The 57,671-nt window shown below is 60.7% G+C and carries 35 protein-coding genes and 1 pseudogene (1 of these 36 running past the window's edge); 18 read left to right on the top strand and 18 right to left on the bottom strand.

All coding sequences use genetic code 11. From position 1 onward, the window contains the following. Together FJ398_01315 and FJ398_01310 are read right to left on the bottom strand one after the other, a co-directional pair. Nucleotides 1-824: the 5' portion of a fructose-bisphosphate aldolase class I gene (locus FJ398_01315; GenBank protein ID MBM3836594.1), read on the bottom strand. Its footprint begins 190 nt before the window's first position; the window shows 824 of its 1,014 coding nt (coding positions 1-824); it begins with the start codon at nt 822-824; the stop codon falls past the left edge of the window. Nucleotides 825-1,249: 425 nt separating this feature from the next. Further along, nucleotides 1,250-3,304 carry a DNA helicase UvrD gene (locus FJ398_01310; protein ID MBM3836593.1) on the bottom strand — a complete coding sequence of 685 codons (2,055 nt, stop codon included), beginning with the start codon at nt 3,302-3,304 and terminating at the stop codon, nt 1,250-1,252. A gap of 780 nt (nt 3,305-4,084) precedes the next feature. Here FJ398_01310 and FJ398_01305 point away from each other — a divergent pair. After that, nucleotides 4,085-4,657: a tRNA-(ms[2]io[6]A)-hydroxylase gene (locus FJ398_01305; GenBank protein MBM3836592.1), complete on the top strand. Its 573-nt coding sequence runs from the start codon at nt 4,085-4,087 to the stop codon at nt 4,655-4,657. A 6-nt stretch (nt 4,658-4,663) separates the two neighbouring features. Here the strand turns inward: FJ398_01305 and tal are convergent, their stop codons facing one another. Further along, nucleotides 4,664-5,635 carry a transaldolase gene (gene tal / locus FJ398_01300; protein MBM3836591.1) on the bottom strand — a complete coding sequence of 324 codons (972 nt, stop codon included), beginning with the start codon at nt 5,633-5,635 and terminating at the stop codon, nt 4,664-4,666. A 504-nt stretch (nt 5,636-6,139) separates the two neighbouring features. Here tal and FJ398_01295 point away from each other — a divergent pair. After that, the gene (locus tag FJ398_01295; protein MBM3836590.1) at nt 6,140-9,376 is read left to right on the top strand and encodes a hypothetical protein; all 3,237 of its coding nucleotides are present in this window, start codon (nt 6,140-6,142) and stop codon (nt 9,374-9,376) included. 789 nt (nt 9,377-10,165) lie between these two features. On the opposite strand, the gene FJ398_01290 is transcribed toward FJ398_01295, so the two are convergent. From FJ398_01290 to FJ398_01265, 6 genes are all read right to left on the bottom strand, one after another. After that, a complete protein-coding gene (locus tag FJ398_01290) occupies nt 10,166-11,287 on the bottom strand; it encodes a zinc-binding dehydrogenase (GenBank protein ID MBM3836589.1) in 1,122 nt (373 codons plus the stop codon). Nucleotides 11,288-11,483: 196 nt separating this feature from the next. Further along, nucleotides 11,484-12,890 (bottom strand): DUF1501 domain-containing protein, encoded by a 1,407-nt coding sequence (locus FJ398_01285; GenBank protein MBM3836588.1) that lies wholly within the window; start codon nt 12,888-12,890, stop codon nt 11,484-11,486. A 189-nt stretch (nt 12,891-13,079) separates the two neighbouring features. Further along, entirely contained in the window at nt 13,080-16,208 is a 3,129-nt protein-coding gene (locus tag FJ398_01280) for a DUF1549 domain-containing protein (GenBank protein MBM3836587.1), read from the bottom strand. Beyond that, complete coding sequence (locus tag FJ398_01275; protein ID MBM3836586.1) at nt 16,205-17,107, bottom strand: DNA methylase; 903 nt, start codon at nt 17,105-17,107, stop codon at nt 16,205-16,207. The genes FJ398_01280 and FJ398_01275 overlap by 4 nt, the downstream gene beginning before the upstream one ends. Nucleotides 17,108-17,110: 3 nt before the next feature. Then, entirely contained in the window at nt 17,111-18,310 is a 1,200-nt protein-coding gene (locus FJ398_01270) for a site-specific DNA-methyltransferase (GenBank protein ID MBM3836585.1), read from the bottom strand. A 637-nt stretch (nt 18,311-18,947) separates the two neighbouring features. Further along, on the bottom strand, nt 18,948-20,252 hold the full coding sequence (locus FJ398_01265) for a DUF1552 domain-containing protein (protein ID MBM3836584.1): 1,305 nt from the start codon (nt 20,250-20,252) through the stop codon (nt 18,948-18,950). A 152-nt stretch (nt 20,253-20,404) separates the two neighbouring features. On the opposite strand from FJ398_01265, the gene FJ398_01260 reads away from it, so the two are divergent. Together FJ398_01260 and FJ398_01255 are read left to right on the top strand one after the other, a co-directional pair. Beyond that, complete coding sequence (locus FJ398_01260; protein MBM3836583.1) at nt 20,405-20,611, top strand: hypothetical protein; 207 nt, start codon at nt 20,405-20,407, stop codon at nt 20,609-20,611. A gap of 3 nt (nt 20,612-20,614) precedes the next feature. Further along, complete coding sequence (locus FJ398_01255; GenBank protein MBM3836582.1) at nt 20,615-21,031, top strand: retroviral-like aspartic protease; 417 nt, start codon at nt 20,615-20,617, stop codon at nt 21,029-21,031. Nucleotides 21,032-21,054: 23 nt separating this feature from the next. Here FJ398_01255 and FJ398_01250 read toward each other — a convergent pair whose 3' ends face one another. Together FJ398_01250 and FJ398_01245 are read right to left on the bottom strand one after the other, a co-directional pair. After that, the gene (locus FJ398_01250; GenBank protein ID MBM3836581.1) at nt 21,055-23,913 is read right to left on the bottom strand and encodes a DUF1592 domain-containing protein; all 2,859 of its coding nucleotides are present in this window, start codon (nt 23,911-23,913) and stop codon (nt 21,055-21,057) included. Nucleotides 23,914-25,002: 1,089 nt separating this feature from the next. Next, a pseudogene (locus FJ398_01245) lies at nt 25,003-25,875 on the bottom strand (DUF1587 domain-containing protein). Between the two features lie 303 nt (nt 25,876-26,178). Here FJ398_01245 and FJ398_01240 point away from each other — a divergent pair. From FJ398_01240 to FJ398_01230, 3 genes are all read left to right on the top strand, one after another. Next, nucleotides 26,179-26,865, top strand: a complete 687-nt coding sequence (locus tag FJ398_01240; protein ID MBM3836580.1) for a hypothetical protein — start codon at nt 26,179-26,181, stop codon at nt 26,863-26,865. Between the two features lie 169 nt (nt 26,866-27,034). Continuing rightward, nucleotides 27,035-28,048: an SMP-30/gluconolactonase/LRE family protein gene (locus FJ398_01235; protein ID MBM3836579.1), complete on the top strand. Its 1,014-nt coding sequence runs from the start codon at nt 27,035-27,037 to the stop codon at nt 28,046-28,048. A 300-nt stretch (nt 28,049-28,348) separates the two neighbouring features. Beyond that, complete coding sequence (locus FJ398_01230) at nt 28,349-30,370, top strand: molybdopterin oxidoreductase family protein (protein ID MBM3836578.1); 2,022 nt, start codon at nt 28,349-28,351, stop codon at nt 30,368-30,370. Between the two features lie 92 nt (nt 30,371-30,462). Here FJ398_01230 and FJ398_01225 read toward each other — a convergent pair whose 3' ends face one another. Next, a complete protein-coding gene (locus FJ398_01225) occupies nt 30,463-32,688 on the bottom strand; it encodes a tail-specific protease (protein MBM3836577.1) in 2,226 nt (741 codons plus the stop codon). Between FJ398_01225 and FJ398_01220 the strand changes: the two genes are divergently transcribed. Next, entirely contained in the window at nt 32,615-35,461 is a 2,847-nt protein-coding gene (locus FJ398_01220) for a DUF1553 domain-containing protein (protein MBM3836576.1), read from the top strand. The genes FJ398_01225 and FJ398_01220 overlap by 74 nt on opposite strands. Before the next feature lie 9 nt (nt 35,462-35,470). On the opposite strand, the gene FJ398_01215 is transcribed toward FJ398_01220, so the two are convergent. Beyond that, the gene (locus FJ398_01215) at nt 35,471-35,908 is read right to left on the bottom strand and encodes a DUF1844 domain-containing protein (protein ID MBM3836575.1); all 438 of its coding nucleotides are present in this window, start codon (nt 35,906-35,908) and stop codon (nt 35,471-35,473) included. Further along, nucleotides 35,905-36,594: a hypothetical protein gene (locus FJ398_01210; protein MBM3836574.1), complete on the bottom strand. Its 690-nt coding sequence runs from the start codon at nt 36,592-36,594 to the stop codon at nt 35,905-35,907. Before FJ398_01210 ends, FJ398_01215 begins: the two co-directional genes overlap by 4 nt. An 86-nt stretch (nt 36,595-36,680) precedes the next feature. On the opposite strand from FJ398_01210, the gene FJ398_01205 reads away from it, so the two are divergent. From FJ398_01205 to trpB, 4 genes are all read left to right on the top strand, one after another. Beyond that, a complete protein-coding gene (locus FJ398_01205) occupies nt 36,681-37,463 on the top strand; it encodes a hypothetical protein (protein ID MBM3836573.1) in 783 nt (260 codons plus the stop codon). Then, nucleotides 37,460-38,527, top strand: a complete 1,068-nt coding sequence (gene moaA, locus FJ398_01200; GenBank protein MBM3836572.1) for a GTP 3',8-cyclase MoaA — start codon at nt 37,460-37,462, stop codon at nt 38,525-38,527. Before FJ398_01205 ends, moaA begins: the two co-directional genes overlap by 4 nt. A 134-nt stretch (nt 38,528-38,661) precedes the next feature. Then, nucleotides 38,662-39,282 (top strand): phosphoribosylanthranilate isomerase, encoded by a 621-nt coding sequence (locus FJ398_01195; GenBank protein MBM3836571.1) that lies wholly within the window; start codon nt 38,662-38,664, stop codon nt 39,280-39,282. Between the two features lie 357 nt (nt 39,283-39,639). Further along, nucleotides 39,640-40,842 carry a tryptophan synthase subunit beta gene (gene trpB, locus FJ398_01190; protein ID MBM3836570.1) on the top strand — a complete coding sequence of 401 codons (1,203 nt, stop codon included), beginning with the start codon at nt 39,640-39,642 and terminating at the stop codon, nt 40,840-40,842. Between the two features lie 47 nt (nt 40,843-40,889). Here the strand turns inward: trpB and FJ398_01185 are convergent, their stop codons facing one another. Both FJ398_01185 and FJ398_01180 read right to left on the bottom strand, forming a co-directional pair. Then, nucleotides 40,890-41,120 (bottom strand): hypothetical protein, encoded by a 231-nt coding sequence (locus tag FJ398_01185; protein MBM3836569.1) that lies wholly within the window; start codon nt 41,118-41,120, stop codon nt 40,890-40,892. Nucleotides 41,121-41,271: 151 nt separating this feature from the next. Next, on the bottom strand, nt 41,272-42,678 hold the full coding sequence (locus tag FJ398_01180; protein ID MBM3836568.1) for a DUF1501 domain-containing protein: 1,407 nt from the start codon (nt 42,676-42,678) through the stop codon (nt 41,272-41,274). 464 nt (nt 42,679-43,142) lie between these two features. On the opposite strand from FJ398_01180, the gene FJ398_01175 reads away from it, so the two are divergent. Then, nucleotides 43,143-44,234, top strand: coding sequence for an MCE family protein (locus tag FJ398_01175; protein MBM3836567.1), 1,092 nt, complete (start codon nt 43,143-43,145; stop codon nt 44,232-44,234). Between the two features lie 348 nt (nt 44,235-44,582). Here the strand turns inward: FJ398_01175 and FJ398_01170 are convergent, their stop codons facing one another. Then, on the bottom strand, nt 44,583-45,896 hold the full coding sequence (locus tag FJ398_01170) for a DUF1552 domain-containing protein (GenBank protein ID MBM3836566.1): 1,314 nt from the start codon (nt 45,894-45,896) through the stop codon (nt 44,583-44,585). Between the two features lie 137 nt (nt 45,897-46,033). Continuing rightward, complete coding sequence (locus FJ398_01165) at nt 46,034-48,436, bottom strand: DUF1592 domain-containing protein (GenBank protein ID MBM3836565.1); 2,403 nt, start codon at nt 48,434-48,436, stop codon at nt 46,034-46,036. Nucleotides 48,437-49,252: 816 nt separating this feature from the next. On the opposite strand from FJ398_01165, the gene FJ398_01160 reads away from it, so the two are divergent. The 5 genes from FJ398_01160 to FJ398_01140 all read left to right on the top strand — a co-directional run bounded on the left by FJ398_01160 (nt 49,253) and on the right by FJ398_01140 (nt 57,117). Continuing rightward, nucleotides 49,253-51,631 (top strand): DUF1592 domain-containing protein, encoded by a 2,379-nt coding sequence (locus FJ398_01160; GenBank protein MBM3836564.1) that lies wholly within the window; start codon nt 49,253-49,255, stop codon nt 51,629-51,631. Then, entirely contained in the window at nt 51,628-52,989 is a 1,362-nt protein-coding gene (locus tag FJ398_01155) for a DUF1552 domain-containing protein (GenBank protein MBM3836563.1), read from the top strand. The genes FJ398_01160 and FJ398_01155 overlap by 4 nt, the downstream gene beginning before the upstream one ends. Before the next feature lie 168 nt (nt 52,990-53,157). Further along, on the top strand, nt 53,158-55,629 hold the full coding sequence (locus FJ398_01150) for a HEAT repeat domain-containing protein (GenBank protein ID MBM3836562.1): 2,472 nt from the start codon (nt 53,158-53,160) through the stop codon (nt 55,627-55,629). 91 nt (nt 55,630-55,720) lie between these two features. Further along, the gene (locus tag FJ398_01145) at nt 55,721-55,927 is read left to right on the top strand and encodes a hypothetical protein (GenBank protein MBM3836561.1); all 207 of its coding nucleotides are present in this window, start codon (nt 55,721-55,723) and stop codon (nt 55,925-55,927) included. Next, a complete protein-coding gene (locus tag FJ398_01140; protein ID MBM3836560.1) occupies nt 55,924-57,117 on the top strand; it encodes an exo-alpha-sialidase in 1,194 nt (397 codons plus the stop codon). Before FJ398_01145 ends, FJ398_01140 begins: the two co-directional genes overlap by 4 nt. The last annotated feature ends 554 nt before the right edge of the window (nt 57,118-57,671 follow it).

Genomic DNA, 57,671 nt, shown 5'->3' with positions numbered 1-57,671 from the left:
TTGATCGCATGCAGATGCTGCGTGGCGCGTTCCGGCGCTTGGCCTCCTGACAGGAAAAAGATCCCCGGCACCGACGCGGGCACAACCCGCCGCAAGCAATGAATCGTGCGGCGCGCCACTTCGTTCGGCCCGGGCTGATGTGGACAGTTTGTTCCCGCCACAATCATGTTCGGTTTGAGTCCCAGTTGTTCGAGCGCGACGCGGTGGTCCATCAGCGCGTCAAACACGCTGCGGAGCGTCGCGGCCGTGACTTCGTAGCAATGCTCGATCGAGTGCGTGCCAGCCATCAGCACTTCCGGTTCGAGGATGGGCAGCAAGCCGGCCTCTTGCGAAATGGCCGCGTAGCTCGCGAGCGCCTGGGCGTTCGCCGCGATGGAAAAGGAAGTCGGAAGGCCGTCGTTGATTTCGATCACGGCCCGCCATTTCGTGAATTGGGCGCCCAGTTGCCTGTATTCGGGCAAACGGTCCGCCAGCGTGTCGAGGCCGTGCGTGATTTGTTCCTTCGGAAATCGCGGAAGCGGTTTGGTGCCCAGATCGACCTTGACTCCCGGCACGATGCCTTGCTTGGAGAGCCATTCGGGAAACGCCACGCCATCGGCGGTCGATTGGCGGAGAGATTCTTCGTGAAGAATCACGCCGCTGATGAACCGGTGCAGGCTGGGGGTGGTAAACAGCATGTCGCGGTACGCGCGCCGCGTCTCTTCCGTGCACGCAAGATTCACCGCGCCAAATCGCTTTTCGATCGCAGGCAAGCTTTCGTCCGCAGCGAGGATCCCTTTGCCCGGAGCGATAAGCGCTTTGGCGATGGCATCCAAGTCGTTCATGCCAGTCCCGAGGCCAAGAGAAGCCCCGAAAGCCACTGCGTCGCTGCAAGCCGCGCGCCGATCAAAAGTTCAGGATTCATCGGGGAAAACTTGACTCAAGCCCGTCGCCTTTCAAGCCTTTTGAGCACGGACGTTACTGTGCAGTCCGTGGGATAAGCTACAGCGCTTGGTTATTGGACGCCGCCCCTCACCCTGGCCCTCTCCCTCAGGGAGAGGGAACTGCACCGGCGTATCGACCGATCCGCCACGCTCAGCTTGTCGGAATCCGGCAAACGATTCTCCCTCTCCCCGGGGGAGAGGGCCGGGGTGAGGGGGAAGGAACTGTCGCCTATCCTGCGACCTCCTCAGTACGTCAGTACGTCAACCCCAGGCAAATTCGTCCTCGATTGCCGCGATTACGAGGACGAGAAAATCTGCGCTACTTGTCAACCGCCCAGCTTCAAAGCCGCGCGCAGATTGGCGAACATCTCTTTCCCGGATTGGACCGTGACCGGTTTTTTCCCGTGCTCATCCGCCAGTTCGAGGAGGTGTTCGGGCAATTCCTTCAGGAACGGCGACGGATAACACGGCAGGCTCTGGCCGTATTTCTTGCGGCCCGTGCAGTAGCTGATCCGCAGCGTCACCATGGCGCGCGTGATGGCGACGTAAAACAGGCGGCGCTCCTCATCGAGGGTCCCTTCCTCTTTGGAGCGGGCGTGAGGCAAGAGACCGTCTTCCAGGCCCACAACATAAACGTGAGGAAACTCCAGGCCTTTGCAACTGTGCATCGTGATCAATGTCACGGCGTTGCCCTCCGGCTCTTTGTCCTCTCGCTCCGTGTCGAGCATCAGGTCTTCGAGGAAGGTTTGCAGGCGTTCCATCGGAGGTTCGGAGCCGCCGGAGCCATCGAGCGTGGCGGCCAGATCGCGCAAGTTGCGGATGCGGCTCTCGCCCGCATCGGGATCCTTCTCGGATCGGCGCAAATCGTCGAAGTAACCGATCTCGCTCAGCCAGCGCTCCGCCCAATTGGCCAGGGAAAGATTCTGGTCCGCGGCCAGCGCGGCTCGCGTCCGCTCGATCCACGCCACAAATCCGGAAACGCGCTCCTGCGCCCGCGGTGGAAGCGTCGTTTGCGACGCGCTGTTCAACATGGCGGCGTACACGGACGATTTCCGCTCCTGGCTGGCCGCAAGCAAACGCTCCATCGTCGCCTCGCTCAGGCCGCGTGGAGGCACGTTCGCAACGCGCAGCAAGCTCGCATCATCGTGCGGGTTGACCAGCAGTTTGAGGTAGGCCATAAAATCCTTGATCTCGCGCCGGTCGAAGTAACTCTGGCCGCCGATCAAATGATACCGAATGTCGGCCTGCCGCAGCGCCGTCTCCAACGCGCGGGATTGGCCGTTCGTCCGGAACAAAACCGCCTGATCCGACCAGGGAATCCGCCGAATCTGGCGCGCGAATTCGATCTCTTCCGCGAGCGCGCGCGCTTCGGCTTCGTCGCTCTCGAACGCGCGCAACGCGATTTTCGCGCCTTGCCCGTTGCCGGACCAGAGCTGTTTGCCGCGGCGCCGGACGTTGTTTTTGATCAGCGCATTGGCCGCGGTCAGGATCGTGTTTGTGGACCGGTAGTTCTGCTCCAGCTTGATCACTTTGACTTCGGGAAAGTGCTTTTCCAGGTCGAGCAGATTCGCGATTTCTGCGCCGCGCCAGCCGTAAATGCTCTGGTCATCGTCGCCTACCACGCACAGATTCCGATGCTTCAGGGCCAGCGCGTGCACCAACTGAAACTGCGCGGCGTTGGTGTCCTGGTATTCATCGACCATCACGTAGCGATAGCGCGCGCGGCACTCTTCCAGCACGGACGGATGCTCCACAAACAGCCGCAGCGTGAGCAGGATTAGATCATCGAAATCGACGGCATTACACGCGTGCAGCGCCGTTTCGTAACGGGAACGCACGCGCTCGGCCATGGCGGCGACGTTCTCGTCAGCCAGGGGCGCTGCCCGCGCGCCTCCGTTCCGATAACGGCTCAGCAAACTCAACACCGCAGCCGGATCAGCTTTTTCGCCCTTCGTCGCGATCTGGCTCAGAATCTTTTTGATGGCGCCGAGTTGGTCCGATTCGCTGTAGATGACGAAATTACGTTTATAGCCGAGCCGGTCGATGTAGCGGCGCAGAACGCGGACGCAGAACGAATGAAACGTGCAAACCGTCGGCCGCGCCTCCGTGGACTCCTGGCTCGAGGCTCCTGATTTGCTGGCGCCCTGGCCGGAGCGCGGCATGAGTTTCGCGACGCGTTCCTGCATTTCGCGCGCGGCCTTGTTGGTGAACGTAACGCCCAGGATGTTCTGCGGCGCAATCCCGCGCTCGATCAGCCGGGCGATCCGGTAAGTGATGACGCGGGTCTTGCCGGTGCCGGCGCCGGCGAGAATGAGGACGGGGCCGTGGATCGTTTCAACCGCGAGGCGTTGTTCGGGGTTCAGCGAATTCAGATCAACCATTGCGCGCGCGGAGTGTAGGGAGCGCGGAAGTGCTGGCAAGGAAAGTTCTGCGATTCGGCGACCCCTCAGTTAACGGCGGTGGGGCGACGCTCCTGCGGAGCTTTTCTTCGATGGCATTGGCTCGGCAGGAGTCCTCTCTCCGCCTTAGGGTCTGTGCAAAAATAACTTCCGGTTTTGGCGGGAGCGCCGCCTGGCCGGATGCAAGGCGCGAGGAGGGAGCATCCCCGTTTTGGGGCTGTGACCGACGAGCAACGCCGCAGCCGGCCAGGCGCCGCCCCGCCCCGGAGGGCTGGGGCGATTTCGCTTTCTGGCTTCGTTTCTCCTCAGTCGCGGAGCCCTGGCTATGCTCCTTCGTCGTGCCTCGCCAGAAAGCGAAATCGCCTCCAGCAAAACCGGAATTTATTTTTGCACAGACCCTTAACTGAGGGGATACGCGGTTTGCGATTTGAGACCTTTCCGTTGACTTCCGCGTCTAATTGCAGGAAAAACTTTCCGGCGTGGGCGGCAGAGTTGAAGGAAAGGCCGAGGACGGCACAAATGTTCTCCAAGAGTTCGATTTCGATGTTTCTCTCACAATATGAGGTTCATCGCGGGTCATGAGTAACCATGTTCGACGATGGCTGCGGAAGAAGAAGCGCCGCGGCCATTCCAGCAATCCTCCCGTCCTGGTCTTCCCGATCCTCCTGTTGATCGTGACCCTGGCGTTGTTCTGCCTCTTGATCTACGGCCTCTCGGCCTGCCACTGGCGCTGGGACCGGCTGGGTATTTAGCTGAGTGGTCATGCTCCTGTTCCGCGAGAAGATTCCGTCAGACTGGCTGCCGAAAGTTTTGGGCGGCTTGCCCGACGTTCTGGTGGATCACGCCCATCTGGAACGTAAAGCCGCCTCCAGCGCGCTCAACCTCGAAAAGTACCGGGCGCTCTATCCCAAAGTGGAGCAACTGAACGCGATTGCGATCGAGGAACTGCAACATTTCCAACTCGTCCTGGATTTGCTGAAGCGGCGGGGCATTCCCTTCGGCCAGCCGCAACACAGTCCATGGATCTCCGGCCTGATGCAGAGCATCCGCAGCGGCGTCCGCCCGCAGGTGATCGATCACCTGATCTGCGCCGCGTTTATCGAAGGCCGGAGCTGCGAGAAGTTCCAAATTCTGGCGCGCGAATTGAAGGCTGTGGACCCCGAACTGGCGCAGTTTTACGCGAGCCTGGTCGAGTCGGAAGGCAACCACTACGCCACCTACATCTTGATGGCGCGGGAAATCGACGGGGCCGAGACGGACGGGCGGCTGGACTTCTATCTCGACCTGGATGCGGAACTCATCCGGCGCCCCAACCCGCACCCGATGTTGCATTGAGTCTGATTACCCCTTGAGCTTCTCCGCGATGAACATCTCCAGCTTGACCGTGTCGGCGGCAAAGAGGCGGATCCCTTCGGATAGTTTCTCCGTCGCCATCTGGTCTTCGTTGTGCATCCAGCGGAAGGCTTTCTCGTCCAGCGAAATCTTCGGCTCTTTGGACGCGGCGGCGCTTTCGGGGCTGAGCTTGCGCGCGACCGTGCCGCTGGTCTTTTGCAGCTCTTCGAGCAGCGTCGGGCTGATTGTCAGGAGGTCGGAGCCAGCCAGTTGGAGAATCTCGCCGACGTTCCGGAAACTCGCGCCCATGACCTCGGTCTTGTGGCCGTAGTTCTTGTAGTAATTGTAAATCCGCGTCACGGACCGAACGCCCGGATCTTCAGCCGGCGGATAATCCTTGCCCGTGGATTTCTTGTGCCAATCCAAAATCCGGCCCACGAACGGCGAGATCAACTGCACTCCGGCTTCCGCGCAAGCGACGGCCTGGGCAAATGAGAAGAGCAAGGTCAGGTTGCAATGGATGCCCTCGCGGGTCAGTTGTTTGGCGGCCTGAATGCCTTCCCAGGTCGAGGCGACCTTGATCAAGATGCGTTCCTTGGTAATGCCGGCCTTCTCGTAATAGCCGATCAGCGTCCGCGCTTTCTCAATCGAGCTGGGCAGGTCGAAGCTCAGCCGCGCGTCCACTTCGGTCGAAACGCGGTGCGAGACGATTTTCAGAATCTCGACGCCAAAGGCCACCGCGAGTTTGTCGAGCACGATCTCCAGGGTCTTGCTCGCTGGAGCGGAGCCTTGCTTGGCGTCGGCCAGGACGCGATCCACGATCTCGTGGTATTCGGGCATCTGAGCGGCCTTGAACAGGAGGCTGGGATTGGTCGTGGCGTCGCGCGGCTGGTATTTCCGGATGCTCTCAAAGTCGCCGGTGTCAGCGACGATAATGCTGTGCTGTTTGAGTTCGCTTAAGAGATTGCTGGTGGCACTCATAGTCTTGTCGCTTTGTTAACTTGCGGTTTAGCTTAGCTCGCCCCTGGTTCCTGTGTATGCGCCTGCTCGTCTCGCGGGCGTTTCGGCTTTCGTAACGGAGGCACCCGAACTGCGCGGGTATCTAAATACGCCAGCCGCCCCCTTCACACAAGCAGACAATTTCCGTCTCGGGGACCGCACGCGCCTCGCGTGCCGTGGTCGGCGCCCTCGCCGACCACGCCTCTCCCTTAGGGTCTGTGCAAAAATAACTTCCGGTTTTGGCGGGAGCGCCGCCTGGCCGGATGCAAGGCGCGAGGAGGGAGCATCCCCGTTTTGGGGCTGTGACCGACGAGCAACGCCGCAGCCGGCCATGCCCCGCCTGGCCCCGGAGGGCTGGGGCGATTTCGCTTTCTGGCTTCGTTTCTCCTCAGTCGCAGAGCCCTGGCTATGCTCCTTCGTCGTGCCTCGCCAGAAAGCGAAATCGCCTCCAGCAAAACCGGAATTTATTTTTGCACAGACCCTTAGATGAACGTTTCCCCGGTAGGGCGAGCCCGTCCCGGCGAGCCGCCTCCAACGTGTTCCCAATACGCCGGCCACGGCTCGCCGGGACGGGCTCGCCCTACCGGGGTCAAACTGAGAATTGCTGGCCCAGGCAACGCTTTTGACAAAGCGGGCCGGCTTCAGTATTCGGATGTTGTGCGATCCAACGAATCCAAGTTCCCGCCAAATTCCATCCTCACCGCCGCGGCAATTGCCGGCGCCGTTCTGAGCACCGTGCTTCGCGCCGAGCCGCCGCTGCCACAGGTCGAACGCCTCAGGACCAGCCCGGTCCTCCAGCATCTCAAGCCCAACCCCATGCCGGTGCCGCCGCGCACGCCGCCGGAGCAGACGGTCGCGCAGATGTATTTGCCGGAGGGCTTCCGCGCCGAACTGGTCGTGGCCGAGCCGGATTTGCACCAGCCGGTCGCGTTCGCTTTCGATGAGCGCGGCCGCATCTGGGCTGCGGAGGCTTACTCGTACCCGGCCAAGCGGCCCGCCGGACAAGGCCTCGACAAGATCGTGATCTTCGAGGACCGCGAAGGGGACGGCAAATTCGAGACGCGCAAAGTTTTTGCCGAGGGCTTGAATCTAGTCTCCGGTTTTGAGGTGGGTTATGGCGGCGTGTGGGTGGGCGCGGCGCCGGAGCTGTTGTTCATTCCCGACCGCGATCGCGACGACGTTCCAGACGGCCCGCCGCAAGTGTTGCTCGATGGCTTTGGCTATCAGGACACGCACGAGTGTTTGAACAGTTTTCTCTGGGGACCGGACGGCTGGCTTTATGGAAATCAAGGCGTGTTCAACACCGCGCACATCGGCAAGCCGGGCGCGCCGGACTCGCGGCGAACCGAATTGCGCGCGGGGGTGTGGCGGTATCATCCGGTCACGCGTCAGTTCGAGGTGTTCGCGCACGGCGGGAGCAATCAATGGGGACTCGATTACGATGAGCGCGGCCAACTGTTCATGACGCACTGCCGCAGCTACTGGGGTCGCGGCGGCACCACGCACGTCGTCCAGGGCGGGCATTACTGGAATCAGGCCAACGCGAATCACGCGCCGTTCATCATCGCCAATCCGCCGGAGGATTTTCCCGGCTACCGCAACTACCTGCTCGCCTCGGCCCGTTACGATCACGGCGCGGGAGGCGCGGGCGTGCGCGGCAGCGACGCGATTTACGGCGGGCATTCCCACGTCGGCACGATGATTTATCTGGGCGACAACTGGCCGGACGAATTTCGCGGGCACCTGTTCACCCACAACCTCGGCGGCCACCAGATCAATCATCAAGTCAACAAACGGCTCGGCTCCGGGTTCGAGACCGTCCACGCGGGCCGCGACCAATTCTTTTGCAGCGATCCAAAATATGTCGCGGTGGATTTGCAGTATGGCCCGGACGGGGCGGTCTATACCATCGACTGGTACGACCAGCAGCATTGCCACAATCCGAACACGGAACGCTGGGACCGAGGAAACGGCCGCATCTATCGCATCCAATACGACGCGACCTACAAGCCGAAGAAAGTAAACCTCGCCGCAATGACTGACCTGGAACTGGTCGGACTGCTGCGGCACAAGAACGCGTGGTTCGCACGGATGGCGCAGCGGCTCTTGCACGAGCGCTATGTCAACTCGCTTCCCAAAGATCCGCAAGCTATCGAACGCATCGTCGAGCTGGCCAAGACTGACCCGTCGCCGGCGCAGCGGCTACGGGGTCTCTGGGCGGCAAACGCGGTGGGCCGATTTTCCCTCGAACTTTCCCAAGCGGCGTGGAAGGACCCGGATGAATTTGTGCGCGCGTGGGCCGTTCGACTCTGGACCGATCGCGAGATGAAACCTGTGGTGGAGCGCGAGTTGGTTCGCCTGGCGAATGAGGATGCGTCGCCTGTGGTTCGCCTGCACCTCGCTGCGGCGATTCAGCGAGTCGGTGACAAGCCTGCGTGGCAAATCGCGGAAGCCCTGGCGCGACGCGGCGAAGATCGCGAGGACCGAAACTTGCCTTTCCTTCTCTGGCATGGAATCGCCGCCCGGATGCCGAAAAATCCCGACCGTGCTTTCGCCATCGCCGCGAAGTCGCCCTTGCCTGAACTTGGCGATTACATCTACTGGTATGCCGCCACGTTCGGAGGCAAAGCGTTGAATCGCGTCGTCGCCTCGCTCGAAAAACTCCAGGGCGACGCGTTGCGGCGGCGCTTGATCGGAATCGCGCTGGCGATGGAAACGCAGCCGAACGTGCCGATGCCGGCAGCCTGGCGCAGAGTGGCGCCGAAACTCTACACGAGCGACGATCCGCGCGCGCACCGCCAGGCGGAACGGCTTGCGGCGGTTTTTGGCGACGCATCCCTGTTTCCGCGTCTCCGCGAAATTCTGGCCGACGCAAACGCAGATGCCGAGTGGCGCCGGCACGCATTCGCCGTCTTGAGCCGCGCGCAAGATCGCGCGTCGCTGCCGGCATTTCTGCGTTTGCTCGACGGCGCCAGTTTGCGCGCCCAGGCCCTCAATCTCCTCGCCCGCTTCGACGCGCCGGAAATTCCGGAAGCCATCCTGCGGCGGTTCGAAACGTTTTCCATTCCCGAACGGGCCGCCGCGATGAACGCGCTGACTCGCCGTCCCTCGTTCGCACTCGCTTTGCTGGATGCGGTCGCCTCGGGCCAGTTCAAGCGCGAGCAACTGTCCGCTTTCCATGTCCGCCAGCTTACGGATTTGCGCAACGCGGAAGTGGACCAGCGCGTCGGCGCGGTCTGGGGCAGGATTCAACAAAGTCCGGGAGAGAAACAGTTGGAGATCGCGCGGCAGGAGAAGATTTTCAATGAAGCGCCGCTCTGGGCTTACGACGCAGGCGCGGGTCGGCAGCATTTCCAGAAACTCTGCGCGCAATGTCATGTCCTTCGCGGCGAAGGCACGCGCGTCGGCCCCGAACTCACCAGCGCGGGCAAGAATGGAATCCGCTATTTTTTGGAGAACGTGATCGATCCCGACGCCGTGGTGGGGACGGATTTTCAAGTGACCACGATCGAGACCAAAGCCGGCGACACCGTCTCGGGCCTGCTCATCAACGAATCCCCGAGCGCGCTCACGATCCGGACCACCACGGACCAGGTCGTGGTCTCCAAAGCAGAAATCGCGCAGAGATCGCCGAGCGAGAAATCGTTGATGCCGGAAGGGCTGCTGGAGTCGCTCAATCCACGCGAACAAATCGAGTTGCTCAAATTCCTGACGAACAATTGAAATCGGGGGGCGATGGACGCGCCGACGCCAGTGGAGGCCCTAGCTGGCTGGGTGGAGGGGGCTACCAGCCCGCCTCGCGCGGCAACCTGCCGCGTGAAAGGTCGCGGGTAATTCCTTGCGATCCGTCCGGGACTGATCCGCGACCGTTCCGTTCGGCTGGAATGTCAACTCGGTCTCATTCGGCTGCTGTGCAGCTACCGGCGGAACTAACAGCTCCAGCCCCAAAAGCATTCCGAATGTCAGGCTTGCGTTCACTCAGCGCGGACTTTCCATGAACATGGCGGTAGGGCGAGCCTGTCCCCAGCGAGCCGAGTCGGACGTGGTCCAGGCACGTCGAGCGGCTCGCCGGGACGGACTCGCCCTACCGGGTTCATGGGGAGAGAGCAGGTCCGTAAGGGAAAGGAGGCTTTCCATGAGCTTATTCATTTCGGACTGGCCGGCCTGAACCTGGTGAAATGAATGGGACTGGCTCCGGGGGCAGTAGAGGGAGATAGATGTTCAGTTTATCCAACCCCAAGGTCGTTTTCGGCCAACATACGGATGATTGGGCCATTTTCGCCAGGGAAGATATCCGCTTTTGAGTTGACGCCGGTGCTAATGGTGGAGGCAGGCGGCAACACTCGGCCCACTTTGAGCGGCCTCCACCTGTCGGATAAGGTGGAATACTTGGCGCTCGCGCGAACATCTCGAACGATGGCGTGGCCGTCTTCACCCTTCGCAGCACAAATATTGAGCATCGCGGACGCGGTCACCGCGTGGCGATCCATTTTGGAAGGCATCCAGGTGATCTCATAGACTTTGCAGAGGCATCTGGCCTTCGCCTTGGCACAACACCACCTGCGCCGGATTGATCGCTTTGTATTGAGCCTTGTTCCCCGTGATCTCAAACGCCTCCGGCACCGCTTCGATCCCGTGCAGCGTGTGCGTGATGACCGGCTTCAAACGCACTCGCCCCGACGCCGCCAGCCTCACCGTGTGCTCCAGATGCGCGCGCGTGCTGATGTCGGGGAAAAGGTAGCGCAAGCTTCGTTCGCGCAGGAGATCGACATCGAGCTCGATCGGTTGGCCGAACCACGAAACTCCGATCAGCTTGCCGCCCGATCGCACCACTCCCATGGCTTGCATCAGCGAAGTCGTGCCGGACAAACCTTGCTTGGGGCTGCCGCCCGCGCACTCAAAAACCACGTCCACGCCGATCCCACCGGTCAACTCGCGAATCGCGGCGACGGCGTCGCAAGCATTTGGGCTAATCGCCTGGTCTGCGCCGAGCTCTCTCGAGATTCGGCACGCCTCTTCGCGCACGTCCACGGTGAAAACCTTGCCGGCGCCGGACACGCGCGCGATTTGCAGGCATTCGAGTCCCATGCTGCCCTGCCCGAAGATCGCGACGGACTGGCCCATGCGAATCTCAGCCGTTTCCACGGCGGCGACACTGTCGCTCAGCGATTGCAGGCAAGCCGCTTCTTGATCCGAAATCCGGTCGTCCAATTTGACGAGAGCGATTTCCGGCAAAAGCGCAAATTCCGCGAAGCAACCCGGAAGCTGGAATCCGATGATCGGCCCGCTGCGGCAGAGATCGCTCTGCGCAGAAAGGCAAAGCGGACAGGCGCCGCACGGGAGCTTGGCGCGCGCGGCGACACGGTCGCCCTTGCGGAATCTTGAGACGCCCGCGCCGGTTTCCAGAATCCGAGCGCAGAATTCGTGGCCGAACAATTGGACCGGAGCTTCGGTTTCCAGCCTTCTTTTGATTTTGTCGAAGGCCAGCGTGCGAATCCCACGGGCCAGTTGCGCCTCCGTGACACTGGGCTGCACGCACAAAACCTGGACGAGCACGTGTCCGGGTTTGCAGCGTGGCACGGGCACCTCTTCCAGCCGCATGTCGTTGAAACCGTAGAAAAGCCAGGCTTTCATGCGGACGCAACTGGGGAGCATACGCGCCCTCGCGTGTCTCGACTGGCGCCTCGCCAGTCGGAACGCCGTCGAAACCATCGTGCTGAGTAGGGACTGTTCGCTCCGATTGAATGCGGTCGGCGAGGGCGCCGACCGCGGCACGCGAGGGCGCGGGCGCTCCTCATTTCAACTTCGATGCATGGATAAAACCCGCGCATCATGCAAGAACCTCCTTTACGACACGCCCGTGCACATCCGTCAGCCGGAAGTCGCGGCCGGCGTAGCGATACGTCAGTTTCTCGTGGTCGAGGCCGAGCAGCGCCAGCAGGGTCGCGTGCAAATCGTGGACGTGAACTTTGTCCTTCGCGGCGAAGTAGCCGTAATCGTCGGTCTCGCCAAAGCTGAAACCGCGCTTCACGCCGCCGCCCGCCAGCCACATCGTGTAGCCATGCGGATTATGGTCGCGGCCATCGCCGTTCAATTCTGTCACCGGCGTGCGGCCGAATTCACCGCCCCAGAGCACAAGCGTGTCGTCGAGCAACCCGCGGGCTTTGAGGTCAATGAGGAGGGCGGCGATCGGCTGGTCCACCTCGCGGGCGTTCTTGGCGTGGTCGCGGGTCAGGTCACTGTGCTGGTCCCACTTGTAACTGTGCGTGGCTTGAACGAAGCGCACTCCGGCCTCGGCAAAGCGCCGCGCCATCAGGCATTGCCGCCCGAAATTCGCCGTCACCGGATCGTCCAGGCCGTAGAGCTTTTTCGTGGCCTCGCTTTCGCCGCGGAGGTCCTGAAGTTCCGGGGCAGCCATTTGCATGCGGAACGCAAGTTCGAACGAATTGATTCGCGCTTCCAGGGCCGAATCCGGGCCGGTGTCCGCAAGCCTTCGCTCGTTCATTTCGCGCAACAGATCGAGTTCGAGCCGCTGGAGATCGAGCGGCGTGTCGTTGGCGTTTTTGATGAACGGAATTTGCGCTTGAGCCGATGGTGTGCCCGCGTTGCCCAGCGCCGTTGCCTGGTGAATCGCCGGCAAGAAGGCCGAGCTATAGGCATTCACGCCCCCGTGCGATAACGTCGGACAAATCGTGATGAAGCTGGGGAGATCGCGGTTCTCGGTGCCGAGCCCATAGCTCACCCACGAACCCAGGCTGGGCCGAACGAAGGTGTCGCTGCCCGTGTGCAATTCCAGCAGCGCGCCGCCGTGGCGCGAGTTCGATCCGTGCATGCCTCTGAGGAAACAAATCTCGTCGGCACACCGCGCCACATTCGGAAACAGTTCGCTGGCCCACGCGCCGCCCTGGCCGTGTTGGCGGAATTTCCAGGGCGACTTTAGCAAGTGGCTCGTCTGTGACGAGAAGACGCGCGGCTTGGGAAATGGCAGCGGCTTGCCGTGGTCGCGCTCCAGCAGCGGCTTGTAATCGAAGGTATCGACCTGCGACGGCCCACCATGCATGAACAAGAAGATGACGCGCCGGGCGCGGGCCGGGAAGAGCGGCGCCTGGGGAGCGAGAGGGTTCGTCGGAGCGTGGGAGCGTGGGAGCGTGGGAGCGTTCGCCGCGCTGAGGCGTTGTTCGCCAAGCAAACTCGCGAGGGCCAGATAGCCGAAGCCAGCCGCAGAGACGCGCAACATCTCGCGGCGCGTGAAGACCGGTGTGAATTGGTGACAGCCGCAGGGTTTCATGAGTGACTGCTTTGCTTGGTGACAGGAGCAGTAACCGTGAACCCACCCCTTCCCCTCCCGGGAGGGGAGCAGAGTTTCCTGCGCCAGTTGCATGTTTCCCCTCCTGGGAGGGGCGAAGGGGTGGGTTTCATTGGCGGTTTACTCCACATAAATAAACTCGTTCGATGCCAGCACGACCCGGGCGAGACTTTGCCAGGCATTGACGCGGCTTGTCTCGGACGACACTCCCCGATCGGCCGATTTCGCCGCGTACCGATCCAGATACTTCAGCGCCGCGGTCCGTTCCGGTTCGGTCGGAGATCGGCTCAAGGCGGTGCGATAGAGTTTCTCCAGCCGCGCCGAATCGTCGCGTAAATTCCCGGCCAGCAAGTAATCCCTTGGTAAAGGTTGGTGGAGCGAGGCTCCTGCCGAGCCATGCGTCGATGGCGATTGGCTCGCGAGGACGCTCGTCCCACCTTCACCGGCGGAATACGCCAGCAACGTATCAGCCAGCCGCCGGGAAGCGTCGGCGACCAGTTTGCTGTTCATCATGAACAGCGCCTGCGGCGCGACCGTCGTCTGATCGCGATGGCCGTTGAGCGTGCTCGGATCGGCAAAGTCGAAAATCTGGAAAACGTTGTAGAGCGCGCTGCGAATCACAGGCAAATAAACTGAACGGAGTGGCTGAACGAAGAGTGCGCTGTCAAGCTTGCTGGCAGTGCTGGTGACGTACGCGCGATTCGAGACCGTCAAGAGCGACCCACCCATTTTCAAGTCCAGACCGCCGCTGACGTAGAGAATAGAGTCTCGAATCGCTTCGGCTTCAAGGCGGCGGCGTGGGAAATGGCTGAGAAGTCGGTTTTCGGGGTCGAGCGTCGCGAGGCGACGGGGGTAATCCCCATTCAGTAACCCGTGATCAGTATTCAGTGAGCGCCAATCAATCCCGGTTGTGCGTGAGTAATCAGTATTCAGTTTCCAGTGATCAGCCGGCTGAGCCGGTGCGGACCGACTGACTGAATACCGATTACTGATCACTAAATACTGATCACTGGCCACCGGCCACTGACCACTGACCACTCCCCCTTGCCCCGCTTGCTGGTACACCGCCGAATTCATGACGAGCCGATGCATCGCCTTTACACTCCAGCCGGATTCGACGAACCAGCGCGCCAGCCAGTCGAGCAACTCCGGATGCGTCGGCTTTTCGCCCAGTGTGCCGAAGTTGTCCGGTGACCGCACCAGACCCTCGCCGAAATGTCCGTGCCAGATGCGGTTCACCATGATCCGCGCGGTTAGCGGATGATCGGGGTCGGTCAGCCATTTGGCGAGATGGAGGCGTCCGCTGTCGTTCGTGGAGATCGCCGGACCGGTCGGCGCGCGGATGGAAGAGAGAAAACCGCGCGGCGCCAAATCGCCCTGGCTCAAATAACTGCCCCGAATGTGCACGCGAAGGTTTTGCACGGCGCCATCCGAGACCGCCATGGCTTCGGGCAACACGGGCAAGCTTTGTTCGAAGGATTTCAACGCCGCGCGAGCCTCTTTGAGTTCGGCCGCCTGATTGGTCGTGAAACCGCTCTCCGCATTCTTCGGCAGCTCGAACGGCCCTTTGGGGGCATAGAGAATCTGCCGGAAGGACTCCTGCACCGGATCTGAGAGTTTGTCCGCCTTCGCGCCGTTCGTGGAAGACTTCAGTTGCTGCCACGCCCGATCAGCCTGAGCGAATTGTTCGCCGTAACGTTGGGCCAGTTCTGCAAGCGAGCGTGGAGGGGTCTCTCCGAAAAGAGCCTGCGCGCAGGGTGATTGGTACGCTCCGTTCCCCCTCACCCCGGCCCTCTCCCTTGGGGAGAGGGAGTCACCGTCGGCTGCAGATCGGGTATCTGTTGATTCCGGGAGTTTCTCGCTTTTCCCCGCTTGCGAGGAAAGAAGTGACGGACCGGGAGTGGTTTGAGCCGGAGTCGAGGACAGAATGCCTTTCTCCCTCTCCCCAAGGGAGAGGGCCGGGGTGAGGGGGAGGTGAGCGTCGCCAACCCCAGGCGACTTCGACTCTCCCGAGCGCTCCGCTTGCGCTCGCGCGACCCATTCATGCCACAGCTTCAGTGCGGAGTTGGTGTCCTTCTCCGTCTTTTCCAAATACGCCGCCCATTGCTTCAAGAACTCCGGCCCGAGCGCCGCGTTGGTGGATGCGCCCGGAGTGCTTTCATTCGTCACTTTAGTCCTTTGCTCCCGTAAACGCGGTTCGGTCGCAGCAAGCAGATACTCGGCCGCGCGCGACCGGGCTTCGCGGAGCAACTGCGTATTGGCTTCGGCAATCAACCCGTTGACGCGCCGCTGCTGCTCGTCGATCCGTTTGCGATGCGCCGCGAGCCGCTCGATTTCCTCCGGTCGGCCGAGCGGGCGTTCCTGCCAGCGCGCGACGACCTTGAAGTTATCCATCGTGTGCGTGCTCTTGAAGATGCCGGCCAACGCGTAGTAGTCCCTGGCCGGCACCGGATCATACTTGTGATCGTGGCACCGCGCGCAGCCGACGGTCAGGCCCATGAACGCGCGGCTGGCGGTGTCCAGTTGTTCGTCGACGATGTCCATCTCCATTTTGACCGGGTCGTCCTCGGCGAGCATCTTGGGACCGATGGTCAGAAAACCGGTGGCGATGATCCGCTCGTAATCCCGGGTGGCGCCCGCCGGCGGAAGGAGGTCTCCCGCGAGTTGCTCCAGGATGAACTGGTCGTAAGGTTTGTCGGTGTTGAAGGCGGCGATCACATAATCGCGATATCGCCAGGCGCTGGCGTAAGCGAGGTTTTCGTCCATGCCATTCGAGTCGGCGTAACGCGCGACGTCCAGCCAGTGCCGCCCCCAACGCTCGCCGTAGCGGGGCGACGCCAGCAACCGCTCGATGACTCTGGCGAATGCGTCCGATGATTTGTCCGCCAAAAAGGCATCGACTTCGTCGGGTCTTGGCGGAAGTCCTATGAGGTCGAAGGTCGCGCGTCGAAGCAAGGTGCGTTTGTCAGCGGGCGAAGCCGGGTGCAGTCCGTGCTCTTCGAGTTTGGCGAGAGTGAATCGGTCAATAGCCGTGCGCGGCCACGTAATGTTTTTCACAACGGGGGCGGACGGATTTTCGATGGGCTGGAAGGCCCAATGAGGCTGGGCGTTTGACTCCGCGGCGAGAGGTGAGAGGCTCGTCGCAAACAGACTCACCAGCGCAATCTGGATTGATCTTTCGAGCGACACAAAACCGAGCCGGTAAATATCACCCTGGACCGCGATCCAGGTCAGACGGAGGATCTTCATGCCTTCTCAAAAGTTCTGAGGAAGGCAATAGCTTCCTGTCGCGTGGGGAATGTGGCTTCGATCTTCGCCCCATTGTTGAAACGAACGAGAATCTCAAACATCTCGCGCTGTTCGGCTTCTTCTCCCAACCGGTAGGCCTTCTCTTCTTCGATCAGGTAAGAAATGGCGCTCTTGATGTCGGAGCACTCGACAGTCTGACCTCGTAGAACAGCTAAACGCACCGAGACGACACCGCGAAGCAGTGATGCTTCCAGCTGCGATTGAAACCCCGCCACGCCAGCGGCGTGCAGCCGGTAAAGCGACTTCAAAAACTTGTCTATTGACTCTGACTGCGGCAGTTCCTCCCATTGCGCGATCTTCCGCTGAAATTCCTCCTCACTCGTCACGCGGTCCACGGATGAAGCGTCAATTCCAATCTGCTGGAACGCCTCGATGATGGATTCGTACGGGATGTGAAGGACGGAGAAACCTTTCGATTCAAGCTGCGCCAGCGCATTGCGCGTGAACTCGCCCGAGGGCACCGCGCCGCAGAACGGCTGACTACGTGCGAAGGTCAGCGCGATCGGCAAGACTGCGGCTTCTATTTCCTGGACCTTGTTCTTGGAATGCTTGGTGTATCTGCGCCACGCGGATTCGATGAATGCAACGGGAACACCGAGCTCATCTTCTGTCCCGCCTCGCTCAAGCACGTAGTCCAAGTCGTGACGATTGCCGTAAGAATCCCGCCACATCACTTTTGACAAGTCTCTGCCGCCTTGCTTCGCCCTCGCGCGCCGCGGCTTCTTGAAGTCGAGATATAGTCCGTGCTTATCCGCGATGCTCCTGAGCATGTGGCGAACAAACTGCTCGAAGACGTCACCGATGATTTGTCCCCACCGATGAGCGTAGGATTCAGCCATAGGTCAACCGCGAAGCCACAGATGACCTTCGCACAGCGGCACGCGATGTTTGCGATTCTTCCACTTGGTATTTCGGTCTCGGAGTTTCCGGAAGGTCCACGACTCAAATCCCGCAGCCTGCGCGAGCTTGCCGAGCCAATCGATGACCGGCACGTAAACGCCATAAGGCGCAGAATCGCCAATCACGAAGCAAACCTCACACGGTGATGCGCACACGCGGCGCAGCGCCCGCCACACCTGGGCCAAGTCGAGGAAGTAGCAGGCGATCATGTTGTTGTAGGTCTTCTTGCCGCCCCGCTCCAGCCGTACCGCCGAGAGCTCGCCGCAGACCGGCACAATCTCATCACGGATGGGTGCAAGTTCCGGCGACGCCAGCACGTTGTCCAGATTCACTGAGTTCGGCGGTACGTGCTGCGAGCAGGCGCGGATCAGATGTCTTCTCACCGCCTCCTGTAGATCGCCCCACCCACGAATCTCGCCCATGAACGCCATCTCTAGCCGCGTCGCGTCGGCGTAATCGTAGTTGTTCGCGTAAGGCGGTGACGTAATGACGAGCGTGGCCCAGCCACCCGGAACAGTCCCGCACGTTCGCGCGTCGTCCGCATGCAATTTCGCCAACGGCTTGGCCCGACGCGCCATAAAACGGATGTCACTCGCAATCGTCAGGACTGCGTTGTGCAGCGCGGTTTCAGGAGACGGAGGCGCCGTCTTGCGTCGGCCCGGCAACACGTATTGCCACGGCGCCGTACCCGCTTCGGACGTGACGCGCAAGGCTGACACTAAAGCCATCCAAAGCAACTCCGCTTCGCGCGTGCCATCCTGTTCCTTTTCAACGGCCTGACGGAAGCGATCCAGAAAATCGAGCGTCTCAGGACCGAAACATTTTTGGATGAGTTCCGGGTAATCGTTTGCAGCCTGCGCCGTTCTGGCGAACCGAAACACGCGATCCGCCTTGGCTAGAAACCGCTCCGGGTCGGCGGTGTAAGCAAGTTTGGCCCTGGCGACGCGATGAACAAATGGATGCGCCTCCAACCCGTAAGATTCGACGCCCATCTCGTCACATGCGAGACACGTCGTGCCCGAACCGACGAACGGGTCGAGCACCCGCAGTTCTTGGCCCTTTCGTTCGGCCAGCAACCACTTCACCCACTCCGCCGAAAAGCCCGCACTGTAGCGAAACCAACGGTGAATCGGAAGCCGCAAGTTGTCGAGAAAGTTGGATGTGTGCCCAACTACTTCTAGCGCGGGACGAACTTCATCGGCGTCGTCCGACTCAAACAAGTCGAGAACCGCTTGCTCGTAATCTTCGCGAAGACGCAGCAACACGTTATCGGCTCCCTGTCCCGGTGGATATTTCAGCGATTCTGCCATGCGTTCGGCCGATGTTGTTCCTTGATTCTTTCGCCTTCATGCCATTTCGAGTTACGTGAGGTCTTCTTGGCAAGCATCTTCCTGTATTGCCGAAACTTCGCTTGGAGTTGCATAGGTTCGCGGCGGAACGGGATGCACCTATCTCTTTTCTTAGCCGCTCCTCGGAGCGATTCCTTGTGCCTCTTCGCCGTGAACGAGCGAACGATTTGGTTCAAGACAGCCACTGCGATCTTCGTGAACTCGTAGTCGTTCATTTGCCGAACGTTTTACCAGGGTTCAGGAGCAAGCGCCGCAAGAAATTGTCGCTTCGGCCGCTTTCACGCCCTGCTTTGTCAGCGCCTTTCTGGACGAACTCGCGGGACTTTTCTTGCATTTCTTGGCGCCGGGCTTCTTCCCCGCGTAGTCAGCTTTGGCTGCGACCAGAATGCGCCCACCCTCGGTCGTACTTCTTCAATACGCTGCTATGCTCTTACACCTCAGCCAGCGGTTCCGGCGCGTCGCCGAACTTGCCGAGGCGCACGTCCATCTTGTCCATCATCGAAAGATAAAGGCGGCACATCTGGCGCTCCGGTTTCTCTTTGAAATCCAGCACGCGGCCGCCTTTGACGCGGCCGCCCGCGCCTCCCAGCATCACGACCGGTAACTGCGTCGCGTCATGGCTGCCGGTCAGCATGCTCGACAGGAAGAGGAGCATCGTATTGTCGAGCGCCGTGCGTTCGCTTTCTTGAATGGCGTCGAGCTTGCGCGCGATGTACGCGACTTGCTCCAGGAAAAACTGGTTCACCTTCAGCCAGTCCGAGGTGTCCGAGTGCGAGAGCAGATGGTGAATCATGTAATCCACACCGAGGTTCGGGAAGCGCAACGAAGAATGGTCGTTGTTCAACTTGAGCGTGCAAATGCGCGTCGTGTCGGTCTGGAACGCGAGCACCAGAATGTCGCACATCAAGCGCATGTGCTCGCCGATGTCCTGCGGGATGCCGTCCGGCGGGCGCGGGATGTTCGGCTGCGCCAGCGTCGGGCGCCAGCCCTGCAACTCGCCCTTCTGGCCGGCTTGCTCGATGCGTTGCTCCACGTCGCGAACGGAGTCGAGGTATTCGTCGAGCTTGCGCCGGTCCGTGGTGCTGATGTGGCGCCGGAGGTCGTTCGCGTCAGCGAGAACCGCGTCGAGCACGCTTTTGTCGCCGCGTTGCGCCTCGTCCTTGAAGAGCCGGTCAAAGGCGAGCGCAGGATAAATCTCCAGCGGCGTCGGCGTAGTCGGCGAGGTCCACGAGATGTGCGAACTGTAAAGCATCGAATAGTTTTTGTGCACGGACGGATTCGATTTCTCGCAACCGAGCACGAGGCTCGGCACTTTGGTCGAGTGCCCGTAACGCTGCGCCAGCAATTGATCGATGCTGGTGCCGGATCGAATCTCGCCGCCCGAGGCCAGCGGCGCGCCGGAAAGCAGATTCCCCGTCTGGGAACTGTGGATGTTGCCCTTGAGGGCCTCGGCATTGTAGAGGCCGCGGATGAAGAGCATCTTTTCGCGGAAGTCAGTGAGCGGCGCGAGGACCTTGCCCAGTTCCATGTTCTTGCCTTCGCCCTTTGCCCACCATTCCTTGCTGTGAAATCCGTTCCCAGCGAAAAGGACTGCCAAGCGCACGGGGGCCTCGCTGGCGGGCCTGGTCACCGTGGGCGTGTCGCCCCAGACGTTGAGCGATTCCAGCCAGGGCAGCGCCATGGTGACGCCGACCCCGCGGAGAAACGTGCGACGGGAGAATTGGTGTGTGGTCATAAGCGTAATTTGGTGCTCGCTTAATAATGCTCCCGACGCAGGTGGGCCGCAAGTTTTTCGAGGACCTTGAAACGCTTGATTTATATTTGAGCGCGCTGGCGCACTGGCGAAGATAATCGGCAAAAAGTCGTTGATTCCTTAAACTTACGAGCATGAAACTCGACGAACTTCTTCCCGTTCTTCACAAGCTGCCCCGCGCCGACAAATATCGAGCGGTTCAATTCCTGACTACGGAACTGGCGCAGGCTGAAGGAGGCCTGCTGCAAGGCTCGGAGTATCCCGTATGGTCCCCCTTTGAGGCGCACGACGCTGCCGCTACCCTGACTCAATACCTACGCGACGAAACGCAACTCAACTGAGTCATGGCTGCCCGCTTTGCCTACCTGCCGATTGCTTCAGGGCGTGGCGATGCCGCGCTCATGCCGGTTGTGCCGCTGCAACTGCGATTCAAGGACAATGAACCGATGCAGGTCCACGGACTGCTCGACTCTGGTGCGACGGTCAACGTGCTCCCGTACGGACTTGGCGTGCGGCTTGGCGCGGTGTGGGAAGCCCAAACGACCCGCGTAACGCTTGCAGGAAACCTAGCCGCGCAGGAGGCGCGCGCCTTGCTGGTCGAAGCGCAGGTGAGTAACTTCCCACTGGTGTCGCTCGTCTTCGCGTGTACCCGCTCCGAAAATGTACCCTTGCTGTTGGGGCAGGTGAATTTCTTCGAAGAGTTCGATGTTTGCTTCCACCGCTCCCGACGGCAGTTCGAGATTGAACCTGCGCGCAGATGAAAAACGCCCTGCGGGCTCCGAATTCACTCCTCCGCCGTGAATTCGCGGCCTCGAATCTCTCGGAATTGCCGGCTCCGGACGATCGACTCGACGGCCATGACAATCCGATAATCGTTTGATTTCAAACGCGCCTGGATTTCCGTGAGCAACGGTTCGTCTGACAACTGCACGCCGCGCCCCAGCGCGTAGCCGAGCAGTTTCCGGCAGAATTGTCGGAGAAAGGCATCGCGGCGCTGGGTCAACAAATACTGGCGCAAGCCATCGATGCCGTTGAACTCCGCACCATCCATCGCTTTTACACGGGTGTCGATGGGGCGATCCCCCAGGTCCTTCTCGCGGCGGCGGCCGATGGCGTCGAAACTTTCGAGCGCGTAGCCGTACGGGTCGATGCGCGCGTGGCAGCGAAGACAATTCGGATCGGAGGTGTGCTTCTCGACAAGTTGCCTCACGGTCAAACCTTCCGTGGCGGTTTCGTCTTCCGGCAGACGCGGCACTTCTTTGGGCGGGCGCGGGAGTTTTTCGCCGAGCAACACTTCCACGAGCCAGTTGCCGCGCAAGATTGGGCTGGTGCGCGAGGCGCCGGATTGTTTCGCCAGCGTCGCGGAAAGTCCGAGAATGCCGCCGCGCGAGAATTTCTTCACGCCTTCCACGCGCCGCCAGTCCGCGCCCATCACGCCGGGAATTTCGTAGTGCCGGGCCAGGGCCTCGTTCAAAAAAGTGTAATCGGCGTCCAGGATGTCCAGGACGGAGCCGTTGCGCTGGAACAAATCCGTGAAGAACTGGATTGGCTCTTCATACATTGCGCCGCGCAAATCGGCGAACGTCGGGAAATGCCGTTCGCTCTTTTCGTCCAATTCATCGAACGCGTAAACGTGCAGCCATTGGCAGGCGAACTCCGTGGCCAGCCTGCGCGCGCGCGGGTCCCGCAACATGCGCCGGGCTTGCGCCGCCAGCACGTCCGGATCGCGTAAGCGGCCGGCCGCGGCCACCTGGCGCAATTCCGCATCCGGCATCGTGGACCAGAGAAAATAGCTGAGCCGGCTGGCCAATTCCCAATCTGAAACCGGCGACGGTTCCACGCCGGGGCCAGGCTTCTCCAATCGATACAAGAAAGCCGGCGAGACGAGCACACGCGCCAGCGTGAGACGAACCGCTTCCTCGTGGGGCAACTCCTGCTCGCGCAACTTCTGGTAGAGAGCGCGCAATTCGGATTTCTCCGTTTCCGCCAATGGACGGCGATACGCGCGGTCGGCGAACTCGATCACGGCTTCGACGTGCTTCGGCTGCGTTTCGAGGAGCAACTGGCGGAAGGCGGCGGCGCGGTCCTGGATGGGCTTGCGGAGCGGCTCGAAGACTTTCGGGTCGGCGTCCTGCGTCGCGTATTGCCAGAGTTGTTCGAAGGCGTCCACGAGCGTGAGCGCGTCGTGGCTCACGTAGTGCAAGTCGTCCCAGAGCCCATTGAGCTTCGCGGTCTGCGCGTCGTCGAGCATCAACCGGCGCAAGTGTTCGTCCTCGCGATAAAAAAGCGTGAGCGTCACGACTTCATCCACGGGCACGATCTTCGTGTAGCAAAGCGCCGCAGGGAAGATTGTGCGGAACGCGTTGAAATCCGCTTCGATGCGGCGGCGCGCCTGGCTGCCTTCGTTGACGACGATGGGCGTGGCGTGGGAAGTCCGCCGGTTATTCGACGTCCACATGCCGTTGACTTGCGCCACGGTCAGCTCGCTCGGCAGCAAACCCAATTCGCGCTCGGGTTTCATCGTGAGCGCCTGCAGTTGAACGCTGCCTTCCGCGCCCGTATCGGAATGAAGTCTTCCCGTGGTTACAAATTCGCAGCCTTCGACAAGATCAGCCGGCAAGCGAATCTCAAGGACTGAAGGCGCCTGGAGGCAAAGGCTCGCGGAGTCGATGGATTGGCCGTTGGGGTGGCGGCCAAAGAACGCTGGAGCGAGAGACCATTCGCCGTTCTCGATTTCGGATTTCGGATTTCGGATTTCGGATTTTTGGCTGCGTTCCCGCTCACCCCGGCCCTCTCCCGCTGGGAGAGGGAGTGTCGTGTTCCGCGATGTGGCAGGGCTGGACGGGTCTGGATTGTTGGAAGCCGGCCTGCGCTTCTCCCTCTCCCCTGGGGCCCCTGGGGAGAGGGCTGGAGTGAGGCGGAAGGGCGCATCCGTTTTCGTGGAAGCCGAAGTGCTCGCCGAGTTTGCAGTTCCCCGGATTATCCCGCTGAACAGTGGCCCACTCAGGGAAGCCAATTGTCGATAAAGCGCCGCATCCGGACTGTCCTTGCTCTCCGGCGGTCCGGAGGTGAGCAAGCGCTGTAAGTCCTCGGCTAACTTCTGCTTTTCCTCCGTGCGCTCCGAAGATTGCCAACGCGCCAGCAAAGAACCGGCGGGAATCACCGGTCCCAACTCGTTGCCGCCCTGATCAGGCTCGGTGTAGAAGTGCCAGATCCCCTCATTGCCGAAACGGTCGGCGTGCGGGTTGCCCGCGGTCACGTCATCCGACACATCGCGCGCCAGGTTCCATTCACGCCCGCCTTCCCCGGTCGGAGAAAGGGACAAGTCGATCCCCGTCAGGTCGCAGGAGTGATTTCCATCGCGCGGGCCGATCAACAAGGACACAAGATCGCCGGTCTGCACCGCGATTCTCTCAATCGGGCCAACTTTGCCTTCTTTGCTGCCTTGAGCGAAGCCACTGACGAGCCGCTGCCGCGTGCTGCCGCGACGCAGTTCCAGCGACCACGTGACGCCGTTGCCGCACTCCGGATGCGCGTGCGTCACTTTTCCTTCCACGCGCAAGGATGTGGCGACTGGACTGCGCCAGCCGACTGCGGCCTGCAACTTCGGGGACGGATGCACGGCCACGCTGCGCGGTTTCATGTTGCCCGGAATTCGCACGTGTTGATCCGAAGAATTGGCCACCAGGAGCGGCGTGCTGTGGCTGCCCCAGCCTTTGACGAAGTCGTAACCCGCGGAGCTTGCGATGGTGTTCGTGAAGTAGGAATCGATCTTCGCTGCGCCGGGTGAACCGAGGCCCAGGAAATCGAGCCAGGCCCCCAGCACGTCGGCCGCGACGCCATGCCGGCTCGCCAACTCCGAGACGTCGAACTTTGTCGCCGTGCCGCTGACTTCCGCCGCAGCCATCAGACATTTCGCGGCGCTGGCAAACACTCGTTCCCGTTGCTGGGCCAGTTCGCGGCTGACCTCGCGCACGTCGCGGAGCAGCAAGTTCGGCCGTCCAGGCGCGACCAGCCGCGGCTGTTCCCAGACCACGAAATCATGGTCGTTCCCATCGCCGGCATCGGCCGCGACCAGATAGAGCGTGACTTCATTGCGGTTCGTGACGGTGGGAATCTTGATCCGAATTTCCTCTTTCGCCGTGAGCGGGTTGACTGGTTCCATCCAGGCTTTGGGGCCGCCCGCTTTCCCGATGTGGCCGACGCTGGCGAATCTCCAGAGCACGTTTTGCCACCGGGCGAACTCAGAGGCCAGGGCCGCTGCGCTGCCCGGTTTGGCTTCGCGCCAGCGCGCACGAAGCGGGTCAAGCAGCAGCGAAGATTGCCTGTCATTCAAGGTGACCCAAAGGTCACGAAGATACTTGGCGCTTAAACCGCGTTTGGCGGCGACTGACGAGGTCAAGCCTGCTTCTGCTTTGGCGCTCCGTTCCCCCTCACCCCGGCCCTCTCCCTCAGGGAGAGAATTCTCCGAAGCGTTTCGCATCTTGAACCCCTGAACCGATTCTTTAACCACGGATTTCGCGGATTTCGCGGATGGAGGAGCGGATTGATCCGTGTAATCCGTGGTTGAATAGGGTTCGTGGGGAGGGTGAGTCTTCTCCCGGGCAGGGATACGGCCGGCGGCGTTCGGATTTAGAGAAACTGCCCCGCCCAACTCCCTCTCCCTGGGGGAGGCCGGGGTGAGGGGAAAGGACGCATCCGATAAAAGCGCTGCCCTGAGTTCAAATGTCGCCTCCAGATATTTGTCCAGAGGCAGACGCCCGCCTTCGTTGGTGTTGAACTTGATTCCCTGCAAATTGACGGACGAGCCGCCTCGCGTGTCTGTGAACTCAGCATAGAACTCGCGAATCTGCGCGAGGATCTCCTCCGTCCAATCGCGCCGTGTGGTCTTGGGCGAAAACCGAATCCCGTCCGGCAACAACACGGCGTGGCCCGTAATCTCTTTGCCGGCGTCCAGATACTTCCTGAGCAACGCCGGAGACATCACGAGCGAATTGCCGGTGTTCATGAAACCTTCGCCCGCCGCGCCATCGACGGGGAACTCGCGCGCCGGATCCAGCGAATCGACGCCCGTCAAATCGCGGATCGTGTAACTGTATTCTCCGTTGGAAAGCCGGCGCAGCACCACGGGGCCCGGATCGCCCGCGCGCGAGCGTGCGATGTCATCAAGCACAGCTCGCACCCAATGAGACAATCGTTCGCGTTGCGCCGGGGTTGGCTGCGGCTTGTCTTTCGGCGGCATCTCATTGTCCGCAAGCTGCTCGGCGACGCGTTGCCAGACTTTCGGATGCCGCTTCACCTCGTCGAGCGACGCAAACCGTTCGAGGTCGAGTTCGCCCTTCTGCTTCTCGGTGGAGTGGCAGCTCAGGCAGAACTCGCCCAGCAAAGGACGGATGCTCTTGTCGAAAAATTGAGGCGTGACGGGAATCTCCGATTGCGCGAAGGCGCCACCGGCAATGGCGGCCAGCGCTAACGGGGCAAGGGAAGCTGCCAGGAAACCACGGACGATCCGAAGAACGCGAAACCCGGCGTTAGTATTGACTCCCGAATGCGCCTGGCGATCTGTCGCTTCCGATCCACACGAGAAATCATCGTTTGGCTTCATGGGATCATCGCGCGGCGCTTTGAACCGGAGGACGGGGCGAATTCGTGCCGTGTGGGAAAAGCCCCCGTAACAAGCTCGATCCTGGCACGCATCGGAACCGAAGTATAAAGCGAGAGGATGGACCGTCAAACCCGATAATCCGCGAACTGCGCCTCCAGCTTTGTCGTCAGGCGCTTCATCTTTTGCTCAAAGACCGGCCTTCGTTTCGAAATCCAGCGCAGTCGTTGCGCGTAGCCACAAATCAAAACAGACTTTTAAGTTGCGCTGGCGGACGGAAGCGGCCTGTAGCATTCTCTGGACGACATGCACAGGAAACCCGCCAGCGCAAAGATTCAGGCGTTGTTCAGAAAATTGCAGGCATTGGTCGAGCGAGGCGTGGGCGGGGAAAAGGCCGTCGCTCAGCGCAAACTGGCGCGTCTCACGGCGCGATACGACCTGAGCGTCCCCGCGACGAACGACACCCCGGACTTGTTCTCCGGCAGATTTGCCAATTCGTCCGCGGCCAGACGGATTTATTCCTTCGAGAGCAATGAGCTGGATGTTGCCAACGCGGTGAAATGGGCGATTGAATCGGCAACCAGAATCCGTTGCGTCCATAAGGGGGCGGATCTTCTGGCCGAGGCGACCCCCGCAACGGCGCGAAAGTTGGTCGAAATCTCCGATCACATCGCGAATAGTTTTCGGGCGTTGTTGGCCAGATTTGGCAAGCTTCATGGCGTTAGCCTTGCGGATCGAAGCGCCTTTCTCCTGGGGTTGTATGACGGGATGATGAACGAAACCCGGAGCGCCGGACAACGATTGCCGGGTCGATTCCACAGCGCGAAGAGGGGAAGAACCAGGAAGTCGCCGGCCAGCGATGCTTCGGGCGTCAATGTTCATCCGTATGCGATTGCGGTCGAGCTCGGCAAACAAATCCGTTTCTCGGTGCCTTTGGACCAAATCACCGCGGAGCTGGAAGTCATGGCGACGAAGTACCTGGCTCAGAGCTAAACCCGGAGGGCAGCCAACGAAGAAGATGAAGTCTGTGTTGCCTTTTGTTCGAAACTCCTGAACCACGGGAGCCTTGAGCGGCGGCGCTGCCTTGCCTATCCTGCTCCCACATTTGAAAAAGCCATCCAACAAGTCCAGGAAACTGGCGCGTCGTGAGGAGAAGCAAACCATGAAAATGAACCGCAGGAGTTTTCTCGCCGCCGGCAGCGCGACCGGAGCGCTGGCCGCCATGCCCGAAGCCCTGGCGCAATGGCAGCCCAGCCCGCGTTACCCCGATCCGCTGTTCAAAATCATCGATCCAGGCTTCGCGAAGTATCGGGTGAACCTCGCCAAAGTGGAAAAGATCGCTTCCGGCATGCGGTGGTGCGAAGGGCCGGTCTGGTTCGGCGATGGCCGCTACTTGATCTGGAGCGACATTCCCAACAACCGCATCATGCGCTGGGACGAGGAGACCGGCGCCGTCAGCGTTTTCCGCAAACCGTCGAACAACGCTAACGGCAACACGCGCGATCGCCAGGGCCGTTTGCTCACGTGCGAGCACGACGCGCGGCGCGTCACGCGCACCGAGTATGACGGCGCGATTACCGTGATCGCGGACCGTTACGACGGCAAGCCGCTGAATTCGCCGAACGACATCGTGTGCAAATCCGACGGCTCAATCTGGTTCACCGACCCGCCGTTTGGCATCCTGAGTTACTACGAAGGACACCTGGCTCGACCGGAATTGCCCACGAACGTGTACCGCTGGGATCCGAAGTCCGAGAAACTGACCGTCGTGGCAGGCGACATCAATCGCCCCAACGGCCTGGCATTCTCGCCGGACGAATCCAAGCTCTACATTGTCGAGGCCGGGGCCAGTCCGCGCGTGATCCGCGCTTACGACGCGACCAGCGGAGGCACACGGTTGTCTGGCGGACGCACGCTGATCACGGCTGAGCCGAACGGCACGCCGGACGGCTTGCGCGTGGACGTCGATGGCAATTTGTGGGTCGGCTGGGGCATGGGGGCGGAGGGATTGGACGGCGTGGCGGTGTTCAACGCGGATGGCAAATTGATTGGCCGCATCGACCTGCCGGAGCGGTGCGCGAACCTGTGTTTCGGGGGGCGTCATCGCAACCGGCTGTTCATGTGTGGGAGCACGTCGATGTTCTCGTTGTTTGTGAACACTCAGGGGTGCGATTAAAACTGTCGGTCAACGAAGTCTTCGCCCTCTCTTCCCGAAGGGGGGGAGGGCTGGGGAGAGGAGGGGCGTTGGATCGGGTCTCATGTTTCCATCGCAGAGTTCGATTGAATCTGGCTCGCGAGGACGCTCGCCCCACCCGGGTTGACGGCTTCTCAGTTAACGACGATGGGGGAGACTCCTGCCGGGCTTTTCTTCGATGGCATTGGCTCGGCAGGAGTCTCGCCCCACCAAGATTGATGAACATTACGCGAGTTGCGCGAATTCAAGTGCAACCGCCAGGGGCCCCGTTACAATGCTTCCATGGACACGAGCATTCGCACGACCTGCACGATGGACTGCCCGGATTCCTGCGCGCTGGAAATCCACGTCGCAGGCGGGCGAATCAAGCGTATCCAGGCCGCCCCGGACGAGTCGAGCAACCATCCCAACACCCAGGGCTTCATTTGTGACAAGATCGGGAAGTTCGATCGCCGCGTCTATCATGAGACCCGGATCCTTCATCCGATGCGGCGCGTGGGACCGAAGGGAGAGGGGCGATTCGAGCGGATTTCCTGGGACGAAGCGATTTCCACAATCGCGTCGAAGTTCCGCGAGATTATCGCGCGTTGGGGCGGCGAAGCCATCTTGCCGTATCATTATGACGGGTCGAATGGCTTGCTGAGCCACGATTTCCTGGATGCCTACCTCTTCGCCAAATTGAGCGCCTCACGGCTGGCCCGCACGCTGTGCGCGGCGCCGGCCAGCGCGGTTGCTTTGGGGATGTATGGCAAGATGCCCGGCGTGGCTTTCCAGGATTATCCGAACGCGCGCGCCATCGTCATCTGGGGCGCCAATCCCAAAGCCTCAAACATTCATCTGGTCCCGTACCTTCGGCAGGCGAAGAAGCGGGGCGCTTTCGTGGCCGTCGTCGATCCCATTCGTAATTTCAACTCCGGCGACGTCGATCTGCACTTGCCGGTTTATCCCGGCGCGGATTTGCCGGTCGCGTTGGCGATGATCCGGCTGTGGAACGAAGCCGGCCGCTTGGATCGCGCGTTCCTCGCTCAAAACGCGGACGGCCTGGAGCCGCTTCTGGCTGCGGCGAACGAATGGTCTCTCGAACGCGCTGCGGCCGCGGCGCGCGTGCCTCCGGGTGACATCGAAAAGCTGGCCCGCGCCTATGCGGTTTCGTCTCCGGCGGTGATCCGAGTCGGCTGGGGCATCGAGCGCAATCAAAACGGCGGGCAGGCATTGGCCGCGGTGATGGCCCTGCCGGCGTTGCTCGGCAAGTTCGGCGTCCGTGGCGGAGGCTACACACTTTCCAACAGCGGCGCGGCGAAGTTGGACACCGCCAAACTCTTCGGCGCGGATTCTCCTCCGACCAAATGGGCGACGCGCGAACTGAACATGAGCCAGTTGGGCCAGTTGCTCACGGACGGTCTCGCGCTGCCGGTGAAATCGCTCTTTGTCTATGACTGCAACCCGGTGGCGACGGCTCCGGACCAGAACGCGATCTTGCGCGGGCTGACGCGCGAGGACCTGTTCACCGTGGTTCATGAACAAGTCATGACGGACACCGCGCGCTTCGCCGACATCTTGCTCCCCGCGGTGACGTTTCTCGAACAACACGAAATCAAGCGGTCTTACGGAAGCTACATCGTCGGCGGAGTGCAACCGGCGATCGAAGCTTGCGGCGAAGCCAGGCCGAACGAGTGGGTGTTCGCACGGTTGGGCCGTGCCCTGGGGTTTTCTGACGAACCGTTCGGCTGGGACACTGCGACGAGCCTGCGGAAGGTCGCGGAGGCACTCAGCCTTTCTGGACAGCCGTGCGATTTCGCGACTGTGAGCCAGGGAGGCGTCCAGCGCTATCCGTTCCCGGGCGGCGGGCCGGTGCAATTCGAGAGTGTGCGTCCCTTGACGGCGGACGGGAGAATCCATCTTACGCCCGGCGCGCTCGGGTCCGCGCCGTTTCAATACTTGCCGGTGAACGATGGCCGATTCCCGCTGGCGCTGGTGAGCGCGTCAAACAACAAGATGATTTCCAGCACGCTGGGCGAGTTCAATTACCCCGAACTCTGGCTTGCAATTCATCCGGCCGACGCCGCCGCGCGCGGAATCGCAGACGGCGATGAGGTGCGGGTGTTCAACGACCTGGGCGAAGTGCACTGTCGCGCGCGCGTCAGCGATCGCCTGCGCGAGGGCGTCTGCGGCATGCCCAAAGGCGCCTGGCGAAAATCTTCACGGAACAGCCAGAGCACCACGGCGCTTTGTCCGCAGCACGTGAACGTGGTGGCCGGCGGCGCGTGTTTCAACGACGCGCGGGTGCAGGTGGAACGCGGTTGACAGGCTGGAAGTCGGCTGAGCCGCAGCTCAGCCCTACCATGAACGGGTAGGGCGGCGCTGCCGCGCCGCAGTTGCATCGGGCTCTACTCCTACTATTTGGCAACCGCGCCGGCTGTGCCGAGGTTACCCGAAGTCTTTCCGTCAGGAGAAAGCTTGGGGTCGGCGGCGGCAATCGCCGGGTCGTTTCTTCCAAGGGAAATGAAATCGGCCAAAATGCGCTTGGTTTCCTTCAGCACCGTATCAACCAACGGCGCTTTTGTTTCGTGCGCCGCATCCTCGTCGTCATCCGTTTTCTTTGGATGGTCCGGGCGGTCGGACTTCTCGGCTGGCTTTGATTGACCCACGGCCGGGGGCAAGCCGGGCTTGTCCGCGAGCGCGAGCGTGATTTCATAGACCGTTTCATTCCCGGGCGGGCGGGCTTTCAATTCTGCCTGGCGAGCTTTGGAGCGGGCTTCGGCGTCCGCCTTTTCTTTGAGCCGTTGTTCCTCGTTCAAAGAAACCGTCCGGTCCGCCAACGCCTTCTTCAATTGCTCGATATCCTCCTTCACGTATTGAAAATCCGGATCGGTTTCGACACGCGCCGACGAGCGTTTCTGAAGCTCCGCCAAATACGGCTGAACCCGGTTGAGCTTTTCGTATTTCGCCGCGGAAATCGTGTCCCAGGGGAGTGCGTTCTCCAGAGCCGATTCGCCGACGTCCGCGTGATTGTTCAGTGAAGGAAGGATGATGTCCGGCGCCACGCCTTTCAACTGCGTGGAAGAGCCGCTGGGCCGATAGAACTTTCGAATGGTGACTTTGACGGCGCCAGGACTGATCGTCGAGCGCCGGAATGCGGCAATCCGCTTGAGATCGATCAATTGCTGCACCGTTCCTTTGCCGTGAGTGGATTTATCGCCCACGACCACAGCGCGCTCGTAATCCTGCAACGCTCCCGCCAGGATTTCCGACGCTGAGGCGCTGAAACGGCTCGTCAGCACCACGAGCGGTCCGTCGTAAAGAACCGATTCGTCTTTGTCCGAATCTACGTGCTTCTGGCCGTCGTGGTCTTTGACCTGGACGACCGGGCCTTCCTTGATGAACAAACCGGTCAAATTGATCGCTTCCTCCAGCGAACCGCCGCCATTTCGGCGCAGGTCCAGAATCACGCCGTCCACGTTCTCGCTGGTTAGTTTCCGCAAGAGCAGCGCTACGTCGCGGGTCGTGCTCTTCCGGGGGCCGTCGTCGTCATCCTTTTTCCCGGTCAAATCCATCTGAGCATAGAACGAAGGCAGATCAATCACGCCGACGCGAACCTGTTTTCCGGTCGTGCCGGGGAAATCGATAATCTTGGCCTTGGCCTCTTGATCTTCCAGTTTGATCTCATCGCGAATCAGACTGACGACTTTGCGGACGGACGGATCGGGCGCGTCGGCCGGGATGATGGTGAGGCGCACTTCGGTGCCTTTGCGGCCGCGAATCATTTCCACCACCTTGTTCAATTTCATCTCGACCACATCGACGGGCTCGTTTGTGCCTTGGGCCACGGCGATGATCCGGTCGTTCTCTTTGAGTTGTTTGCTCTTTTGGGCCGGCCCGTTGGCCACCAGCGATTGAATCTTGCAGTACCCGTCCTCCGAACGGAGCAGCGCGCCGATGCCGGTCAAGGACAGGCTCATGTTGATGTTGAAGGTGTCCAACGAAGATTTCCCCATGTAATCCGTGTGCGGGTCAAACACCTGGGCCACGGCGGAAAGGTAAAGCTCCAACACGTCGTCGCGATCGTAATCCTGGAGCGAGCGCAGCAAGCGCGAATAACGCTTGGTGATCTTCGAGGCGATGTCCTCCGATTTTTCCTTGTTCAGCTTGTCCTGGAGGATTTCGTAGCGGAGGTGCTGCCGCCAGAGTTGTTTGGCTTCGGCCAGGTCTTTGGGGCGGGGGGATTTTTTCCGGTCGAGATTGTAGCGATCCGTGCCGGTGAACTCGAATTTCTCCGTGGCGAGCAGTTCACCGACGTAATCGACGCGCTGGGTCAAACGCTGCAGGAAGCGTGAGAAAATGTGCTGGGCCGGCGTGACGTCGCCCTTCTTCTTGAGCAGTTCGTCCAGGTGAGTGCGGTAGAGCGGATTGAATTCGTCGATGTCCGATTGGAGGAAATGCAGGTGCATGCCATCGAGCATCTCAATGTAGTGATCCAGCGCTTTGCTCGACCGCGCGTCGTCGAGTTCCTCCTGCAAGAAATGGTACTGTTCCAAGACCAGGGGAACGATGCGGGCAATATTGGTCTGGTCGGGTGCGACGTCCAGTCTCTGGACGGGCCGGCGGATCGTCTCGAGGAGCACCTGCCGGTTGGTCGGCGAGAACACCAGGGTCGTGTTTCGGGAAACGTCCGGTTCTTTGGTGGCCGCCGGAGCATCTTGCGCGGGCAGGGCTGTTGTCCAAATGAACGCCAGGAGGGAAACGGCTGCGGTCACGCTGCAACCAACGACGCGAATTCGATTTCTCACGTGTATTCTCAGGATAAATTTTACGCGGCACCCTAACACAGCCCTCTGGAATTACACCTTCTATTTTCTCATTTGGGGATTTATTCTACGTCCAATCTGCCTCACGCGCCCGATGAACACGCTTGGACTGGTTGCCCAACTCTGTTGCGCCTCCTTGCTCGCGCCCCTTCCCGGCCTGCCCGCCGCAACCACGGATTACACGGATAACACGGATAAAAAAGCTTTTAGTTCCGCGAAATCCGTGAAATCCGTGGTCCAAGAATCTGTCCAGTCGAAAGCAATTCACTGGGCGTTCCGCCTTTTGAGCAGGCCGGAATTACCACGAACGAAGAATTCTGACCGGGTGCGAACGCCGGTCGATTCCTTTCTGCTGGCGTCTCTCGAAGAGAACGGCCTCACGTTCTCTCCCGACGCCGATCGCCTGGCCTTCTTGCGGCGCGCTTCTCTGGACCTGATTGGTCTGCCGCCCTCGCCCGAAGAACTCCATTCCTTCCTCACCGACCCGCGACCCGATGCCGAAACGCGATGGATCGATCAATTGCTCGCTTCGCCGCACTTTGGAGAACGCTGGGGCCGCCACTGGCTGGACGCGGCGGGCTACGTCGATGTGCTCGGCGGCGACAACGACGCCGGCACGGTCAAGCTCGGCGAAGGCAAATGGCTCTACCGCGATTACGCCGTCCGCTCCTTCAATGCCGACAAACCGTACGACCGTTTCCTCCTGGAACAACTCGCCGGCGATGAACTGGCCGACTGGCGCTCGGCGGCGCATTTGACTCCGGACCTCAAGGAACTGCTGGTCGCCACGGGTTTTCTCCGCACCGCGTCCGACGACACGGACGAGAACGAATTGAACACGCTGGACATCCGCCACGGCGTGCTGCAACGAACCGGCGAGATCCTGGCCAACAACCTCCTCGCCCTGACCCTGCAATGCGCCAAATGTCACGACCACAAATACGAGCCGATCTCCCAGCGGGAGTATTACGCGTTCCTCGCGAACTTGAGTCCGGCCTTTGATCCCCAGGCGTGGCTCCAGCCGAAGCAACGGGCCCTGCCGGACGTGTCGAAAATCGAAAAGGCCGCCATCGACCGGCACAACCGCGAGATCGAACAGCAGGTCCAAAAACTGAAGGAACGCCAGGAGGGAATCCGGCGCCCGCATCGAGAACGGCTTTTTGAGGCCCGGTTGAATTCGATCCCGGAACCGATCCGGAACGATGTCCGGAAAGCGCTGGAAACCGAGGCGGAGAAACGCAGCGAAGTCCAAAAGTACCTCGCCGGGAAATTCGAGGCTGCTCTCAAGGTTAAGTCCGAAGAAATCTCCGCGGCCCTGAGCGGGAAGGAAGTTGCGGAACTGGCCGATCTCGACCGCCTGGTCGCCGGCTTGCAGAAACAGCGTCGAACACACGGAATCATCCAAGCCGTGTACGACACCGGGTTGCCGTCACCGTTCCATCTCTTGCGCCGCGGCAATCACGAGACACCGGGCGAAGAGGTGCAACCGGGATTCCTCACGGTGCTGTGCGCGGAGGAAGCAAGTGCCGCAGTTGAATCAAGCAGCTCTGAGGCACGCGGGCTTGTTCCTTTTCGCGAACATGCGGCTCGTAGTCCCGCGTTTACGTGGCCCGGACCGCCTAAAGGCGGGACTACAAGCGCCTTGCCCCGGCAAGCGGTTGACTCTAGTCGCAATTTACTCGCCGGTTCCAGCGGACGGCGGCTGGCGCTGGCCCGCTGGCTGACCGATCCCGATTCCCCGGCCAGCACGCTCGTCGCTCGAGTCTGGGTGAATCGAATCTGGCAGCACCTCTTCGGTCAGGGCATCGTCGAAACCAGCGATAACTTCGGCCTCTCCGGCTCCGGGCCGACCCATCCGCAACTCCTCGACTGGCTGGCGTCCGAATTGATCCGGCAAGGTTGGCGCACCAAACCGATCGTCCGGTTGATCATGAATTCCACAGTGTACCGCCAGTCTGCGACCGCGTCTGAAAATCCGAGCTCAGATCCCTCGAATCGACTCTTGTGGCGCCAGAGATTGCGCCGGCTGGAATCGGAGATCATTCGCGACGCCATCCTCGCCGTGAGCGGCAAGCTTGACCGCACGGTGGGCGGCGCGCCGATCCCGCTGGAGAGCCGGACGGACGGCTTGATCGTGGTCAACGCGAAGCAGATCGCGCGAGCTTCAGACTTGGGGCGGCGCAGCCTCTACATTTTGGCGCGCCGGAATTATCATTTGTCCCTCCTCAACACGTTCGACCAACCGATCGTCGCGACGAGTTGCATCCGGCGCTCTCCGGCCGCGGTCGTTTCGCAGTCACTCACGATGCTGAATGATGCGTTCGTCCTGGAGCAAGCCGGGCACTTCGCGGATCGAGTGTCGCGAGCCGTGCCGAGTCAGTCGACGGAGGATCGAATTCGGCTGGCGTTTGAACTGGCGCTGACGCGGCCGCCCAACACCGAGGAACTTCGGTGGTGCAGCCAAATGCTCCGGCAAACCGCGGAGCGCTTTCAGATTGAAAATGTCTCACCCGGCGAAGCAGCAACCAGAGCATTGCCCCAATTGTGTCACACGCTTTTGAACACCAGCGAGTTTCTCTTCGCGCCTTAGGGGTTCATTTCAATACCGCTTGGTGAATTTTTTGCGGGATTCTTCGTCGGCGGGTGGGGGCGTTGAAAGAGAGGATGCCGAAGCCGCGGCGTCGCAGACGGATTCAGATTGCGGTTGGGCTTTGGCGGTCGAAGGCGCCGGTTGAGGATTCTCGACGGCCTGGACGAACGACATGCGCAGCGAAGTCAGGCTTTGTTTCAGCAGACTGGCCTCGTTCTTGTTGAGATTCCCGCGGGTTTTGACCTCCAGCATTTCCAACTGGTCGATCAGCATCCGGGCGGAGTCGATGTCCTGGATGGTTTCGCCCGTTTCCGGATGGGGAACGCGTCCGAGGAACATCAGCGCCATGTTGGTTTGTTGAATCACCAGGTTCGCAAAAAGCGCCGAAGTCATTTCCTCCTGGCTCAACGGGGCAGCATCTTTCTCAGGCAGATCGGTCGAGCTCATGCGTTGTCCTGCTTTCGGTGGCGTCGAATCTCCGCGATCAAGAAATGGACGAGATGTTTCAGGCGGTTTTCGAGGTTCGTGGCTTCCAGGATGGTCTGACGATCCGTGGATTTCGGGAGCAGCGTGCAGGACACCAGGTCGGCGAGCTGGTCCGGATCCCGCAGTTTCACCAGGTATTTAATCACTTGCTTCAAGGAGAATACGGGCGCGGCGGCGTCCTCGCTCGCTTCTTCGAGTTGGCGAAGTTGCTTGAGCACGTGGACCGGAAGATCAAGGCCTTGCTCAAGCCGCTGCGCGACCAGCTCCAGAACTTTCGCGCTGAGCGCATCCACCGCCACACTGTCGCGCCCCGTGGTGTGAAGGGGCCGGATGCGCTGAACGCGGTACGGTTTGTAACGGACCACTTCGGCCAGTTCGACCCGCGTGATCCCCTGCAAGATGAGATGAGAAGTGCCGTCGCGATTGGAGATGGAGGCGCGGATGAGGCCCAGCCCGCCGATGCCGGAGGGAGTTTCGCGCGCGCGGCCCGTTCGCTGCATTGCGACGGTGAACATGCGATGAGAATTGAGCGCGTCGGAAAGCATCTTCCGGTAACGAGTCTCGAAGATGTAGAGCGGCAGCATGGCCTGCGGGAACAGCGTCGCGTTCGGCAGGGTCATGACCGGGACCTCGCTGGGCAATTGCATGAATACAATTTAGGAAGAATCGTCGGTTATTCAAGCGAAGATGCGGGCTTGCCAAACCAGGTCAATCCAAGCATCGTGCTCGTGTTATGAATTCTAAAACGGCGGCCGCATTCTTGTTCATGATTGCCCTGGTTCTGGGAGGCGGGCTGTTCTATCGCCATAAGATGTCGGTCGAGGAAAAGAAGAAGGATACGGCGACGATTCAGCAACTGTCCAACACCGTGGCCGAAACCACGATGAAACTGGAAGAGCAAAAACTGGTGAATCTGAGTTTGGAACGCGATTTCGCGGCGCAGACCGATGAACTCAAAAGCTTCTCGAACCGGCTGGCCTCCACCACGGCCACGTTGGACAAAACCCAGGCGGATGCCAAAGCCGCGGCCGAGGTCGCAAAAGCCGAAATTCTCAAGCGCGACGCCGAGATCGCACGATTGGAAGCCGATCGCGATGCCTATACCAAGAAGATGGCGGATTTGACCGGCAAGATCGGGAACCTCGAAACACTGATTGCCGACACACAGCGAAAACTCGAAGCCTCGGAGGGCGACCGGGATTTTCTGCTCAAAGAACTCAAGCGCCTGCAAACGGAGAAGGCCGAACTCGAGCGTCAATTCAATGATCTGGCGTTGCTCCGGGATCAGGTGCGCAAGCTGCGCGACGAGTTGTCGATCACTCGCCGCCTGGAATGGATTCGCCGCGGCCTTTACGGCAGCTTCTCGAAGGGCGGAGAATTGTTGCAGAAAGGCTTTGCCGCCGCGCCGACGCAGACCAATTACAATCTGAACGTCGAACTCACGCGCGAAGGAACCATCCGCGTCATTCCTCCGCTGACCAACGCCCCGGCGACCAATGTGCCTCCGCGCAAATGACGCATCCGGCTGCGCTTTCGGATTCCTTCGGCCGCGTGATGCGCGATCTGCGCGTCAGCCTGACCGACCGCTGTAATTTTCGTTGCCTCTATTGCCTGCCGGAAACCGAGGAAGCGGCCCATTTCTACCGGACCAAGTTCGATCCGCAACGCAACCCCAATCCGCCGACCTCGCGTTTGCCGGACTGGAAGCCGCGGTCGGAAATCTTGAGTTTCGAGGAGATCGAACGGCTCGTGCGGCTCGCAGTCCAACTGGGCATTCTAAAGGTCCGCCTGACGGGCGGCGAACCGTTGCTGCGGCAGGGGGTGGAAATCCTGGTCGGCAAGCTCGCCCGCATTTCGGGCCTTGAAGATTTGGCGATGACCACCAACGGCTTTCTCTTCCTGCGGAAAGCCGGGGCGCTCCAAGCCGCCGGGCTCCGGCGAATCAGCTTTAGCCTCGATTCGTTGGATCGAGACAATTTCAAGAAAATCACCGGGCGCGACGGCCTGGGCGAAGTCTTGAGTGGGATCGCCCGCGCGCAAGAGATCGGGTTGAATCCCGTGAAAGTGAACGCCGTGATCATTCGCGGCATCAACGATCATGAGATCGAAAACCTGGCGGAGCTGGCGCGAAAACGGAACCTCAGTTTTCGGTTCATTGAATTCATGCCGTTGGATTCGGGGCGCGCTTGGCTCAAAGATCTGGTTGTTCCTGGACGGGAGATCCTGGGCCGCCTGCAGGCGAAATTCACGCTCCGTCCGGTTCCATCTGCCAATCCTTCCGAGACCGCGCGGCGGTGGCGTTTCGAGGATGGACGCGGCGAAGTTGGCATCATCGCCCCGGTCACGGAACCTTTCTGCGGCCACTGCAACCGCATTCGTCTGACGGCCGACGGCAAGATTCGGACCTGTTTGTTCAGTCTGCACGAACACGACGTGAAAGGCCTTTTGCGCGGCGGCGCGGCGGACGAGCAAATCGCAGAGGCGATTCGAGGGATCGTCTGGCAAAAGGAAGCGCGCCATCACATTGGCGAGCCGGATTTCGTGCAGCCCGAACGCAGCATGAGCTGCATTGGGGGCTAACCTGCGCCAGACCGTCATTATGGGTTTCCCCTGCCCATGAGTCTCAAGACTTCGTTGCTCGTAATTCAACAGCGTTGGAGACCCTATCTCGGCGGCGGAAAGTTGCACGGTCGCGGGAGCGATTCATGCCCATGATTCCAAAAGTCAAAATCTGCGGCGTTACCAATCTTCCGGATGCGCTCGCCGCCGTGGACGCCGGCGCCGACGCTTTGGGTTTCATGTTTTACGCGAAGAGCCCGCGCTGCGTCTCCGAACACGCCGCAGCCGAAATCATCCGAGCCTTGCCGCCGTTCGTGGCGAGGGTCGGAGTCTTCGTGAATGCCGACCAAGAGACGGTCGGAAGGGCGGTGGAATCTTGCGGGTTGGACACGCTGCAATTTCATGGCGACGAGCCGCCTGATTTTTGCCGGAAATTCCGAGCGGCGGTGATCAAAGCCTTCCGAGTTCGGGACGAGACATCGCTGCAAACGATGGCGGCATATGAAACCGAAGCCTGGTTGCTCGACGCGTTCGTGCCGGGAAAACTGGGAGGAACCGGCGAACGATTCAACTGGGAGCTCGCCAGACGCGCGACGACGCTCAGCCGGAGAGTCATTCTGGCCGGGGGCTTGACACCGGAGAACATCCGCGAGGCGGTCCGTCAGGTGCGGCCTTACGGGGTGGACGTGTCCAGCGGCGTCGAAGTGGCGCCGGGGAAAAAGAATCCCGGGAAAGTTCGGGATTTCATCGCCGCAGCCAAAGCAGCCCTCGAATGAAATGGCCGTCAGTGGGGCGAGGCTCCTGCCGAACCAATGCCATCGATGAAAAAGCTCCGCAGGAGCGTCGCTCCATCGTGGTTAACTGAGGGGTTACCCGTCGCCCAGCGCATCCACAAATTGGCGGTGATTCCGTCCTCGTAGCGCAGAGTTGCACTCTGCCGTATCGCCGAATCGCATTCTGCGAACCGCTGACAAGTCCACGGACCTGGGAGCTTGCGGACGCGATGCCGATTACAAATCGGCGATACAGCAGATTGGAAATCTGCGCTACGGCCACTGATAAACTTGTGGATGCACCGTCCGTCGCCCACTTTCCCCCTTTCTCCCCTGCACGCGTTCCGCTACGTTCGCGCCATGAGTTCAGTCGCCTCAACCCCCGTGCCTGACGCCCAAGGGCACTTCGGGCCGTACGGTGGGCGTTTCGTGCCGGAAACGCTCGTGCATCCTCTTCAGGAATTGGAAGACGAGTACCTCCGGTCGCAGAGTGATCCGGAGTTCCAGCGCGAGTTTCAATACTATCTCCGGGAGTTTTGCGGGCGTCCCACGCCGCTTTACTTCGCGGAACGCCTTACCCAGGAACTGCGCGGGGCGAAGATTTATCTCAAACGCGAGGATTTGCTGCACACCGGCGCGCACAAGATCAACAATTGCATCGGGCAAATCCTTCTGGCGAAGCGCATGGGCAAGTCGCGCATCATTGCCGAGACTGGCGCCGGCCAGCACGGCGTGGCGACTGCGACCGTGGCGGCAATGTTCGGTTTGAAATGCGCGATCTACATGGGGGCCGTGGATTGCGAGCGCCAGGCGTTGAACGTGTATCGCATGAAGATGCTCGGCGCGGAAGTCGTGCCCGTGACCGCCGGACAGAAGACGCTCAAAGAAGCCATCAACGAAGCCATGCGCGACTGGGTGACGAACGTCCGGACCACGCATTACATCCTGGGCACGGCCTACGGCGCGCATCCGTATCCCGTCATGGTGCGGAATTTTCAGCGCATCATCGGGGACGAAGCGCGGCGACAGATTTTGGAAAAGGAAGAGCGCTTGCCAGATTTGTTGGTCGCGTGCGTCGGCGGCGGTTCGAACGCGATGGGACTTTTTTTTCCGTTCTTGAACGACCCCACCGTTCTCATGGTGGGCGTCGAGGCCGGCGGAGAAGGAATTGTTTCCGGCAAACATGCGGCGCGGTTTCAGGGCGGTTCGCTCGGTGTGCTTCAAGGGACGCGCTCCTTTCTGTTGCAGGATGAAGACGGCCAAATTCAGCTCACGCACAGTGTCTCCGCCGGGCTGGATTACGCGGCCGTCGGGCCGGAACACGCGTGGCTGCGCGATCAAAAGCGGGTCGAGTATTCCTATGCGACCGATCGTGAAGCGCTGGAAGCCTTCACCAAACTGGCGCGGCTGGAGGGCATCATTCCCGCTTTGGAATCCGCCCACGCTGTGGCCGAGGTCATCAAACGCGCACCGGCCTTGCCGAAGGATCAGTTGATCATCGTGAATCTGTCAGGCCGGGGAGACAAAGACGTGGCGCAAGTCGCAGGCCGAGTCAAACTGTGAGTTGCGCCTCCTCTCGTTGCTACTGATCGCTGACTACTGACTACCGATTACTTCCGCTTCTGTCCCTCGGCGGCGCGGGCCTGAGCCTCGAAGTAAGCCTCCACCTGCTGGGCCAGTTGCTCAAAGCTCTTCCACCGGCCTGGATTCGTCGCGCGATCCAGATCCAGCAATCCGGAGCGTTCCGCAGCCTTGAAGCAGCCGACGATGCTGTCGCCCCAGTTCTGATAGAAAACTTCTCGAATTCGGTCTTCCGCTTCGTGCAGCAGGATTCCGAGCACATCGTAAGCGGAACAAGCCCTCCGCGATGGACGAGCGATGTCATGCCCGAAGGCGAAAACCTGAGGTTGACACGAATTTCACGAATTCTCACAAATCTGTGCTTGTGGCGAGATGACTTGCTGCGGTTTGCCTGCTTTCAGTTCAACGGGTCTAAATGAACTCCCGAATCGGTTCGCCGTGTTCCACGATGCGCAGCGGCCGGCCTTGATGATCCAGATACGCAGCGTCCAGCGGAACGCCGAAATGGTGGTAGATCGTCGCCGCGATGTCCCCAGGCGTCACCGGGCGCTCGGCGATCTCGCCGCCATCGCGCGTCGTCGCGCCGATCAATTGTCCGTGGCGGAACCCGCCTCCCGCCATCAGCATCGACGACACGACGGGCCAATGATCGCGGCCATCCGTGCTGCCCTGCGTGCCGAGCTTCGGAGTGCGGCCAAACTCGCCCATCGCAATGACCAGCGTATCGTCCAACAAACCGTGCTCTTGGAGATCGCACACGAGCGTGGTAACGAGGTGGTCGAGGACCGGGAGCAATGGGCGCAGCCCGTTCCAGATGCCGCCGTAAGGCGGGATGTTGTCGCCGTGGGTGTCCCAGGTGCCCGATGCGGAGTGATTGCTCAGATCAATGGTGACGAAACTCACACCTGCTTCCACCAGTCTTCGCGCCAGCAAGGCCTGGCGGCACCAATCGTGTTCGCCATAGCGTTCCACGGTTTTCAGCGGTTCCCTGGAAAGGTCGAACGCGGCTCGCGCTCGCGCGCCGGCCACGATGTCGAAAGCCTGCTGGCCGAAGCGGTCCATGGCTTCCATTTGGCCCGTCGCATCCAGCTCCGCGCGCAGTGTGTCCATCTGCTGCGTAAGCGTGCGGCGCGAGCGAACACGGTCCAGGGTCAGCGCGCCCGGGAGCTGGAAAAGCTTCTCAACGTTATTTCCGACGAAGGGATCGAACTGCTTGCCGAGGTAACCGCCCCACGCCACGTGCGATTTGCTCTTCATGTTGAGCACGACATAGGGCGGCATGCCGGGGTGATTCGGCCCGCGCAGCTTCGCCACGACCGAACCGATGGCTGGATACAAATGGCCCTGCGGATTGACGCGCGGTTCGGCGGCCCGATTGGCCGTTTGCATGACCTGATTCGGCTCATGATTGCTCTCCCGGCAATCGACCGACCGGATCAGGGTGAACTGGCCCATCATCGCGGCCTGTTTGGGGAAGTATTCACAAACATGAACGCCCGGCAGCTTGGTGCGGATGTCTTTGAACGGGCCGCGAATCTCGTAGGGCATGTCCGGCTTCACGTCCCAGGTGTCGATGTGCGACGGTCCGCCGGTCATCCAGAGAAGGATCACAGCTTTGTTAGGCTTTATTGGGGCGCCGGTCGCGGAAGATTCAGCGCGAAGCCTGAGCAAGGATGGGAAAGTCAGCCCGGCGAACCCGGCCAAGCCCGCTTTAAGCACGCTGCGGCGGCTGAAGACGGTGAGACCTTCCCGGTCGCGCGCGTTAAGAAAGGTGAAGGCGTGACCATGCGAATGCCTGCGTGGCGCTTCCGTCGGCATGGGGAGAACATACTGGATTGGCTCGCAGGCGCAAACGAAGATTCGAGCAACGCGGGAGCGCCTTAAGGGTCTGCATCTTGCCTGCCTCCCTCGTTTGCCCTCGACGCCAGGAAAAAAGGCAACTCCACGCAACTGCAAGTCAGCCTTACTTTGCCAAAATGAGAATGACGGGCCGAAATGAAATCGTTTTTGCAATTGGTCCGGGTCGTGCTATTTTTAAAGCTCCTTCTCTTCAACGCTGTGGCCCGCTCCGTAAGGAGCGGAGCGGGCATTTTTTTTGAAGCAGCGCGGGCGTCCTCGCCTGCGGGTTCAAGGGGCGTCCTGCCCAGTTTCCGAGCGGCGAGACAGCGTCTGAACTCGCAGCGGGGACGGCTGCGCTACGAGAGGGCTGGAAACCTGGCGATTGCATTGCCTTTTCGGATTGGTGAGAATGACCGCAGATCAGTGGTTCTTCGTTTACGACCATGGCCCTTCAGGATTTGACCCCGCAGTTGCGCACCCGGCTCAGCCAGGTGGAACGGGCCGTGGGCTGGTTCGTGATCCTGGCCACGCTTCTTTTGCTGGGCGGGTTCGGCTACTACGTTTATCACACCGCGAAACGCAAAGGCTGGTTCCTCACCAAAATCCCCTACCACACCTACGTCCGCGACGCGACGGGTCTGAAAGTGGGCGATCCGGTGCGGTTGATGGGCTTCGAGGTCGGCGAAATCATCCAGGTCGAAGGGATGCCCGCAGGAAAGAACTGGTTTTCGGAAAACAACTACAACGTGTTCGTCCGATTCCGGATTCGCGAGCCTTACTACGGATATATCTGGAGCGATTCGCGCGTCCGGATCGGCGCGGGGGATTTTCTGGGCAAGCGCACGCTGGAAGTGCTCAAGGGGAGCACCGGAGAAGTCAGCGTCGTCGAAGGCAAACAAATCGCCGTGCTGAACAAGGACCGCTCCAAGCCGGGCGATTACGTGGAACTGGAAAAACAACCGCAGGGGTGGTGGATTCCAGCCGAAGAATCACCGGCGCTGGGCGAGCGGCTGGAGCGAATCGCCAACCAGGTCGAGCGGGCCATGCCCACCATTCTCGGACTGACCAATCAGTTGACCGGCATCCTTTCCAATAGCTCGCGGCTCCTCGCGCAAATGAGCGGCACCGTCGATCAAACCCGGCCCGTGCTCTCGAACCTCACGGCGATCACGGGTTTCCTGACCAATTCCCACGGCGCCTTGGGCGAATGGCTCATTCCGACAAACGTCAATCAGCACCTCGAAACCGCATTGGCGGCGGCCCATTCCACGCTGGCCACGGCCGACACGAACATCGCGTCGGTCGCCGCCGGGCTGACGCAGACGCTGGAGCATCTGGCCAATCTCACAAGCAACCTTAACGCGCAGGTTCAGGCGAATGATAAAATTCTCGCGCAGATTTCCAGCGCGGTTGTGCATGCGGACGACCTGATGCAAGGCCTCAAGCGCCATTGGCTGCTGCGGTCAGCGTTCAAAGAAAAGGGGACCAATTCGCCGCCGCGTCGTCTGACGTCGCCACGAGCTGCCACGCGCTGAAATCCGCGCTACGGCGCTATCCCCATAGCCACTCTCTTTCCCTCGGAGCGCGGCCTTCAGGCTGCTTCGACGCACACTTCGCCTGGCGCTTACGGTTTGAAAAGGACCCCGGTCGGATTCTGAGATGAAGGGGCCTGAAGACCGGTACCGGTTTAGCGCTTCGGGCAATTCTGGAGTTGTGGAGGCATTTGCGGTTTCTTCCCCCTCACCCCGGCCCTCTCCCCCGGGGAGAGGGAGGACTGATTCCTGGCGTCGGTCACCAAGGGAGGCCGCGGATTGTTCCGTGACAGCGACAGCGCTCCCCTCTCCTTGGGGAGAGGGCCAGGGTGGGGCCGGGGTGAGGGGAAATTAACTCAAACTCAGCGGTCCGCCGTCGCAGAGCGCGGGCTTGCCGAACGTCTCGATCCGGTGCCCGACCGCGTGCGCCAGAGCAAGGTGCAGGCGGTTGTGCGGGACCTTCTCGAGCTTGAGGCAACGGCCCATTGGGAAGCCAAATCCGCCTCCGATGAGCACGAACGGAATGTTGTCCAGCGTGTGAGAATTGCCTTTGCCGAGCTCGTTGGTCCAGACGATCATTGTGTGGTCCAGCAAGCTGCCTTCACCGCCGGGTTCAGGTGTGCCGGCCAGCTTCTGCGCCAGATAATTCAACTCGCCGGCAAACCACTTGTTGATCTTCGTCAACTTGGCCACGGCTTCTTCGTTCTTGTCCGGTTCGTGCGAGAGACCGTGGTGGCCATCCGTGACGCCGAGCCAGTTCATCCGGGCCTGGCCGACGGATTTGGTGTATTGGAGCGTCGCGACGCGCGCCATGTCATTGACGAAACTGTTCACGAGCAAGTCGATCTGCATTCGGCTCAAACGCGGCACGTTGTCATTTTGGTCGGCCACGCCTTCTTCGAAAGCCGGCGGGGTGACGCGGAGCTTCTGGCGGCCGGCGTCGCTGATTTCTTTCTCCATCTGCCGAACGAGCGCTTCGTGTTCCTCCAAGAGCTTTCGATCCTCGGCGCTGATCAACTTGCGGACTTTCTTCAAATCAACGCGCACGTCGTCGAGCACGCTTTTGAGGCTCTCCTTGTCTTTCAATTGGCCGTAGAGTTTTTGATACATCTGATACGGATCGGAAACGGGCGCGACGGGCTTGTTCGGGCCGGCGTAAGACATCCGCGTCCAGGGATCGGCTTTGTCTGTGACGCCCACGCCAAATTCCAGCGACCCAAAACGGGTCCGGCTCTCCTCGCGGCTCTGGAAATAGTTCTTGATCTCCTGATCGATCGAGATGCCGCTGGCCCATCCAGCCGGCGTGTGCGAACCGCCCTGGATGTTGCCCGGAAACAATTCGATGCCGGTGAGCAAGCAGCTCATGCCGCGCATATGGTTGTCGCCGTCGCCGCGCACTTTGTTGGAAAGTCCGTGCAAGACCAGCATCCGATCCTTGAACGGCTCCAGCGGCGTCATGATTTCCTTGAGCTTGAAGTCTGAGCCGGTTTCGTCCGGCCAGAACGCAGACGGGATCGTGCCGTTCGGACTGAACATCACGATCAGCCGCTGGCGCGGGCGCGCCGGACTGGCCAGACCCAGGCTCGGCAGGCCGAGCAGGAAAGGGAGGGACGCGGTGGAGAGGCCCAGTTGCTTGATGAAGTGTCGGCGATGAATGGCGTTCATAGGCTAATTGCACAGAATGTTTAGCACAGGTTTGTGCGATTGGACAAAGGTTTTTAGACAGGAATTGTCTCAGGTAAGGTAGTTAAATTAGTTAAGGTGGGGCGAGGCTCCTGACGAGCCAATGCTCCAACACTTCTTCAACGCTTCGACGACACGACGGGCTTCTCAACGCCATGCAACGCGGACACGGTCACGATTTCCGCCAGCAGCTTCCGAATGTTGAAGCCAGACTCCACGAATGCTCGCCGCAGGTTTGGCAGCGCATTCGCGCCGTACGCGAGGATCGGTTGCTTGACCACGTGGTGGAACAGTTGCTCGATGAAACCGTTCTGGGCCTGGTCGCTGCTGGCGGCGAAGTTCGCCAGATCGCGCGCGCCGGTCAGGCGGATGGTTTGACCGGCGTCGGTCGTGTAATCGCTAACCGCGTTGATGGGGCGTTCGCCCTCGCGGGTGCGGAACCGGCCCACGGCATCATAGTGTTCGAGGCTGAAGCCGAGCGGATTGATCACCGAATGGCAATTCTGACAGGCCTGCGCACGCGTGAGTTGTTCCACCTTTTCGCGCATGGACAAATTGGGCGCAAACTCCTCGTCCTTGAACGCGACCGCCATGGGCGGCGGCTTCAGCGCGCGCCCCACGATGTTCCGGGTCAGGAACACCCCGCGATGAATGGGCGAGGTGGACTTCTGATAAGCGAACGCCGCCAGCAAATACGGATGAGTCAGGACACCGGACCGTTCCCGGCCGTCGAAGACCGCCTTCACGAAATCGTCGGTGGCGTTCGTCTGCACTCCGTAAAACTGCGCCAGCCGGTTGTTGACGTAGAGATGTTCCGCGAGCAGCAGTTGGCGATAGTCGGAGGAGGCGCTCCACACGGTGTCCGCCAGAAACAAATTCAGCGAGGCGCGCAAGTCCGCAATGATTTCCGGTGTGAAGCCCGGGAACAACTGGGCGTCCTTGGAAAGATCGTCCGTGTGGTTCAACTGCAGCCATTGGTGCAAGAACGATTGCATTTTGGCCCGGGCCCGAGGATCGGCCTGCATCCGGTTGGATTGCTGCGTTACCTGCTCGCGCGTGCGCAGCAGGCCGGTGCCAGCGGCTTTCAACAACTCCTGGTCCGGCAAGGAATCCCACAATCCGAAGGCCAGCCGCTCGGCCACTGCGAAGTCGTCGGCCTGCGAGCCTTCCAATCCGAGATACAGAAATCGCGGAGACTTCAGCGTGAGCAGCACGACGCGTTTCACCGCGTCTTCGACCTTGGGCGAATGAGCGAATTGCGCGGACACAAACAATCGTTTCTGCTCCTTGGTCAACGGACGGCGGAAGGCAGTTTCCACGAACTCCAGACAAAAGGCTTCAACTTTGGCGGCGCGATCCTCGTCCTTCGGTTTGCTGCTGGATAGGCGGTCGAGCTGTTTGGCCACAAAGTTTGCCACTTCGATGGCCGCTTGCGTCGCGGCCTCATCCCAGGCTTTGGACACCGCAACGCCGCGCTCGTAACCGACGCTGCTGTCGTCCGGCGGGAGGGGCGTCGGCACCACGAATGTCGGCGCCACACGCGCGGGCGAGAGATTGCGCGCGGGGATCGGTTCGTCCACGCCATGCGGAGGCTTCCAGCGCAGAACGATCGCGGCTGTCTTTTCCTTGAACTTGAAGAAGTCCAACCGCAACGGATACGCGCGCCCGCCGATCAACCGGACCGTGGCCTTGTGCTCGGTGGCCGTCCCGGAGGCCACGCCAGCGTCGATCAACGGCGTGTCCTCGTCATTAACCCAGAGCCGCGCGCCGTTGGGGGTCTTCAGGATGAATTCATGGTCTCCGCTCTCATCGGCCAGGACGGAGCCTTGCCAGCGCATCGAGAATTCGTTGGTGCCACCGGGCTGCGGAGGCCGCTCAGGGGTGTTGAACGGTCCGCTCTCGCCGAACTCGAAATTCACCTGGCGATCCACACGTTCAAACGCGTTCGTGTCGCTGCGGAAATTCCGCGATTTGAAATAGCTGCCGGGCAGCCCGCGTTCCTCGCCCGGCGGACTGTCGGCGCCGGTGAAGTGTTTGAGCAAATCGGCGACTGCGTTGACGTACTGGCGATTGGTGAGCCGGGCCAGTTCGACGCGAGGCGGGTGGTTGCGCAGCCGCGCTTCGCGGGAGTAGAAGGCGTCGTATATGTATCGCGCCACGGCCGCGGCGTCGGGCCCCTTGCACTTGTCCGGATCATTTTCCGGCATGTTGCGATCGATGTAGCGCGTCAGCCTTTCGAGAGCCCAATCCCCATGGAGCGCATCGTCGTATTTGCCTTTGACTCCTTGCCCGCTACGCCCATGACATTTGGCGCATTGCTGCCGGTAGATGTCGCGGCCGGAGGGACGTCGGTCAACCGGCGCGGCTTCGGATTGGCCCAACGAAACCGCCAGCCAGAGCAGGGCGCAAACTGGCCAGGCAGATTTCCACACCGCCATATCGCTGCGTTGTCGCTTGCCCGCCACCGACCAGGCGGAACGGGTTGCATCTGCGATTCTGGGTTCGGTCTGTCGAGCGCGCATTTTGGATGAGACACAATCTGCCTTGAGGCTGGCTGACAAGCTCAGAGGCGCGATTGTTGACCCGAGAATAGACCGGATTATTCGGCTTTTTCAAGCGATGAGGCTTTGCTTTTGGTAACCCCTCACTTAACGACGGTGGAGCGACGCGTCTGCGGAGCTTTGCTTCGATGGCATTGGCTCGGCGGGAGCCTCGCCCCACCTTACTGCTTGGTCCGCGGGATGGACGACAAAGCTCGTAGCGCAGAGTTGCACTCTGCCGTATCGCAGAATTGTATTCTGCGGGGCGTCTCCCAGTCCGAGCCCGCTGGGACTTGCCGGCGCCCTGCCGATTGGAAATCGGCGCTACGGTTCTCCGGTCGATCTGTCGTCAATCCCACGGTCTGATCAGTACTTGCTTTTGGCATGTCGTCCACTGGCGTGACCGTCGATGTGAATACGCTCCCTGGTCGCCTCCGTCAGACTTAGTGGTCCATTTCATAAATACGCTCACGTTCGCGGCAAGGGATTTTTCGGCCAGACGAGGCGCGAGCGACGAGCATATCCCGAAGTGGATCTGTAAGGAGCAAGCAACGAAGTCTGGCGAAAAAGAACTGCCGCCCTTCGGGTTGCGCCGAATTTTGCCTGGGGCTGCGTTGCTCCTCGGTCACAGCCCCACTGGCGGGGGATGCTCGCTCGTCGCGCCTTGCATCCGGCCAGGCGGCGCTCCCGCCAAAACCGGAATTTATTTTTGCACAGACCCTTAGGCTCGCTCGGAAGAATTGTTAACTTCACGAGTGCCTTTATCGTCTGAGTCTGTTAAATTTCGCCGTGAGTCAAATGCGCCGATTCAATCCAGGTTTTGTTCTGATCGGAGCACTCTGCTTCGGGGTTGCGGGAAGCCCGATGCCGCAGGAACAAAAGGCCGGCGCGGCACCGATCCCCAATCCCGCTCTCCCTCCTTCGCCAGACTCGAACCCGACATTCAAAGAGCAGATCAAGCCGCTGCTCGGAAAGTTTTGTGTCGAGTGTCATGGGAAGGAAAAGCAAAAGGCCGAGATCAACTTCGAGGCTTACAAAGATGCCGCTGAAATCCTCGCCGACCGCAATACGTGGGAAAAAGTCCGGGACATGCTGCGGTCTCGTGAAATGCCCCCGGAAAAGAAACCTCAACCGTCCGAGGAGGAGCGTCAGAGCCTGGTCCATTTCATCGACGCTGAACTGGCGAAGCTCGATTGCAGCGGCCCGGTGAATCCGGGCAAGGTGACGATTCGCCGGCTCAATCGCAACGAATACAACAACACCATCCGCGATCTGATCGGCATCGATTTCAAGCCTGCCGCTGATTTTCCGAGCGACGAAGTCGGTTACGGCTTTGACAACATCGGCGACGTCCTGTCCTTGCCGCCGATCTTGATGGAAAAATATCTGGCGGCGGCGGAGCAGATCGCGAAACAGGCCATCGTCACCGAGTTCTACGGACGGATTCCGGTGAAGCGAATCGAGGCCGAGACGTTGTCCTCCACAGCCAACGGCGGATTCTTTGAGGATCGGGCATTGTCGCTGGATACCGAGGGCGAAGGCTACACTGAATTCAATTTTGCTCAGAAGGGCAATTACATCATCCGGGCGCGCGCTTTCGGCCAGCAAGCCGGACCGGAGGCGCCCAGGATGGCTTTCCGCGTTGGAGGAAAGGATCTGAAGATCGTCGATGTCGCCGCGGTGGAAGCGAAGCCGGTCATTTACGAAGTGCGCGCTGAAATCGAGGCCGGCAAGCAGCGGCTCGCCGTCGCGTATCTGAACAATTACAACGTCCCGGACCATCCCGACCCGAAATTGCGCGGAGACCGGAATCTGATCGTGGATTACATCGAAGTGGAAGGCCCCATTGGCGCCGAGCCGCCTCCGTTGCCTCGCAGCCACACGCGCATTATAACCTGCGTCCCGCGACCCGGCCGGGAAAAGGAATGCGCCCGCGAAATCCTGGGCAACTTCGCCCGGCGCGCGTTTCGCCGGCCCGTCGCGAGCGAAGAGGTCGAGCGGTTGGTTCGCTTCGTGGATGTCGCCAAGGCGGAAGGCGGGAATTTCGAGGAAGGCATTCAGTTGGCGGTCCATGCGGTACTGGTTTCTCCCTATTTCCTGTTCCGCTGGGAACTGGACCCGGCGCCGGAGAAGTCCGACGCTGTCCGATCACTTTCGGATTACGAACTGGCTTCGCGGCTTTCCTATTTCCTCTGGAGCAGCATGCCCGATGACGAACTTTTCGCGCTGGCTGAGAAGGGACAGTTGCGCCAAACGGCGACGTTGGAAGCCCAGATCAAGCGGATGCTGCGCGATCCCAAGGCCAGGGCGTTGGTCGAGAATTTCGCCAGCCAATGGCTTACGATCCGGAACCTGGACACCGCGACGCCGGACATCGAAATGTTTCCTGAATTCGACCAGGCTCTGCGAACCGCGATGCGCAAGGAAACGGAACTCTTCTTCGAGGCAATCATGAAAGAAGACCGGAGCCTCCTGGAATTCCTGGACGCCGATTTCACGTTTCTCAACGAACGCCTGGCCAGGCATTACGGAATATCCGGAATCCAAGGAGAGCAGTTCCAGCGCGTCAGTCTGGACAAAGAGACCCAACGCGGCGGCATCCTCACTCAGGCCAGCATTCTCACCATTACTTCCAACCCGACGCGCACCTCGCCGGTGAGCCGGGGCAAATGGATTTTAGAACAGATTCTCGGCACGCCTCCGCCGCCTCCGCCTGCCGATGTGCCCGATCTCCCGGAGGACGAAAAGGCCATTGCCTCCGCGTCGCTGCGCCAGCGCATGGAACAGCATCGGACGAACCCCGATTGCGCGGTGTGCCACAACAAGATGGACCCGCTAGGTTTCGCCTTTGAAAACTTCAACGCCGTTGGCGCTTGGCGCGCTCTGGATGGCAAATTCCCGATTGATCCCTCAGGAACCCTGCCGGACGGCCGATCCTTCAGTGGCCCGGAAGATCTGAAACGCATCCTCAAGTCCGAGCAAACATTCGTTCGCTCTTTGACGGAGAAGATGCTAACTTTCGCCCTGGGCCGCGGCCTGGAAAACTACGACCATTGCGCGGTGGACCAGATTTGCAAGGCCCTCGCCCAAAATCGCCATAAGTTCTCGACTTTAGTGGCCGAAATTGTTAAATCCGCGCCATTCCAAATGCGAAAAACAGAAGGACCCAACCCATGAGCACGAATTGCCAACTCCCCCGGCGAACATTCTTGAAAGGCCTCGGCACCGCGATCGCCCTGCCGATGCTCGACGCCATGGTTCCCGTGCGCGCCGTCGCGAGCATCACCGACAAGACCAGGCCGCCCACGCGCATGGCCTTCATCTACGTGCCCAATGGCGCCCACATGCAGGATTGGACGCCGTCGAAAGTCGGCGCGGATTTTGACCTGACCCCGACGCTTCGGCCACTCGCCCCGGTCAAAAATGATTTGTTGGTGCTGACGGGCCTGACTCACGACAAAGGTCGGACGAATTCCGACGGCCCGGGCCATCATGCTCGCGGGGCCACGGTCTTCTTGACGGGCAGCCAGGCTTTGAAAAGTGAAGGGGCGGAGATTCGCGCCGGCGTGTCCGTGGATCAATACGCCGCCAGCATCGTCGGCAAAAATACACGGTTCCCTTCGCTCGAACTAGGCACCGAAGCCGGTCGCCAAGCCGGGAAATGCGATTCCGGCTATAGCTGCGCTTACTCGAATAACATCTCCTGGCGCGACGAATCCACCCCGACCGCCAAAGAAACGAATCCTCGCCTCGTGTTCGAGCGCTTGTTCGGGAACGGCCCTGGCAAAGAACGCAATGAAAGCCAGATCAAACGCGACCGTTATAAGAAGAGCATCCTGGATTTCGTCCTCGAAGACGCGAAGCGCTTGAGCAATCGCGTGACCGGCAACGACCGCCAAAAACTGGACGAATACCTGACCGCCATCCGGGAGATCGAGACCCGAATCGAGCGCGCGGAAAAAGAAACGACGGCGTCCGCGATAGTTCTCCCCGGTTACGAGCGGCCTGCGGGCATCCCGGCGTCGTTTGAAGACCACATCCGGCTGATGGGCGACATGATGGTGCTGGCGTTCCAGAGCGACGTCACGCGCATTGCCACGTTCATGATCGCCAACGAAGGCAGCAACAAGGCGTATCCGTTTATCGGCGTCAACAACGGGCATCACGAACTCTCCCACCACCAGGGGGACCGGAACAAGCAGGCGAAGATCGCTCAGATCAATAAATTCCACATCGCCCAGTTCTCCTACATTTTGCAGCGGCTCAAATCGATCCCGGAAAGCGACGGCACGTTGCTCGACAATTGCATGGTCGTCTATGGAAGCGCGTTGAGCGACGGCAATGCCCACAACAGCGAGAACTTGCCTGTGCTGCTTGCGGGCCGAGGCGGTGGGACGATCCGCACGGGACGCCACGTCAAATACGAGTTCGAGACGCCGATGTGCAATCTGCTGCTTTCGATGCTCGACCGCGTGGGCGCTTCGGCGGATTACTTCGGCGACAGCACCGGACGCCTCGTTGGCCTGGAAGCGTAACCTGACGTCGGTAGGGCTGCGCTGCCGCGCAGCCGTTGCGGTGCTGCACCCGATTGGATTTAGGATTTACGGCGGCGCAGCAGCGCAGCCCTACCACGAATTGAATTGATCAGAGGCAAGGCGCAGAAGATTCGCGGGAATCGAATTTGCGCCTTTTGCATTTCGCCCATGAACCTCGAAAGAAGAAGCAGGTGGACACGAATTCCACGAATTTCCACGAATGAGATGGAGGCGAGAATGATTCGTGAGAATTCGCCCAATTCGTGTCTCTTGGAATCCGTGTCCATCCGTGTTTATCCGTGGTTGAATCAAATTCCAGGTTTCGTCGGCCAGCGGTCATTCGTGTCAGCCAGAGGTTGGCTTTGGGCGAGCTGGAAGCATGCTCTACTCGCGGGCATTCTCATCTTCGCGGCTTTGGAGTCGCTCTCCAGCTTCGCCCAGGACAAACCCAAGACCGTTCCTGAATTGATCAAGGAACTGGAGGCGGAAGACAAATTCGTCAAGAGGAAGGCGGCGGAAGACTTGGGGCAATTGGGCGCCGCCGCAAGACCAGCGGTTCCATCTCTCATTCGCGCGATGGAGGGTATCGATCAGCAAGTGTGGTTTCACTCCGTCATGGCGCTCGCCCGCATCGGGCCGGATGCCGAAGAAGCGATCCCGGCTCTCATCGCCGCGCTGGACACCTCCAGGAGCCCGCGCGGACGCGATGCCATGCGGCGCCAGGTGTGGTATCGGACGGCGTATGCGCTCGGCCGCATTGGCGGGGCGGCGATGCCGTCTCTGTTGAAAGCGCTGGAGGATGAGAAAACCCTTGTCCGGTCGGGCGCCGCCAAGGCACTGGGCTTTATGGGGCCTGCGGCTAAAGAAGCCGTCCCGCAGCTTATCGGAAAACTCAACGACTCGGAACCGGAAGTCCGCCAGCAATCCGCTGAAGCTCTGAGTCAGATTGGTTCACCGACCCTCCCGCGGTTGATCCCTGCGCTCTCCGCGCCCGAGACGCTCACGAGAGCCGGAGCGACACTCGCCCTGGGCATGATCGGCCCGGCTGCAAAAGACGCTGCGCCACCGTTGGCCGATCTTTTTCATCGAGAAACCGACCCGGCCATTCGCGCGACGGCCCTCGAAGCCCTGAGCAAGGTCCGTTATGACGCCGGCCGATTCGTTCCCTTGCTGCTCTCGGCGCTGCGATCGGACGCTTACGGGGTGCGCCATGCCGCGGCTAACGGCCTTTTGCTCTTGCCCCAGCCGGAGAACACCGTGGTCCCGCCGCTGCTGGCGTTGCTCCAGAATGGCGATCCGTTCGCCAAGGAACAGGCCGCGCATGTCCTGGGGCGGATCGGTTCTCCTGCCGGCGCCGCCATTCCGCTTCTCATCAAAGCCGTGGCAACGGTCGGTGAGGAGCCGCCGGTTTTTCCTTTTTCCGATGCGCTGGTGCAAATCGGGCCGGCGGCAGCGCCCGCGTTGATCAAAGCGCTGGAGAGCACGCAGATCACGGAGATCAGGCAAGGCGATTGGCGAATCCGCTGCCTCGTGGCGATTGGCGAATCTGCCGCGCCCGCGCTGCTCAAAGCGCTCGACGACCGAAACGCCACCGTCCGCTTCGCCGCCATCGAAATCCTCAAGGACATGAAATCTGCCGCCAAGGCGATTGTGGCGCCGCTTCAGAATCTGGCTGGCGATCCGGTTCCGGAGGTGCGCTCGAGCGCCTTGCTCGCGCTGAGTGAACTCGATCTTCGCACGGATTCCTATTTGCCGAAGCTCATCGAAGCGCTGAAAGATGAATCAGCACAGGTTCGTTCGGCCGCTGCGCTGGCCCTGGCGAACGCCGGGCCGGATGCCAAACCCGCTCTTCAACCGCTCATCCAGGCGGTGAGGGACCCGGACCGTTCCGTTCAGAAAGGCGCGGCCAGAGCCGTGGCTGCGATCGGCGCCGCCGCCGAGGCGGCGGTTCCTGCGCTAATCTCGGCGCTGGCCCAGAAAGAAAGCCCTGCGTTGCTGCGAGTCGAATTCATCGCCGCTTTAGGCAAGATCGGAGCGCCAGCCGCGTCCGCCGTCCCGAAGCTCCTCGAATTCGTGGACGATGGCAGCCAGGAGGTCCGAGCTGCGCTTTTTGCGAGCCTCGGCCGCGTCGGGCCGGAAGCGAAGGCGGCCGTGCCGGCGTTGTCGAACGCGGTGAAAGATCCCGCTCCTGAGATTCGGGCCAACGCCGTCGCCTCGCTGGCGAGAATCGAGGCCGATTCGAAAAGGGTTCTGCCGATTCTGGACGAGGCGATCGAGGACCCTTCACCCGCCGTTCGCAAAGTTGCCGCCGACGCCGTCGCCAGGTTCGGCGAATCCGCGGACGAGGTCATTCCGAAGGTGTTTGCTCTCTTGAAAAGCGAAGAGGATCGTCCAGTCGCTCTGGACGCCCTCCGGCAGATCAAGGTCAAGTCCGTCTCCCTCCTGACGGAAACGCTGTCGAACAACGATCCGTCCGTCCGGCTTTTCGCTTGTGAAGCGCTGGGGCGCCTCGGTCCGCTGGCCAAAGAGTCCATCCCCGCGCTCCAAAAGGCGCTGAACGACGATTACGACATCGTCCGCCGCCAGGCGCGAATGGCGCTCAGACGGATCGAGGAGGAGGAGAAGAAACCTCCGCCGTAGAGGATGTGAGTTGGTTGCCGGTCATGAAACGGCATTTGATTTCAACAGGAGGAAACGACAGTCAACGGAGAATACGTTCGTCCCCAGGACATTGGCCCGCGACGACGCTCGCCCCGCCTCAACTGGTAATGCCTCAATCGAAGGAATTCATTCTGGGGCGGACCCGCACTCCGGATCGCACGAACAAACGGAAGGCGATCTGGACGTGACTTACCCCAACGGCATCCGGCTGAAACTGGTTGCCGTGAAGGCGAACCAATTGTTGAATGTTCCCGAATTGGAAATGCCCAAACCATGAAACCGTGGAGATTGAAAATCTGCGCTACGCCTGCGTTGCGTGTGCTTCTCTTGGCCGCCGCGTTTTTGTTCGGCCTGGCGCATGCAGTTATGGGCGCGGACACGTCGGCGGTTCGCGAGACGGACGTGTTCGTGGCGGGCCAGGACGGCTACCACACGTTCCGCATCCCGTCGATCATCGTCACTCCCAAGGGAACGCTGCTCGCGTTCTGTGAAGGCCGCAAGCGTGGGACCAGCGACACGGGCAACATCGACCTGCTGTTGAAGCGCAGCTTCGATCAGGGCCGCACCTGGCAGCCCGTCCAGGTTGTTTGGGACGATAGCACCAACACCTGCGGCAATCCTTGCCCTGTTGTGGACCGAACGACAGGCACGATCTGGCTGCCCATGACTCATAACCTTGGCCAGGATCGCGAAGCCCAAATTGTCGATGGCACCAGCAAAGGCACGCGCTCGGTCTGGATGACGAAGAGCACCGACGATGGGGCAAGTTGGGCCAGGCCCGTCGAAATAACCAAAACTGTCAAAGCCGCCAACTGGACCTGGTACGCGACCGGCCCCGGCGTTGGCATTCAATTGAAATCTGGCCGGCTGGTGATTCCCTGCGATAACAAAGTCGCTGTGACAACGGCGCGCCAGTCGCACGTCATTTATAGTGACGACCACGGCGCGAACTGGAAACTGGGCGGTGGGGTCGGACCGAACTGCAACGAATCGCAAGTGGTCGAACTCGCCGACGGTTCCTTGCTGCTGAACATGCGGAGCTATCAGGCCAACAACCGGCGGATGATTTCCACCAGCCGCGACGGCGGACTCACCTGGTCGAGACCGGTCGAGGACGGCACGTTGATCGAGCCAGTCTGTCAGGCGAGCCTTTTGCGTTACGACTGGGGAGATTCGGCCCAGGCGCCGCTTCTGCTGTTCTCTAATCCGGCGAGCACGAGGCGCGAGAAGATGACTGTGCGTGTCAGTTACGATCAGGGCAAAACCTGGCCGGTCGCGAAACAACTCCACGGCGGACTCTCGGCCTACTCCTGTTTGACCGTGCTTCCGGACAAATCCATCGGATGCCTTTACGAGCGAGGCGAGAAATCCATCTATGAGAGAATCTCTTTCGCGGTGTTTCCGTTGGCGTGGCTGACGAATTCCCCCGATCAAAAGCGCCAGGAGCTCCTACGGAATCCGAAATAAGAGACCCCTTCCCATGAACCGACGTTGGTTTGTAGTCCCGCCTTTAGGGTCCGGGGCGCCCGACCGGCTAAAGCCGGGACTACATGCCGGGCGTGGTTCATGGGCCGCGTGCATGGTTCTGAAACCAAGCAGGCTTCCCATGAACCGTTCCTCCGGACCGTGGCCTTTAGGCCGCTTCAACGCCTGACTGCGGAGAGTGCGCGGAAGCAGCCTGAAGGCTGCGGTCCGCACGGTTCGTGGGCCAAGTGCAGGTCCGAAAGGAACAGGAAACTTCCCATGAACCGTCCTTGGTCCGCCAGGTCTTGGCCGAGCATTGACAGCCTGCGTTGCTCAACCGAGCGCGGCGAACCAAAGCGCAATCAAGGCCACGGCGCTGAGCCAGAGCGCGACGAACGTGCACAGTTCCCTTCCGTCTGCGTGGCGGTGGCTTAGTGGTCCGTTTCGTAAATACGCTCACGTTCGTTGCGCCCAATTTGGCCTGGGGCAAGGCGCGACGAGCGAGCATCCCCCGCCAGTGGGGCTGTGACCGAGGAGCAACGCAGCCCCAGGCAAAA

The organism is Verrucomicrobiota bacterium (assembly GCA_016871535.1).
Taxonomy (GTDB): Bacteria; Verrucomicrobiota; Verrucomicrobiia; order Limisphaerales; family SIBE01; genus VHCZ01.
Note: the sequence above shows the minus strand (reverse complement) of the source record. Positions and strands in the feature narration are given on the sequence as shown.

Coding starts and splice junctions, on each gene's coding strand:
- trpB (MBM3836570.1), top strand. CDS start 39,640: ATGAGTTCAGTCGCCTCAACCCCCGTGCCTGACGCCCAAGGGCACTTC.
- FJ398_01250 (MBM3836581.1), bottom strand. CDS start 23,913: ATGAAACCGCGCAGCGTGGCCGTGCATCCGTCCCCGAAGTTGCAGGCC.
- FJ398_01155 (MBM3836563.1), top strand. CDS start 51,628: ATGAGCACGAATTGCCAACTCCCCCGGCGAACATTCTTGAAAGGCCTC.
- FJ398_01175 (MBM3836567.1), top strand. CDS start 43,143: ATGGCCCTTCAGGATTTGACCCCGCAGTTGCGCACCCGGCTCAGCCAG.
- FJ398_01215 (MBM3836575.1), bottom strand. CDS start 35,908: ATGAGCTCGACCGATCTGCCTGAGAAAGATGCTGCCCCGTTGAGCCAG.
- FJ398_01310 (MBM3836593.1), bottom strand. CDS start 3,304: ATGGTTGATCTGAATTCGCTGAACCCCGAACAACGCCTCGCGGTTGAA.
- FJ398_01160 (MBM3836564.1), top strand. CDS start 49,253: ATGCGCCGATTCAATCCAGGTTTTGTTCTGATCGGAGCACTCTGCTTC.
- FJ398_01220 (MBM3836576.1), top strand. CDS start 32,615: ATGCGGGCAATATTGGTCTGGTCGGGTGCGACGTCCAGTCTCTGGACG.
- FJ398_01165 (MBM3836565.1), bottom strand. CDS start 48,436: ATGCGCGCTCGACAGACCGAACCCAGAATCGCAGATGCAACCCGTTCC.
- FJ398_01210 (MBM3836574.1), bottom strand. CDS start 36,594: ATGCAATTGCCCAGCGAGGTCCCGGTCATGACCCTGCCGAACGCGACG.
- tal (MBM3836591.1), bottom strand. CDS start 5,635: ATGAGTGCCACCAGCAATCTCTTAAGCGAACTCAAACAGCACAGCATT.
- FJ398_01265 (MBM3836584.1), bottom strand. CDS start 20,252: ATGACCACACACCAATTCTCCCGTCGCACGTTTCTCCGCGGGGTCGGC.
- FJ398_01275 (MBM3836586.1), bottom strand. CDS start 17,107: ATGGCTGAATCCTACGCTCATCGGTGGGGACAAATCATCGGTGACGTC.
- FJ398_01280 (MBM3836587.1), bottom strand. CDS start 16,208: ATGAAGATCCTCCGTCTGACCTGGATCGCGGTCCAGGGTGATATTTAC.
- FJ398_01180 (MBM3836568.1), bottom strand. CDS start 42,678: ATGCCGACGGAAGCGCCACGCAGGCATTCGCATGGTCACGCCTTCACC.
- FJ398_01240 (MBM3836580.1), top strand. CDS start 26,179: ATGCACAGGAAACCCGCCAGCGCAAAGATTCAGGCGTTGTTCAGAAAA.
- FJ398_01230 (MBM3836578.1), top strand. CDS start 28,349: ATGGACACGAGCATTCGCACGACCTGCACGATGGACTGCCCGGATTCC.
- FJ398_01235 (MBM3836579.1), top strand. CDS start 27,035: ATGAAAATGAACCGCAGGAGTTTTCTCGCCGCCGGCAGCGCGACCGGA.
- FJ398_01205 (MBM3836573.1), top strand. CDS start 36,681: ATGAATTCTAAAACGGCGGCCGCATTCTTGTTCATGATTGCCCTGGTT.
- FJ398_01150 (MBM3836562.1), top strand. CDS start 53,158: ATGAACCTCGAAAGAAGAAGCAGGTGGACACGAATTCCACGAATTTCC.
- FJ398_01255 (MBM3836582.1), top strand. CDS start 20,615: ATGGCTGCCCGCTTTGCCTACCTGCCGATTGCTTCAGGGCGTGGCGAT.
- FJ398_01290 (MBM3836589.1), bottom strand. CDS start 11,287: ATGAAAGCCTGGCTTTTCTACGGTTTCAACGACATGCGGCTGGAAGAG.
- FJ398_01260 (MBM3836583.1), top strand. CDS start 20,405: ATGAAACTCGACGAACTTCTTCCCGTTCTTCACAAGCTGCCCCGCGCC.
- moaA (MBM3836572.1), top strand. CDS start 37,460: ATGACGCATCCGGCTGCGCTTTCGGATTCCTTCGGCCGCGTGATGCGC.
- FJ398_01285 (MBM3836588.1), bottom strand. CDS start 12,890: ATGTTGCGCGTCTCTGCGGCTGGCTTCGGCTATCTGGCCCTCGCGAGT.
- FJ398_01170 (MBM3836566.1), bottom strand. CDS start 45,896: ATGAACGCCATTCATCGCCGACACTTCATCAAGCAACTGGGCCTCTCC.
- FJ398_01295 (MBM3836590.1), top strand. CDS start 6,140: ATGAACGTTTCCCCGGTAGGGCGAGCCCGTCCCGGCGAGCCGCCTCCA.
- FJ398_01140 (MBM3836560.1), top strand. CDS start 55,924: ATGAAACCGTGGAGATTGAAAATCTGCGCTACGCCTGCGTTGCGTGTG.
- FJ398_01305 (MBM3836592.1), top strand. CDS start 4,085: ATGCTCCTGTTCCGCGAGAAGATTCCGTCAGACTGGCTGCCGAAAGTT.